At 56.9% G+C, this 57671-nt stretch carries 42 protein-coding genes and 8 pseudogenes (1 of these 50 running past the window's edge); 16 read left to right on the forward strand and 34 right to left on the reverse strand.

Annotated elements, in window-relative coordinates; all coding sequences use genetic code 11:
• Nucleotides 1–731 precede the first annotated feature (731 nt).
• Nucleotides 732–1592 (reverse strand): LysR family transcriptional regulator, encoded by an 861-nt coding sequence (locus ABH944_RS30245; RefSeq protein WP_404611057.1) that lies wholly within the window; start codon nt 1590–1592, stop codon nt 732–734.
• Nucleotides 1593–1705: 113 nt separating this feature from the next.
• On the opposite strand from ABH944_RS30245, the gene ABH944_RS30250 reads away from it, so the two are divergent.
• The 6 genes from ABH944_RS30250 to ABH944_RS30275 all read left to right on the forward strand — a co-directional run bounded on the left by ABH944_RS30250 (nt 1706) and on the right by ABH944_RS30275 (nt 8088).
• Entirely contained in the window at nt 1706–2830 is a 1125-nt protein-coding gene (locus ABH944_RS30250) for a mandelate racemase/muconate lactonizing enzyme family protein (protein ID WP_404611055.1), read from the forward strand.
• Nucleotides 2827–3771: a dihydrodipicolinate synthase family protein gene (locus tag ABH944_RS30255; protein ID WP_404611054.1), complete on the forward strand. Its 945-nt coding sequence runs from the start codon at nt 2827–2829 to the stop codon at nt 3769–3771. The genes ABH944_RS30250 and ABH944_RS30255 overlap by 4 nt, the downstream gene beginning before the upstream one ends.
• Before the next feature lie 24 nt (nt 3772–3795).
• Nucleotides 3796–4797 carry an ADP-ribosylglycohydrolase family protein gene (locus ABH944_RS30260; RefSeq protein ID WP_404611053.1) on the forward strand — a complete coding sequence of 334 codons (1002 nt, stop codon included), beginning with the start codon at nt 3796–3798 and terminating at the stop codon, nt 4795–4797.
• Nucleotides 4794–5633 (forward strand): NAD-dependent epimerase/dehydratase family protein, encoded by an 840-nt coding sequence (locus tag ABH944_RS30265; protein ID WP_404611051.1) that lies wholly within the window; start codon nt 4794–4796, stop codon nt 5631–5633. Before ABH944_RS30260 ends, ABH944_RS30265 begins: the two co-directional genes overlap by 4 nt.
• Nucleotides 5634–5668: 35 nt before the next feature.
• Nucleotides 5669–6457 carry an amidohydrolase family protein gene (locus tag ABH944_RS30270; RefSeq protein ID WP_404611050.1) on the forward strand — a complete coding sequence of 263 codons (789 nt, stop codon included), beginning with the start codon at nt 5669–5671 and terminating at the stop codon, nt 6455–6457.
• Nucleotides 6458–6702: 245 nt separating this feature from the next.
• Nucleotides 6703–8088 carry a spinster family MFS transporter gene (locus ABH944_RS30275; RefSeq protein ID WP_404611049.1) on the forward strand — a complete coding sequence of 462 codons (1386 nt, stop codon included), beginning with the start codon at nt 6703–6705 and terminating at the stop codon, nt 8086–8088.
• Nucleotides 8089–8366: 278 nt separating this feature from the next.
• On the opposite strand, the pseudogene ABH944_RS30280 reads toward ABH944_RS30275, so the two are convergent.
• From ABH944_RS30280 to ABH944_RS30375, 20 genes and pseudogenes are all read right to left on the reverse strand, one after another.
• Nucleotides 8367–8968: pseudogene (locus ABH944_RS30280) on the reverse strand (DDE-type integrase/transposase/recombinase).
• A gap of 1389 nt (nt 8969–10357) precedes the next feature.
• The gene (locus ABH944_RS30285; RefSeq protein ID WP_404611048.1) at nt 10358–11491 is read right to left on the reverse strand and encodes a hypothetical protein; all 1134 of its coding nucleotides are present in this window, start codon (nt 11489–11491) and stop codon (nt 10358–10360) included.
• 9 nt (nt 11492–11500) lie between these two features.
• The gene (locus tag ABH944_RS30290; RefSeq protein ID WP_404611047.1) at nt 11501–11941 is read right to left on the reverse strand and encodes a hypothetical protein; all 441 of its coding nucleotides are present in this window, start codon (nt 11939–11941) and stop codon (nt 11501–11503) included.
• Nucleotides 11942–12309: 368 nt separating this feature from the next.
• The gene (locus ABH944_RS30295; protein WP_404611046.1) at nt 12310–12750 is read right to left on the reverse strand and encodes a hypothetical protein; all 441 of its coding nucleotides are present in this window, start codon (nt 12748–12750) and stop codon (nt 12310–12312) included.
• Between the two features lie 75 nt (nt 12751–12825).
• Nucleotides 12826–13445: pseudogene (locus ABH944_RS30300) on the reverse strand (IS6 family transposase); the annotation flags it as partial.
• Between the two features lie 755 nt (nt 13446–14200).
• Entirely contained in the window at nt 14201–15748 is a 1548-nt protein-coding gene (locus ABH944_RS30305) for a methyl-accepting chemotaxis protein (RefSeq protein WP_404611045.1), read from the reverse strand.
• Nucleotides 15749–16122: 374 nt separating this feature from the next.
• Entirely contained in the window at nt 16123–17280 is a 1158-nt protein-coding gene (locus tag ABH944_RS30310) for a porin (RefSeq protein WP_404611044.1), read from the reverse strand.
• A gap of 310 nt (nt 17281–17590) precedes the next feature.
• Nucleotides 17591–18073, reverse strand: a complete 483-nt coding sequence (locus ABH944_RS30315; RefSeq protein ID WP_404611043.1) for an aromatic-ring-hydroxylating dioxygenase subunit beta — start codon at nt 18071–18073, stop codon at nt 17591–17593.
• Between the two features lie 115 nt (nt 18074–18188).
• Complete coding sequence (locus ABH944_RS30320; RefSeq protein ID WP_404611042.1) at nt 18189–19178, reverse strand: PDR/VanB family oxidoreductase; 990 nt, start codon at nt 19176–19178, stop codon at nt 18189–18191.
• Between the two features lie 33 nt (nt 19179–19211).
• Entirely contained in the window at nt 19212–20531 is a 1320-nt protein-coding gene (locus ABH944_RS30325) for an aromatic ring-hydroxylating oxygenase subunit alpha (protein WP_404611041.1), read from the reverse strand.
• On the reverse strand, nt 20528–21046 hold the full coding sequence (locus ABH944_RS30330; RefSeq protein ID WP_404611040.1) for a V4R domain-containing protein: 519 nt from the start codon (nt 21044–21046) through the stop codon (nt 20528–20530). Before ABH944_RS30330 ends, ABH944_RS30325 begins: the two co-directional genes overlap by 4 nt.
• On the reverse strand, nt 21043–22377 hold the full coding sequence (locus ABH944_RS30335; RefSeq protein WP_404611039.1) for an MFS transporter: 1335 nt from the start codon (nt 22375–22377) through the stop codon (nt 21043–21045). The genes ABH944_RS30330 and ABH944_RS30335 overlap by 4 nt, the downstream gene beginning before the upstream one ends.
• Nucleotides 22378–22464: 87 nt before the next feature.
• Complete coding sequence (locus ABH944_RS30340) at nt 22465–23223, reverse strand: maleate cis-trans isomerase family protein (protein ID WP_404611065.1); 759 nt, start codon at nt 23221–23223, stop codon at nt 22465–22467.
• Complete coding sequence (locus ABH944_RS30345; protein ID WP_404611038.1) at nt 23223–24257, reverse strand: carbon-nitrogen hydrolase family protein; 1035 nt, start codon at nt 24255–24257, stop codon at nt 23223–23225. The genes ABH944_RS30340 and ABH944_RS30345 overlap by 1 nt, the downstream gene beginning before the upstream one ends.
• A gap of 80 nt (nt 24258–24337) precedes the next feature.
• Nucleotides 24338–25249: a fumarylacetoacetate hydrolase family protein gene (locus ABH944_RS30350; protein ID WP_404611037.1), complete on the reverse strand. Its 912-nt coding sequence runs from the start codon at nt 25247–25249 to the stop codon at nt 24338–24340.
• 70 nt (nt 25250–25319) lie between these two features.
• Complete coding sequence (locus tag ABH944_RS30355; RefSeq protein ID WP_404611036.1) at nt 25320–26447, reverse strand: cupin domain-containing protein; 1128 nt, start codon at nt 26445–26447, stop codon at nt 25320–25322.
• 391 nt (nt 26448–26838) lie between these two features.
• Nucleotides 26839–27141 carry a Zn-ribbon domain-containing OB-fold protein gene (locus ABH944_RS30360; RefSeq protein ID WP_404611035.1) on the reverse strand — a complete coding sequence of 101 codons (303 nt, stop codon included), beginning with the start codon at nt 27139–27141 and terminating at the stop codon, nt 26839–26841.
• Nucleotides 27138–28304, reverse strand: a complete 1167-nt coding sequence (locus ABH944_RS30365) for a thiolase family protein (protein ID WP_404611034.1) — start codon at nt 28302–28304, stop codon at nt 27138–27140. The genes ABH944_RS30360 and ABH944_RS30365 overlap by 4 nt, the downstream gene beginning before the upstream one ends.
• 297 nt (nt 28305–28601) lie before the next feature.
• Nucleotides 28602–30224: an ATP-dependent acyl-CoA ligase gene (locus ABH944_RS30370; protein ID WP_404611033.1), complete on the reverse strand. Its 1623-nt coding sequence runs from the start codon at nt 30222–30224 to the stop codon at nt 28602–28604.
• 127 nt (nt 30225–30351) lie between these two features.
• The gene (locus tag ABH944_RS30375; RefSeq protein WP_404611064.1) at nt 30352–31590 is read right to left on the reverse strand and encodes a dienelactone hydrolase family protein; all 1239 of its coding nucleotides are present in this window, start codon (nt 31588–31590) and stop codon (nt 30352–30354) included.
• A 562-nt stretch (nt 31591–32152) separates the two neighbouring features.
• On the opposite strand from ABH944_RS30375, the gene ABH944_RS30380 reads away from it, so the two are divergent.
• Entirely contained in the window at nt 32153–32905 is a 753-nt protein-coding gene (locus tag ABH944_RS30380) for a GntR family transcriptional regulator (protein ID WP_404611032.1), read from the forward strand.
• 158 nt (nt 32906–33063) lie between these two features.
• Complete coding sequence (locus tag ABH944_RS30385) at nt 33064–33774, forward strand: SDR family NAD(P)-dependent oxidoreductase (protein WP_404611031.1); 711 nt, start codon at nt 33064–33066, stop codon at nt 33772–33774.
• 207 nt (nt 33775–33981) lie between these two features.
• Here ABH944_RS30385 and ABH944_RS30390 read toward each other — a convergent pair whose 3' ends face one another.
• The 4 genes and pseudogenes from ABH944_RS30390 to ABH944_RS30405 all read right to left on the reverse strand — a co-directional run.
• Nucleotides 33982–34197, reverse strand: coding sequence for a hypothetical protein (locus tag ABH944_RS30390; RefSeq protein WP_404611030.1), 216 nt, complete (start codon nt 34195–34197; stop codon nt 33982–33984).
• Nucleotides 34198–34708: 511 nt separating this feature from the next.
• A complete protein-coding gene (locus ABH944_RS30395) occupies nt 34709–35149 on the reverse strand; it encodes a 3-hydroxyacyl-CoA dehydrogenase NAD-binding domain-containing protein (protein ID WP_404611029.1) in 441 nt (146 codons plus the stop codon).
• 384 nt (nt 35150–35533) lie between these two features.
• The gene (locus ABH944_RS30400) at nt 35534–37324 is read right to left on the reverse strand and encodes an acyl-CoA dehydrogenase (RefSeq protein WP_404611028.1); all 1791 of its coding nucleotides are present in this window, start codon (nt 37322–37324) and stop codon (nt 35534–35536) included.
• A gap of 466 nt (nt 37325–37790) precedes the next feature.
• Nucleotides 37791–38258: pseudogene (locus ABH944_RS30405) on the reverse strand (adenine nucleotide alpha hydrolase family protein); the annotation flags it as partial.
• A gap of 219 nt (nt 38259–38477) precedes the next feature.
• Here ABH944_RS30405 and ABH944_RS30410 point away from each other — a divergent pair.
• Nucleotides 38478–39481 (forward strand): annotated as a pseudogene (locus tag ABH944_RS30410) (AraC family transcriptional regulator).
• 246 nt (nt 39482–39727) lie between these two features.
• Here ABH944_RS30410 and ABH944_RS30415 read toward each other — a convergent pair.
• A complete protein-coding gene (locus tag ABH944_RS30415) occupies nt 39728–40357 on the reverse strand; it encodes an IclR family transcriptional regulator (RefSeq protein ID WP_404659583.1) in 630 nt (209 codons plus the stop codon).
• Here ABH944_RS30415 and ABH944_RS30420 point away from each other — a divergent pair.
• Together ABH944_RS30420 and ABH944_RS30425 are read left to right on the forward strand one after the other, a co-directional pair.
• Nucleotides 40302–40877: pseudogene (locus tag ABH944_RS30420) on the forward strand (GGDEF domain-containing protein). The gene ABH944_RS30415 and the pseudogene ABH944_RS30420 overlap by 56 nt on opposite strands.
• Nucleotides 40878–41152: 275 nt before the next feature.
• Complete coding sequence (locus tag ABH944_RS30425) at nt 41153–41902, forward strand: hypothetical protein (protein WP_404611027.1); 750 nt, start codon at nt 41153–41155, stop codon at nt 41900–41902.
• Here the strand turns inward: ABH944_RS30425 and ABH944_RS30430 are convergent.
• From ABH944_RS30430 to ABH944_RS30440, 3 genes and pseudogenes are all read right to left on the reverse strand, one after another.
• Nucleotides 41880–42155 (reverse strand): annotated as a pseudogene (locus ABH944_RS30430) (HU family DNA-binding protein). The gene ABH944_RS30425 and the pseudogene ABH944_RS30430 sit on opposite strands and share 23 nt — an antisense overlap.
• Before the next feature lie 2148 nt (nt 42156–44303).
• Nucleotides 44304–45281 carry a ParB/RepB/Spo0J family partition protein gene (locus ABH944_RS30435; RefSeq protein ID WP_404611026.1) on the reverse strand — a complete coding sequence of 326 codons (978 nt, stop codon included), beginning with the start codon at nt 45279–45281 and terminating at the stop codon, nt 44304–44306.
• Nucleotides 45278–46489 carry a ParA family protein gene (locus ABH944_RS30440; protein ID WP_404611025.1) on the reverse strand — a complete coding sequence of 404 codons (1212 nt, stop codon included), beginning with the start codon at nt 46487–46489 and terminating at the stop codon, nt 45278–45280. Before ABH944_RS30440 ends, ABH944_RS30435 begins: the two co-directional genes overlap by 4 nt.
• A gap of 1009 nt (nt 46490–47498) precedes the next feature.
• Between ABH944_RS30440 and ABH944_RS30445 the strand changes: the two genes are divergently transcribed.
• Nucleotides 47499–48902 (forward strand): replication initiation protein, encoded by a 1404-nt coding sequence (locus ABH944_RS30445; RefSeq protein ID WP_404611024.1) that lies wholly within the window; start codon nt 47499–47501, stop codon nt 48900–48902.
• Nucleotides 48903–49701: 799 nt separating this feature from the next.
• Here ABH944_RS30445 and ABH944_RS30450 read toward each other — a convergent pair.
• Nucleotides 49702–50475, reverse strand: a complete 774-nt coding sequence (locus tag ABH944_RS30450) for an alpha/beta fold hydrolase (RefSeq protein WP_404611023.1) — start codon at nt 50473–50475, stop codon at nt 49702–49704.
• 439 nt (nt 50476–50914) lie between these two features.
• Between ABH944_RS30450 and ABH944_RS30455 the strand changes: the two genes are divergently transcribed.
• Nucleotides 50915–51274: a hypothetical protein gene (locus ABH944_RS30455; RefSeq protein WP_404611022.1), complete on the forward strand. Its 360-nt coding sequence runs from the start codon at nt 50915–50917 to the stop codon at nt 51272–51274.
• A 65-nt stretch (nt 51275–51339) separates the two neighbouring features.
• On the opposite strand, the pseudogene ABH944_RS30460 reads toward ABH944_RS30455, so the two are convergent.
• Both ABH944_RS30460 and ABH944_RS30465 read right to left on the reverse strand, forming a co-directional pair.
• Nucleotides 51340–51471: pseudogene (locus ABH944_RS30460) on the reverse strand (IS3 family transposase); the annotation flags it as partial.
• 197 nt (nt 51472–51668) lie between these two features.
• Nucleotides 51669–52802 carry an IS701 family transposase gene (locus ABH944_RS30465; RefSeq protein ID WP_047898346.1) on the reverse strand — a complete coding sequence of 378 codons (1134 nt, stop codon included), beginning with the start codon at nt 52800–52802 and terminating at the stop codon, nt 51669–51671.
• Nucleotides 52803–52943: 141 nt separating this feature from the next.
• Here ABH944_RS30465 and ABH944_RS30470 point away from each other — a divergent pair, with 141 nt between their 5' ends.
• Nucleotides 52944–53240: a hypothetical protein gene (locus tag ABH944_RS30470; RefSeq protein WP_404659585.1), complete on the forward strand. Its 297-nt coding sequence runs from the start codon at nt 52944–52946 to the stop codon at nt 53238–53240.
• Between the two features lie 957 nt (nt 53241–54197).
• Here ABH944_RS30470 and ABH944_RS30475 read toward each other — a convergent pair.
• Nucleotides 54198–54518, reverse strand: a complete 321-nt coding sequence (locus tag ABH944_RS30475; RefSeq protein ID WP_404611020.1) for a DUF4148 domain-containing protein — start codon at nt 54516–54518, stop codon at nt 54198–54200.
• Between the two features lie 971 nt (nt 54519–55489).
• On the opposite strand from ABH944_RS30475, the gene ABH944_RS30480 reads away from it, so the two are divergent.
• On the forward strand, nt 55490–56671 hold the full coding sequence (locus ABH944_RS30480; protein ID WP_404611019.1) for an L-dopachrome tautomerase-related protein: 1182 nt from the start codon (nt 55490–55492) through the stop codon (nt 56669–56671).
• A 112-nt stretch (nt 56672–56783) separates the two neighbouring features.
• Here ABH944_RS30480 and ABH944_RS30485 read toward each other — a convergent pair.
• Nucleotides 56784–56948 (reverse strand): annotated as a pseudogene (locus ABH944_RS30485) (IS6 family transposase); the annotation flags it as partial.
• Nucleotides 56949–57500: 552 nt separating this feature from the next.
• Between ABH944_RS30485 and ABH944_RS30490 the strand changes: the two are divergent.
• A protein-coding gene (locus ABH944_RS30490; RefSeq protein ID WP_404611018.1) for a winged helix-turn-helix domain-containing protein crosses the window boundary here: on the forward strand, nt 57501–57671 show its start. 330 nt of this gene lie beyond the right edge of the window; the window shows 171 of its 501 coding nt (coding positions 1–171); its start codon is at nt 57501–57503; the stop codon falls past the right edge of the window.

Consider the following 57671-nt stretch of genomic DNA (forward strand, 5'->3'; position numbering starts at 1 on the left):
TCTCCTCAATTGCGGCTCTGAGCCTTCGGTTCTTCGGAGCCTCAAGCTTAACCCGCGTCGCTTGAGGTACAGCAGGTCCAATACATTGTGTCTAGGAGTTCCTCGTACCGTTCCAGAAAGGATATCAAGCCGATGGCTGCCGTCATCTGCCTATTGAGTGACCCATCAAGACAGGCCTGCGACAGATGATCGAGAACGGTGGACCACCATTGCGTGGTTGCTTGGCGGCAATCGCGAACACCGTGCGAATCTACATCGCGTTGCTCCACCGTGCACCGGTATCGGTATATGACCGGAATACCGACTGGAAGTCTCGTTAGGCATCCAATGCAGATCCGATTTGACACCCCGCCTGCGCTGCTCGACGGTCTTCCTATGCTGGCGTCGCACCTGACAAACAACTGCAGCCACGCTGATAGCAGCATCCAGAACCGTCGACCTACCTGGATCGGAGGGAGCGTAGTCAGTGGGGATTTCCACCAGGCGAACAGGCACGCCCTCCGACGGAAGGTAAAACATGGCCAGCTAAGGAAGCGAGGAAGCGAAGGACGATGTCGTTGAATTAGTGATGGTCGATCTGTTAGGTCGGGGTAGCGCGAAACTATCCGGGCCGGCCGCAAATCCCCCACACTGCACGCTCTCCGATCGTAGTTTTTCCCGAGGCTCGCACGACGGCGCACCTGCGTTGAGCAGGTGCGGCTCTTCAAGCCATCGGCTGGCTCTTTCATCGGCTAATTGGCGAGCCGCACGAACTCCCTTACCAATGCGGCGCGCACCTGCGCCTTGAGCCACAGCACGCCGACAGTACGGCTCAGCCGCGGCTGTGGCAGCTCCCACTTGCGCAATGACTGGGCCGAAACGTCCGTCATCGGCCAGTCGGGCAGAACGGATACCCCCAAGCATTCCGCCACGAGTCGCGCGATATTCTCGATGCCGTCGAGTTCAAAGCGCACTTGCGGCTGGATGTTCTTGCGGCGCAGGTAGTCGTCGGCCATCCTACCCCCGATCACGTTGCGGTCATAGCGAATGTAGGGTTCGCTCTCCAGTGTGCGCAATGGATCCCGCACGTGCATGCAGGCGGGCGTGACCAGCACGAGGTGTTCCTGCCTGAGGGTATGCCAAGCCGCCGACTTCGGAAGGTCGAAAGGGGGCTGGACGAGCACCGCGGCGTCCAGTTCGCCCTCCATCACCCGCGCGTGCAGGACCGTGGTTGGACCGGGCTCGATGTAAATCGCAATGCCAGGATGCTCCGCCACCCATTTTTTGAGCACCGCCGGCAGCATGCCAGTCATCGCGGTTGGCGTGGCGCCCAGCCGCAAGGGGCCGGCGGGCAGGCTCGTGTTCGACGCGGCCGAACGCAGGTCGCGGACCTCGCGAATCACCGATTGAGCGCGCTCGAGCACGCGCAGACCCGCCTCGGTCGGGCACACAGTTCGGCCTGAACGCGTCACCAACTTGCCCCCGATGTCGGCCTCGAGAACCGCCAGCCGCTGAGCAACCGACGCAGCGGTGAGCCCCAGATGGCGTGCCGCCTCCGCGATCGAACCGAGCTCGGCCACCAGCATGAAGGTTTGCAGGAAACGCACATCCATCGGTCAAGCTCCATGAAAAAGATGATTTTGCCATCTTCTTAAGCAGTTAAACATCGATTGCTCCTATGCCTCACGCATTGTAGATTGCACACATTAATCAGGAGATCCTTTTCGTGGCCAAGATCCAGAGCATTCAATTTTGTCATGTCGCCGTCCCTCTGGACGCCTTGACATCCTTCTCCAACCGCACAGTCCACACCCGTCACTACGGCCTAGTGCGCGTGCGCTCCACCGATGGCGCCCAGGGCCTCGGTTTCTGCTACGTCGGCAGCGCTGCGGGCCGGTTGTTCAGTGTGGCCGTGGAGGAACTGCTTGGGCCGGTCCTGATCGGCCAGGACTCGCTGCTGGTCGAGGGGCTGTGGCAGGCCATGTACCAGGAAGCGCTGCTGCAGGGACGCATGGGCACCGTAATGCGTGCCCTCAGCGCGCTCGACACGGCCCTGTGGGACCTGAACGCGCGCACGGCTGGCCTGCCGTTGCACAAGTTTCTCGGAGGCATGCACGCAGAGGCCGTTCCGGCCTACGCCAGCGGCGGTTACTACATGGAAGGGAAGACGGCACAAGGCGTGGCCGACGAGATGGCCAGCTACGTTGACATGGGCTTTCAGGCCGTGAAGATGAAGACAGGCCGCTGGTCACCCCGAGGCGAGGAGCAACGCGTGCAGGCTGCCCGCGAGGCCATCGGCCCTGATGTGCAGCTCATGCTCGACTGCAACAACGGTTGGGTGGACACGGTGCAGGCTATGGAGTACATACGTCGCATTGAGCCCTTTAACCCCTACTTCATTGAAGAGCCCTTTGGACCCGACGACATCGAGAACCACGCGAGGCTCGCCCGGCTGACTCGCGTTCCCGTCGCCACGGCCGAGATCGGCTATGGACGTTGGTATCACAAGCAGTTGCTGGACCAAGGCGCCGCCGCGATTCTCCAGACCGATGCAGCCGTGTGCGGTGGTATCACCGAATGGCGGCGCATCGCAGCGACGGCCGCCAGCTACGGTGTGCAGATGTGCCCGCACTGGTTCCATGACCTGCATGCCCCGCTGGTGGCCGCCACCCCGAACGCACGCTACGTGGAGTTCTTCTGGGACGATCAGGTCTTGAACTTCCGGCGGCTGCTGGACCGTCAGCTAGGCCTGCGTGAAGGTCAGGTGGTGCTCCACCCGGAGCCCGGCCTGGGCTTCGACTTCGACGACCGGCAGGTCGCGAAGTACGGCCAATGGAACACGTTGTTATGAACGCGCCTCGTCTGCAGGGCGTGCTGTCGCCGGTGCTCACGCCCTTCGACCGTACGGGCCGGCCTAGCCACGAGCGCTTCGTGCGTCATTGCCGCTGGCTGCTCGACCAGGGCGTTGGCTTGGCAGTGTTCGGCACTAATTCGGAGGCGAATTCGCTGACGGTGCGTGAGAAGCGCGAACTGCTCGACGCGCTGGTGACGCAGCAATTGCCCACGCGCCTCATGATGCCTGGCACAGGCGCCTGCGCATGGCCGGATGCAGTCGAGCTCACGCGCCACGCCCTCGCCGCCGGCTGCGCGGGGGTCCTGATGCTGCCGCCTTTCTACTACAAGGGAACCGGTGACGAGGGACTGTTCTCGTACTTCGCGCGCGTCATCGAGCAGGTGGATGACGCGCGTCTGCGCATTTTCCTATATCACATCCCGCCCGTGACACAGGTCCCGCTGAGCCTTGCCCTCATCGAGCGCCTGCTGAACACTTTCCCGGGGGTCATTGCCGGCGTCAAAGACAGCGGCGGTGACTGGGCGCACACCGAGGCCATGATCCGTGAATTCCAGCCGCGAGGCTTCGACGTTTTCGCCGGATCGGAGACCTTTTTGCTGCAAACCATGCGGGCCGGCGGCGCCGGCTGCATCACGGCCACCGCGAACGTCAACCCAACCGCCATCCTGCGGCTGTATCAGGACTGGCGCGCCGACGACGCCGACGCGCAGCAAGCGGCGCTCGACCGCACACGCGCAATCTTCCAGGCCTATCCTCTGATTGCAGCGATGAAGACCGCGATCGCATGGAAGTCAGGCGACGAGCACTGGCAGCATGTCCGGCCGCCGCTCAGTCCGTTAGCCGCGCAGGCGCGCCGGGAACTGGAGGACTCGCTCGCCCGCGCGGGCTTCGACATCCCGGCCGCGCAACGGCTGTCGATGGTAGCGGCTCTAGACTAACTCTCCTGAATGGAACAACATGTTATGAAGCGCAACTCCCCTCTCTTCGACAAAGTCCTCGGATGCCTGCTCGGCGGCTTCATTGGCGACGCCATGGGCACCCCCACGGAAAACCTCTCCCACGACGACATCCAGCAACGCTTCGGCTGGGTGCAGACCTTCTCAGGAGATGGAACGGACGACTCCCTGCTGAAGCACATCCTCTGCGAGACGCTGGAGCGCACCGGCGGCCATGCCACGGCCGATGCCTGGGCCGCTGACTGGATTCGACACAGCCAAACCTTCGTGAACAGCAAGCTGTTCTTCGCCCCCGTGGTGGCGACGTTCTGGAAGCTCAGCGGGGAACAGGTGCTGCCCCGCGACGCAGGCGCGGGCAACATGGCCAGCAGCAGCTCGGCCATGTGTATCTCGCCGATGGGAATCGTGAATGCGGGCAATCCGCGCCAGGCCGTGCTCGAGACCTTCGAGGTCGCAGGTCTGATCCATCACAACTTCTGCCGCGACGGCGCCTGCGCCATGGCCGCGGCCGTCGCGCAGGCGTTCGTGCCGAGCACCAACGTCGAGTCGGTCCTGCGGGCCGCGTCCGAGTTTCTCCCCGAGCGCAGCGCGGAGGCCATGCGGGTGGCGCTGCAATCGACGCTGGCCATGGCGCGCGAGAGCGCAGGGTATGAGGATTTCCGGGCCCGCTACTATAGTGCCGCCATCGACGTCCGGCAGCACTTCACCGATTCACGCGAGACCGTTCCCCTGGCGCTGGCCCTCGTGTGGCTGGCCGGCGGGGACGCGCAAAAGGCGGTGGAATACGGCGCGAACTTCGGTCGCGATGCTGACACGATCGCCTCCATGGCGGGTGCCGTGGCAGGCGCCATGGGGGGCGCCAGCGCGCTGCCACAGGCGTGGCTCGACACGTTGGGCTCACAGGCTGACAAGCAGCGCGCGCTGGCCGACCGGATGACGCGACTGGTGCATGCGCGGGCCGAGGCGGCACGCGCGGCTGCGCTGATCGTGCTGGAGACCTCGGTGTGACGCGCAAAACTTTGTTCATCACGGGCGCTGCGGGCGGCATCGCTACACACCTGCGCCGGGAACTGGCGGGCCGCTACCATCTGCGCCTATGCGATCTGCGGCCGATCTCCGACCTGAAGCCGCATGAGGAATTCGTCGCGACGGCGTTGGAGGACCTGCCGGCGCTCGAAGATGCGATGCGCGGCGCGGACGCGGTGATTCACTTGGGCGGCCTGTCCATGGAGGGGCCTTGGGACGAGGTGCTGCCCTCCAACATTGAAGGCGGCTATAACACCTTCGAGGCGGCGCATCGCGCGGGAGTCCGGCGCTTTCTGTTCGCCTCCAGCAATCATGCGGTTGGCTTCTACCAACGCACGCACACCATCAATCACGAGGTCGCGCTGCGGCCGGACAGCCGCTATGGCGTATCCAAGGCCTTCGGCGAACTGCTGGGCCGCCTGTACGCTGACAAATACGGCATGGATGTTATGTGTCTGCGCATCGGCAACGTCAACGTACGCCCTCTGGACGAACGCCGGCTGGCCATCTGGCTCAGTCCTCGCGACATGGCGCAACTGGTCACGATCGGTGTGGAACATCCCGACATCCGCTTTGAGGTCGTGTATGGCGTCTCGGGCAATCGTCGCAGTTGGTACGACAACCGCAATGCCCACCGCTTGGGTTACCGACCGCTGGACGACAGCGAGACCTTCGCGCTGGAAGTCATCGCTGCCGCGCCGGAGGAAGATCCACGCGGCGCGCCCTACCAGGGCGGCGCCTTCGTGCACGAGGAGGCCTTTGCCAACCCCGCGCCCCTGCCCGGGCGGACACCGGCACGCAAGGGTTCGGGCGCATGAGCTGGACACTCCCTGCGCGCGCATGCGACACCCATATGCACTTCTACGACCTGCGCGTTCCGTCCGCGATCGGCGGACCGCCCTTGCCGGGCTGCTACACGGTGGCGGACTACCGCGCCTTGCAGAGTCGCCTCGGATTGCAGCGCGTCGTCGTCGTTCAGCCCAACGCCTACCAGTTCGATAACAGCGTCATGCTGGAGGCCCTGGCGGAACTCGGCACGAACGCGCGCGGTGTGGCCGTGACATCAGCGAACACGAGCGATGCGCAAATCGACGCAATGACCCAGGCTGGCGTGCGTGGCCAGCGCTTCTACGCGCTTCGCTGGGGGGCATTGGGCCTAGACGCACTCGCCCCCTTGATGCCGCGCCTGCATGCGCACGGCTGGCACGCGAACATCCAGTTGGATGGGCATGCCCTGGCCCGATGCGCCGGGTTGCTCACAGCGTTGCCCTCCGATTGCGTGATAGACCATGTGGGCAAGTTCCTGCCGCCACCACGGGTGGACGATCCCGCCTTTACAGCGCTACTGCGGTTGCTCGACACCGGCCGGTGCTGGGTCAAGCTCTCGGCTCCCTACGAATCATCAACTCGGCTGACCGGAACTCGCGCCTTCGATGACGTCGCCGCGCTGATCGGCGCGCTGGTCGCCCACGCGCCACAGCAGCTGCTGTGGGCCACCAACTGGCCGCATCCTTTCCCGCCGGCCGACTTCATTCCCGATGACAGTGCGCTGCTGCGCTTCTTTCTGGACTGCGTGCCACGCGAGCAGGACCGTCGCCGCATCCTGGTCGATAATCCGGCGCGGCTCTATGGCTTCAGTTGACCGCCGGTTCGATCAGAATTGATAACACAAGTACTCAACGCATGTCTGCTGTCGATCACGCTGCAATGAGGTCCACGCAATGCAGATCTCTCCACCTTGCCCTTGGCTTTGCAACGACATCGCAACACCAGTCGTCCAAGTCTTGGACTGCGGAAACCTGACGAAGCCGATGCAGTAGATGCCGTACCGAAGAGCAACCAATGCTTTGTCGACCACAATAAATACAGCCAGATGGAGGAGTCCTTATGATAAACCCCAATGCTTACCCCACGCCCCGGCGCGCCTGGCTGACAGTATTCATTCTCTTGCTCGCTTACGTGTTGTCTTTCATGGATCGGCAGATAGTGTACTTACTAGTGGCCCCGATTCGGCGCGACATGGTACTGACCGACACGAAGATCAGCCTGCTGATGGGCCTGTCCTTTGCCATCTTCTACGCGATTGCGGGCATTCCGCTGGGGCGAGTTGTCGATACCAAGAGCCGACGCGGCCTGATTTTCTGTGGGGTGCTCTTCTGGAGTCTGATGACTGCCGGCTGCGGCCTAGCGAAGGTTTACTGGCAGCTCCTGCTTATGCGTGTCGGCACTGGTGCCGGTGAAGCGACACTGTCGCCCGCCGCCTACTCCATCCTGGCAGACAGTTTTCCGCCCCAGAAGCGAGCAACGGCCATCAGCGTCTATGGAATTGGCGTGTACATCGGAATAGGCATGGCCTACTTGTTGGGGGGAGCGATCATCACGTGGGCGAATGCGCGAGGCGACGTAATCCTGCCGCTGTTCGGCCATATCAAACCGTGGCAAGTGATTTTCCTTGTACTGGGCGCCTTGGGCATCCTGTTCGCCCTGCCTCTTCTCGCCATCAAGGAACCCACACGCAAGGGCGCTGGCGCTGGCGTGGTGGTGCCACTCAAAGACGTTGGTCGCTATATCGTCGGCATTCGCAAGGCCGTGCTCTCGCACAACCTTGGTTTTGGTTGTCTCGTCTTCGCGGCTTCTGGCGTCGGCGCCTGGACTCCGACGTTCTTGCTCAGGGATCATGGCATGACGCTGGGCAAAGTCGGGCTGTACGTGGGAAGCATTTCAATAGTCGCAGGCTCTCTTGGCGTTATGTCCGGTGGCCGCCTTGCTGACTATCTGGCGCGGCGCGGATTCCGGGATTCGAATATGCGCGTCGGCCTCCTCGGAGGCGTGCTGACGGCGCTTGGCGGTGTTGGCTACTTGATCGACAACCTGACCTTGCTGTGGATCTTCATGTTCGTCTACACCTTTGCCGCAGCCATGCCAAACGGCGTCGCGGCCGCAGCGATTCAGGAAATCATGCCGAACTCCATGCGTGGACAGACTTCCGCCATCTATCTGCTCGCCGTGACGCTGATTGGACTGGGTCTTGGCCCCACCGCTGTGGCACTGGTCACAGATTATGTGTTCCGCGATGACATGGCCGTTCGCAACTCCATCGTTTGGGTTGGAAGCATTGCAAGCGGCTTGGGCGCGCTGCTGATCTGGTCTGGTCTCAAGCCATATGCGCAAGCGCGCCAGACGCTTGAAGACTGGGGGGCCCAACACGGAAATTCAGACGGCCTGATACCTGCACCCCACGAGGGTACAACCTTGCAAAGAGCATCCCTGTGATGAAAACAGGAGTGGATAACTGAATAGATTCAAGCAGATCCGCTCCTGCCACGTCCTCCCGTGGAATCCGCTTACATCGACATAGATCTATCATGAGCAGCATAAAACCATTTTGGCGATGTGGCGGGTCACGGCGGCTGGTGTTGTCAACTTTCAAAGCAGCGTTACGATGTATGGATGATGACTACACCACGTGCACAGCGCGCCTACCCACTGGCAGGGCTTTGGCAAGTTCGCGCGCGTAGATTACCTATGAAGCTTAAGAGTAGTTATCCTGATCAGATAACCTTCTCGACTGCACGAGTGACAGTCCAATCATGCCATGTGGCCACACGTTCTTTGAGCACAACACGATGAAATGTCGCGTTCATTTGATGTCTGCGCAACGTGAAGTGCTGCCGGATTGGGCCAAAACATGAAAGAAACGCCCGCGTGCGATGCGCATCGCGAAAACCGCACATCTGGCGTTTGCGCCTGCGGATAGACTGGTGGCTATTCTCGGCACGGTTTTCCACGCGTGCGGCTGCTCCGACGAAAACGTGCATCACATGAGCGAGTTCGGGAATGTCAGCTTTCGCCGCTGGATAGTGCGCAACTGGTCGGTAACGATTTTTTGCGGTACCGGGTTTGAGCGCAGCACCGCCTGAAAAAAGCGCTTTACCGCAGTCTTGTCGAGCCGCTTTGGCGCGGTCTGCGAATCGAGTGCCGAACTTCTTGCACCAGCAAGGGATCGTTTTGTAGGTGACCACCACACCACGCCTAGGCAACAACTCCTCGACGTCGCGTGGGTTCAGCTGATCCGGAAATACCAGCGAACGCACAGACCAATGACGACGGCAGGGAAGCGGTGACCTTGATAAAGAGATTTCGCTTTCTTCATCGCTTACTGCTACCACCGTCTCCCCGTCAACCTTACGGCTGCCTGGACCGCGATGCAGAACGGCAGAACGACTGTCAGCATCACTGCCGCCCCGGCGATCATCACGGTAATCCCACTGCGTGCTCTGATTTTTTCGACTTGCCCTTTGCTGTTTTCCGAGCTGTTACATGTGTATGATATATCGATAAATTTCATAATTCAACAGTACTACCATTTAATCGATTTTGTCGAATGAAAGAGACTTCCCCGTCCCGAGGCTGCGGCGGAGGCCACGAATCAGTATCAACGTACCATGATGAAGTCTCGACCCTCACTAACACCAGCGGTAGGCAGGGTCGGGGCAATCATGTTCAATATGACCGTTTGTAGCATCGCAGTCCTCCACTCGTGGCACAAGGGCAATGCAGTACGTCACAGCACACAACCGCGATTCGGCTTGTGCCCAATGGGAAGCCCTTCGAGCAATAACGCGCTCTGACAACCTGGCTCAATCGAAATGGTTGCGTGGGTGAAGATACAGTGAATAACCCTATCAGCGTTATCGAACAAGCGCCAGAGCATTCGATTCGAACGCCTCGCTGTCATACACGAAGCGTTCATGAAATCGCCTGCTGCCTCACCCGCAGACGACAACGTCAAGATTTATTTGTTAGGAACTCTTAGAACTAACCTTCAAAACATAATATGGGCTCGGGACCGTGGGATCTGGTTGGAATCAGCCTCCATTTTGTGTGTTAAGAACATCGAAGTAATAGAGAAGGTCAAACTTTCCGGATATTTCTTCAGCCCGCATGGTGAACACCGCATTAGCTCCCGATGCCTCCAGGCGTGTGAACCTCTTCCAGAGCATTGAGCTGCCGATAATGAAGACGAATACCTGTGACATTCGTGCGCCGACTTACTCGCACCTGCAATTGAAGGGGCTGCCCGGCTGGAACCTGGCCGGGTTGCGTGTGGATAGTGCTTGGGCGCGCGAGGGCCAACGGATAATGCTCCTCCGCAGGTGGTGCGGTTTTTCTCGCCAGGTTTCGGAGCAGCAAGCCACAAATATTGCGGGGGTGATCCGAGGGGAACGTAGTATTTACAACTCCCTCACGGGCCGACAACATTTCCCTCGCTTCGGAGTGGTCGGGATAGAGAATCATGACCTCAAACGTACCTGCTCCCGTGCGAACACGGAAGGTCACTCCTTCAGGAACGGAGAGATAGCCGTTGAAAAGCACGTCGCTCGACAAGTGTTCAGGATTGGCACGAACACTGCGCGGACTTCCTCATAGGGTATCAGCGGACGCTCGTGTGCAGTAATCGTCCCTAAAATGGAACCATACCATCCATAGCCGGACTCCTCAGGATACATGTTCCCTGGATATACTAGGGTAAAGCGAGGAATCAAAGAGTTCCTGCTGATGAATTGATTATCCCGTTGGGCACCAGCCTTGGAAGCGGCAAATTAGAACCGAATTCAAACCGAAAATCGTATTCACCGTATTTGCTCAAAGTACGCTTCAGTTCCCGAATCCAATCGAGATCGTAGTAGACGTAAGGTAACTTGTCCTTCCAGGAACCAAAATCATCCGGACCAAAAATCACCTGATCTGAATAAAGACCGTCGGTAAGCTTAACTAAATTCTTCCAAATATCCAGTGCCTTGGTGAGCTCAGCCTCAGCACGATCCAGCGAAGCAAGTTTCCCGGTTTCGTAGAACCAACTTAGCGAATAGGCGGCTTCCTGCTTTCTGGCATGATAACGGGCAAGGTCAGCAAGTACGAGCAAGTCTGGTTCTGTACCGCGCCATTCGTGGCTACCTCCCAGTTTTGACCCTGCTCTTGATACCGCCGCCTCAATCTGCGAACCAATGCCGTCGAATAATTCAGCAGTCTCGCGTGGTCCCTGCTTTGCCGATGCAAGGTTCTGTACGACGTTTCGAGCCGCTTCGGCCGGACTAGCGATGAAACTCTGATCGCTCGGGAGTACATCTTTACAGTCTGCGATTAATCCGCCTGGGTTGATTTCGGGCCAGATGTACATATTTGGATCTGCGAGGTGAGCGGCAACAATTTCGGAGACGACAGGGCTTCCGGCCTGGTAGGCCGTTGATACATCCGGAGCCGCATCCCCAAAGCGGCTGCGCAGCTCAGTCATCCACACATCTTCCGATGCGGTGTGGTTATAGCTCAGCCGTCCCCAAAGCAAGTAAAACATCCAGTAACGCTCAAACTCCCAATTCCAGAATTTCCGATCATTGTGCGATACATACTGATCCTTATCGAAGATTTCCCATTTTCCCGGTCCGTTGCCATAGCCTTTTTGCGCCATAGGGACATCGATCTCAAATCCAGTACTATCGGACAGCGAAAACGTAGGTACTGCGCGTCGTACATACGCGGGATCGCCCCATAGCAAAACTCGGTTCGAGCCTAATGCCCAGACCTCCCAATAAAAATCATATGGACGCGGCTTCTTCAGGAAGTCGAGATAAGAATAGTTCGGAAATGTCTCGACTGGCTGGTAAGGCCACCCCATGAACTCCGCTCAGTATTTTGTAGATAGCCGCAGAGGTATTCCCGCATTCACGGCTGCATTTAAGATTTCAGGATTCGTGACCCATCCACGCAGATCCAATGTGACGGGCCGACCGGCCTCCCGAATGGCGCGATATATCCAATCGCGAAAAAAACTGACCTGCTGAGCGGCGGGTATTCCTGATTCAGAATTTGTGCGTATTTGAACGCTGCTGATCGCTGGACACTGCTGCAAGACTTTCTTTAAAGCCGCATAGATGTAAGGACCAATATTCTTATCCGTGATACCGTCCGCGGTGGGTGTTTGAGTGCTAAAGGTCGAGACAGAGGACCAAGCGTTGAATTCCCACACACCTAGAATGAAGTCAACACCATGCTCGGCCGCATCTTGACTGATGTAGCACAACATTTGTAGGTTTAGTTGTCGTTGCGCCGAAGATAGTCTTGGCACCTGAATTTCCGGAAACTCCGGTAGGTCGACCCAGAATGGAAAGGGGGGAGCGAGGTAATTAGTCTGAGCGGCGAATACAAGGTTAAACCTATTGAACCGGTCTCAGGCAAGCATCGAAAAATATTGGTCCCAGTACTCTTTGGAGAAGTACCAGTTCTTCTCCATTTCCTCATTGTGAAGAAAGTACCGAATACCCCTCATGGCCGTCGCCGGCTTACCTGCGGTCGGCACGATTCGCCCGCTCCTCCGAATTTGCTCGGCAGCCTTGAGTAGCCCATACATTAGTCCCCTGGCATCGCCTCCAGTGATCTCATCAGGTTGAATAGTGTATGACTCTGCTGCCCCACCAGCGACTCGTGTTCTGATAGCTATTGGCGCGAGTCCATGCTCGGCCACGGCCCGATAAACTCCGATAGACCAAACTCTACCGGTCCGGCCCATGCCTGTGTTGCCAGGAAGAACAAGCAAAGACTGAGCACGTATGGCTCAAGTTGGAGAAGTCCATAGCTTCCGGTTTGGTGCCACAGTTTGCATGCGCGCGAACCCAGGATTACCCGTCGTGCGTCAGCAAGTGCGGCTCCCGGTTCCTTTCCCTGAAATGTCGCGCGTTCGGCAACCGGCAGCATATCTACAGGACGATAGTCGGCTCCGAACGCGTCGTCGCCTTCGAACCCGCGGAACTGGAAGTTGTGACCACGCACCATTGTGCCTGGCGCGATATCGGACGTGGCACAGCCGATCACCACGTTGTCGTCGGGACGCAGTTCGATCATGGGGCCGCTGATGGTCTTGCTGGATATTTCGGTCATGTATTTGGGGCCTCGAAAGGGGTTCTGTCGCAGTAAGGTGGTTGAGTCTTACAAAGGCGATATTATTAGTATTACTTATATTATCAATGAACATAACTGGCAGGCTGCAGATGGCTTGATTTTGTCAGTGTGTTTCATCTTCCCTTTGGCGATCATATGTATGATCTCGATGCCACTCAGAATGACACGCGTGGCGGAAGTCCTTGAACCCCACCTCGGTCCGTCGATGCGTTTGATTGCCCAATGGTCCTGCTCAATCACGCTATTCAGATACTTGACCTGACAAACCTTGGTGGGTGTGTCGCGCCCAGCGTTCACCGCGTGCAGCGCGGCCAGGTTTGGCTCCGCTTTTGTCGATAGTCACCGTCTCGGGTACGCTGTTTTGCTAGAGCGATTTTTCGAAAAACACTGGTCAGTCGCCTTGCTATGCTTGGTTCGCAGACGAAAATCGATGTGTTGTCTTCCCTGTCCACGGCCTGGTAGAGGTAACTCCATTCACGCAGGATCTTCACGCAGGTTTCGTCCGTCCTCTAGATCTTGCCAACTGGCCGCTTGCAGCGGCGGAACACCGTCTCAAGCACCGGCAGAAGCTTGATGGCCCAGCAGTGCACCATGGAGTGATCGACCGCAACCCCACGCTCCGCCATCATTTCGTCGCGACGCAAGCTAAGCGGATAGGCAACCAACGCACGCAGCTACCTCAGCTGGCAGCTCGCTACGTTGCTTGAAAAGCGTGAGGCGATTGCCTAGGCCACTGTTGGCGGCAGCCCGTTGAAGTTGTGCCAATGGGCGGGCGACCCACAGCGACCAATACGTCTGTTGCCATTTGCACATCCGATGGTTCAACACCTGATTACCAGCCGACTTCGCCATAGCAGTTGAAATTGATCTTCCATCGCGATGCGCCTTCCATAGACGAGCGTGGTGAACCGTTCCCCTTTCCGCGGCGTTCGCCGATTCGTTTCTTACGAAGGCGAAGACATGAGGCGTTTCCCCTTTCGTAGCCTATCCTATAGTGAGGACTTCAAAGCTTGAGCACACCAATTTTGATTTCCGCAAACAAATCCGCCGTCGACCTCCGGCGTCCATTTGTGTCCCTGTCAGTGGGCTCACTGACAGCGACACCATCGATACGCATGCCGGCCCGTAATGTCCGGTTTTGCACAATCACATGGTTCAACGTTTCACTGACTGCCAGTGACGCGTGCGGTCTTTGGCTTGTCAACGATGGGGGCGCACCTTCGATGCCAACCCCCGCGGATTGCTCTGCCGACCAATCACCCGTGATACGGATGCTCCCGATAGTTTTCACATTCTCCAGCCTCGGTAGTTTGTGCTCCCTAATGGACTATGGCGAGCCCCTTCGGGGATGACATGGCCGGCGCCCTCGCACACGCCGGAGCCGCCCCGTGTGCGTTTGCGCGACGGAGTCGCTCACCTCGGCTCTGCGTCAGGCGTTCAGCCTGAACATCGAGACCGACGCTTTCAGATCGTTCGCCTGCGACTCTAGCGAGCTGGCGGCAGCGGCTGCCTGTTCGACCAGTGCCGCGTTCTGCTGCGTGACTTCGTCCATCTGTGTGACCGCCTGGTTGACCTGGCCGATGCCCTTGCTCTGTTCCTGCGAGGCGGCGGTAATTTCCCCCATGATGTCGGTCACGCGCCTGATCTCGCGAGTGATCTCGGCCATCTTTGTGCCGGCTTCCTGCACATGACCGGCACCTACCCGGACCCGCTCCACGGAATCGTGGATCAGCTCCTTGATCTCCTTGGACGCCGCCGAGGAACGCTGCGCCAGCGAACGCACTTCTGAGGCGACCACCGCGAAACCCTGTCCCTGTTCGCCTGCCCGTGCGGCTTCCACGGCCGCGTTCAGCGCCAGGATATTGGTCTGGAAGGCGATGCCCTCGATGATGCCGACAATATTGGCGATCTTGTCTGAGCTGGCGTTGATGCCGTCCATGGTTTCCACCACGCGCGACACCACTGCGCCGCCCTCTTCGGCCACTTCGGCGGCCTGCGCAGCAAGCTGGTTGGCCTGACTGGCATTGTCGGCATTCTGGATGACGGTTGAGGTCAGTTGCTCCATGCTGGACGCGGTTTCCTCGAGCGAGGCAGCCTGCTCTTCCGTACGCTGCGACAGGTCCTGGTTGCCCGCCGCAATCTGGTGCGTGGCGGTGGCAATCGAGTCGGCCGAGAATTTGATCGTGCCGATCGTCTGCGTGAGCTGCTCCTGCATACGTTTCATCGAATACAGCAGGCTCGAGTGATCGTTCGGCGCCGTCTCCACCACGGCAGTCAGATCGTTACCGGCAATCTGCTTGGCAATTTCGGCGGCGTACGACGGGTCGCCACCCAGTGAGCGGAGAATGCCGCGGTTGAGCAACACCACCACAGCCGACAGGGCGCCGGCCAGTACCACTAGAACCCCGAGGTTGTGGTACAGCGCCGAGCGGAACGCCGTATCAATGTCGTCGACGTAGAGCCCCGTGTTGAGAATCCAGTCCCACGGCTGATACGCTACGACGTAAGCAATTTTCGACGAGGCTTCGGTGCCCCCCGGCTTCGGAATGCTATAAAGGGTAAGGGCCTGACCGTCACGCCTGAGAACAGCGAGCATATCTCTGAAGAGGAAAGCACCGTTCGGACCCTTGAAGTCGCCGATGTTCTTGCCGTTCAACTGCGGTTGCGCCGGGTTCATCAGAATGGTCAACTGCGAATCCAAGATCGCGAAATAACCGTCTCGACCGAACCGCATGTTGCGAATGGCGGCCATTGCAGTCTTTTGGGCCTCCGCTAAAGGAATTGAGCCGGCAGCCGCCTGGTCGCCAAAAGTCTTGACGACACTCAGCGCAACCTCCGACGCGTGTTGCAGGTCCGCCTTACGCTCGTCCAGACGCATTTCCCGAGTCTGGTAGGCGTTGTAGATCGAAATTCCAGCGAGAAACAACAGGCTCAGGATCAGTGGCAGCCAGAGCTTTTGAGCGAACGAAAGTTTCATATCTATCGAGTCCCTTCATTACACAAACATCGTATCCTGCGATGTCCACGGCTAAATCTAGCCTCGTGACCTCCCCTTCAAGTTGAACGGGGTAATGCTCTGGGTTACGCGTAGGGAACCGATCCCTATGCGCCTAGAGCGAAGCATCATGCAAACGGTCTCCAGATCGTCTTCAGCTACCGGGAGATAAAGAAAGTCAGAAGCTGTGTCTAATGGACGCCGTGACGATGATCTGTTTGCCCGTCGTGGACGGCGACGCAGCGTCGACGTTTTTTGCGTGATCGATTTCGCAAAAAGAAACTTCTTGGCCAGGAGAAAAATCTCAAAGAAGGGCGCCGAAGCGCCGTTCGAACACTGGATACTTTTACTTCTAGTTAGAACTTGTGTCGAATTCCAACAACCGCTGCCACTTGATTCGACGTCGACGACGGCGAGAGTCCGTTGATGTCTGCAACAGCCGTATGGCCGGTCGAATCCGTACCCGATGCGTGTTGATAAACCGCGTCGACGTAGAAGTCCGTACGCGTCGAGACGAAGTAGTCCGCGCCAAGGATTCCTTGGTGGTACTTCGCGTCGTTCACGCCGTAGCCCTTCGTGTAGTCGTATGCAGCGCCCAGCAACAGAGCCGGCGTCAGCTGATACTTGAAGTTCAGTTCGGCGTTGTGGAACTTGGCGCTGCCGGCTGTGGTCTGGCCCGTTGCGCCAGTAAGACCGGTTTGTCCGAGATCCTTGAACTGCGTGTTGCTGTACGTTGCACCGACCGTTGCCGCACCGAACGTGTAAGCACCGCCGGCGGCGATCACTTGCTGCGTCTTAGCCGATGCATAGCCCGAGTACACCGTCGAACCGGTCATGTTCGAACCAGTCGCGCTCGACGTCGAGTTGTTACCGAAGAAGGAGTAATTCGGGTTCTTGACGTTCAAGTAAGCTGCGTCCAACCGCAACGGACCTTGCACATAGCCAACACCGCCCGAGAAAATCTGGTTGCGGTTGAATTGACCTGCTACGCCGCCCAGGCTATACAAGCCGCCGAACTTGATACCGCTATAGTTGCTGCTCGTGAACTTGATCGAGTTATTCGCCCGAAGCGTGTTGTTCATGTTATCCAGGTCGCCCGGGTGCGCACCGAGGTACGTCGCCCACTGGGCCCCAACTTCGAGCGTACCGGTATAGTCCACCACGGAGTCGTATTGACGACCGACGGTGACTGTACCGAACTGGTTCGACAGGCCAACGTAGGCTTGACGGCCGAATTCGTCACCGCCTTGACTCAGTTTGCCGGTGAATACGCTGAAACCGTTCTCCAACACGAACACTGCCTTCAGGCCCCCCCCCAGGTCCTCCGTGCCGCGCAGGCCCCAACGATCGGCTTGGAGGGCACCCCCGGTTGCTTCATAAAGCTTACTACCGCCGATATTGTTCGCGTAGACGTAACCTGCGTCAACAATACCGTACAGCGTCACGCTGCTTTGTGCCTGGGCTGCGCCAGTGAATGTTCCCAATGCTGCAAAAGCGAGAAGTAATCTTTTCATTTGTTCTCCAAAATTTTAGTTAGTAGACGACGTGGGGAAATTCTTTGATTCCTCAATTTTCGACGAGATGACTAGCACTACATAAGATAACATTATAGAAATTAATTCTGCACTCCCGAGTAAACCCACGAATTCATAATTCTCTGCGTGAGACCCTACGCCGCCGCTTCGAGAAACCAATGATCGTCGGACTCCTTTCACCCTTCACCCGGACGTGCGAATGACACTGAGCGCGACAATACCGAGCTCGGACGCCCCCAATCTCAGCTGGCAGGGACATAAACATGCTTCATGTACAAGGAACCACAATTCAAATGAAGAGTTGAATCGCCGGCAACGCGGCGTCGCAGTTGAGCAGGTTGACACGCTTGACCTTGATCTTGAGCACATCGTCGAAGACTATGAGATCGTGGAACACCGTAGCGGCAAATATCTGCTGCTCGTCTCCTTGTGTCTCGGTATAAATCATTGGGGTACGCATTCGGTAGATGCCATTTTCGACGGCATATAACGCTGGACGATGCAGTACGTGAAGACAGCGACTTTCCGGTTGTTGTGAAAATACCCGCGGCTGCTTCAGCCTGTCGATGCGCAGCTTAAGCAGCAAGCGATCCTCATACATGAGCGAAGCTTGATTGAGACCATCACTTTGATTTAGCGCAAGGGGCATCCAGTACGTGCCGTCTTCAGTAAAAAGCTCGTACCATTCCTCGAAGCGCTTCTCATCAAGCAGAAGCGTTTCGTCATACACGAATTCGATCAGCGCATCGCGCAAAGAGCCAGCGATTTCCATATGTTGTTTCCTTATATTTCGTCGAGTGCCGGCGGTCGTCCGACAGAACACGCTAGAAAGAAGACATGGCAGTGGACCAAAACGAAGCCCGTTGGTCTGGACGCTCCCCCAACAGTCAAGCGTCAAGCACGAGCTTCAGGCCACGCGCTCGCGACACGCAGATTTGCATGACGCGACCCGCCCGCTTTTCCACGTCAGTCAGGCAATAGTCGCGATGCTCGATATCGCCCTCGATTACCGAAGTCTGGCAAATGCCGCACTCTCCACGTTGGCAGTCGAAGATCGGATCTAGACCTGCTTCGATCATAGCGTCCAGTATTGTCTGGTCCGATCGGACCGACAGCACCATCCCGGCCTGGCGTAACTCCACTTCGAACTCGCGGTCGCCTGCCTGAGGCGCCGCCTCAGCGAACAGCTCGACGTGAATATTCTCTCGTGGCCAGCCTCGCGCAGTCGCAAGCGCGATAGCGGCATCGATCATCCCTTTAGGTCCGCATATGTAGAGAGGCTGCGTCAACTGAAGGGTCTCAAAAAGTTCCGCCAGATTCAGGCTCTTCGATGGATGGTCATCGGTATAGATATGGAGCCGTTCGCCGGCCAGTACGCGCAGTTTGTCGACAAATGCCATATCCGGGAGGCTGCGACCACTGTAGTGCAATGTGAAGCCATACCCCGCACTGACCAGTGCGGTCGCCATCGACGCAATTGGGGTAATGCCGATACCACCGGCAATCAGCACTGCGCGATTGCAAGCGTCCAGCGCGAATGCGTTCTCCGGTTCAGACACCTGCAACGTATCGCCAAGGCATACGTTGTCGTGCATCCAGCGTGAACCACCCTGTCCACCTTCCTCTCGTCGCACCGCGATCAGGTAAGTGCCGGGATTCAGTGTTACGTGGGCACCCAGTTCAAAGTTGACGAGCGAATAGTGTCGCCATTGACGACCATCCTGCGGCGAAACGCACACACGGATGTGCGCTCCCGCAGCAAAGGCTGGCAATGGCGTGCGGTCGGGCGCATGCATGCGAAACGTCTTGATTTCGGCTGTCACAGCGCGGACCTCGTCGACAATCAAATCCAGTATCTTTCCAGCGTGAGCATTCATCGCATAACTCCTGCACTCAGTCCTCTTATTGAATCAATCGTGGGTAGCCATCAGGTCAACCCAGGCGCGAAACTGATTGCGCATCAGAATTTCATTGTTGCCGCTGACATCCATGGGCAATTGACTACCTTCATTGACCTGGAATTCGCGGTGTAAGCTTATCCATGGATTGCCGCTGGAAGCCAACGCCTGCTGCATGGTCTTGAAGACGTGAATGTCGTCATGTGCGACGATGGACATCGGGGAGAATACGAGCCGGTTGTAAGTCAAGGTTCGCTGCAGCAGTTCGTCAGGCGCATCCACGGGTGCCAGGGCAAAAATCTCGACAAGTGTTCGGTTGGCAGCGAGTGGGCGGATTACGCGCAAGGTCTGCGGCGAGCTCTTCAGCGCCAAAGTTGGAAACAACACAGAGTTCTGGGGGGCAAATGCGAGGATTTCCTTCGCACGTTTCTCCCCGTGCGCTGTGCGCATTGCGTCTTCGTATCCCGGCGGCGCGCCGTAGCCGGAATGAATGCTAGCGCGAGTACCAAGGATGCAATGTCCATTCGCATAAACGCGCGCCCCCGCTTGCTGATAGAACTCGTAGCCTGAGCCGAATGGCAGCAATTGCTCCAGCTCCATCGGGCACGGCGTATCCTTGGGCCACGTTTTCACCGCGTCTCGAGCGGTTTGCCAGGCCGATTCGTGGGTGGAGATCGGGTGCACCGCGTCCACAACATTCTCGAGATACATCTTCCAGTTACACGGGATCACACTGCGCAAAATGCCACCGGCCACGCGCACTTCACCAGCGGGCGATCGATCGGCTAGATTGTCAAGCATGCCTAACATATCTCCGAAGTAATCACGAAAGGAAATGCCTTCGGGTGACATACGCGCAAACACAAAACCGCGGTAGTTTTCGCAAGCCAGACTGCCAAGCCCAGCAGACGCTTCGCACTCGTGTAGCCGTGTGCCTTCGTAGCCAATGCGCAGCGGCACGCCAAGTGGTTTGCCATCCGTGCGATAGGTCCAAGCGTGATAGGGGCAGCGCAGGAACTTTCCGGCGTTGCCTGAGGACAAAGAGATCACCATTGTCCCCTTGTGGGCACAACGATTAAGCAGAACGCGGATCGTGCCATCGGGTTGCCGGATCATGATGACCGGCTGACGGGCGATCTGAGTCGTGATGAAGTCGCCCGTATTGGGTACCTGGCTGGCGTGACCGACGAAGACCCAGCTCCGAACAAACAGTCGTTCACATTCGAGATCGAAGAGCTCCTCGTTCAGGTAGACATCCCGATGCACCCGATCTTCGTCGAACAACGCTCGGATGGCGTCGGGGTCGTTGCGATATTGAGACAGGTGGTTCATTGCGGATTACCGGGTAAAGTGCCACCTTTCCGACTAGCGACAAAGTGACAAGCCAGCTGAGATGTCATCGCCGCGCACTCCAATTCCTCAACCACGGCGGGGGTTCCGAAGAACTGGGTGGCGACGGCTCGAAATATGCCGACTATCGGCGCACAGACTGTATGGGTGCAAGCGCCGTAACCCCATGCAAACGGACTGTTATGTACAGTCAGCTTGAGTTCTTCGGCGCTCTCTTCGATGTACCATCGTCCCCAGCCGAGACCGGCCGATGCATCACACATAATTTCTAGCAACGCGCGGCCGGGAGCTGTTTGGCCGTAAGCCTGCACGCTGCGTCCGCCATGGAGCGCCGCGGAATTGGCTAGAGAACTCAGCACGCGCCCGCGCGTCATGTCGTCCAGGCCTTTCAACGTTCCCATGAGTACATCGGGTCGCATGATCAGGTAGCGGCGGTCGCCATCGCGGATCTCTCCCGCCTCAAGATCGTGCACCAGGCGTGAAACCATGGCGTTCATGCCGATCGCTCCTTAGCGCGCTGTTCGGGCGGCAAAGTCTCGGGGGTGAATCTCAGCGCGAGAACGATAGACAGACCCAGCAGTGCTAAATAAATGGCGACCGGCCACGGGCTTCGGTATTTCGCCAGCAAGGCAGTAGCCAGCATCGGAGATAAGCCCGCTCCGAGGACCGAGGCCACTTCACGCCCGAGTCCCAAGCCCGAGTAGCGTACATCCGCATTGAAAAGCTCCGACATGTAGGCCGGCTGCACGCCCTCAAGGGCACCAAGAGCCACGCTGGTAGACAGAACGTAGGCCAGCACGATCACCCACGCCTGCCCGGACTGAAGCATCAGGAAAAAAGGAAACGCGACCGCTATGACGCCTAGTGCACCCCACCTGTATACCGTGCGGCGACCAATGCGATCCGACATATGACCAAACCATAGCGAGAAGGGGATCATCAGCACCATGGAAACCGTCAGGGCGCCCAACAGCAGGTTGCTGGACAGGCCGATGAACTTGCCGTACGCCAGCGAAAATGCGAAGAAAATATACGACGCGCCACCTTCACCAAAACGCAATCCCATTACCATCAAGAGCTCTTTGGGATGACGCCGGAGCACTTCGACGATGGGCATGCGAACGCGCACCGTGGCTCGTTTAACCTTCACAAACTCAGCACTTTCCGGGATCTGTTTGCGGACGTAAAAACCCAGGGCGATAATGACAATGCTAGCGAGGAACGGCAAACGCCAACCCCAGCGAATGAACGCGTCATGCGGCAGCATTTGAGCAAGAAGAAATACCGCAGATGACATCACGAAGCCAGTTGTTGCCCCGGCAGGACTCCATGCGGACAGAAAACCGCGCCGCGAGGCTGGCACATTCTCGCTGATGATAAGAATGCTTCCACTCCATTCACCGCCCGCTGCAAGGCCTTGGACGACACGCAATGCCAGGAGCAACACAGGCGCCCAGATACCAATGCTGTGATAGGTAGGCAGCAATCCCATCAGAAAGGTGGCACTGCCCATCATGAGCAAGGTCAGGATGAGGACATTCTTACGTCCAACACGATCGCCCAAGTGTCCACATACGATCCCGCCGATCGGCCGTACCATGAAGCCAATGAGGAATCCACCGAAGGACAGAATGGTTCCAACGAGCGGATCCGTGCCAGCGGGGAAAAAGAGATCGCCGAACACCAAGGCGGCCGCGGTGCCATACAGAAAAAAATCGTACCATTCCAGCGCCTGTCCTATCACCGAAGTGAGCACTGTGCGCCGCAACGTTGCTTCGGGTACCTGCGTCGCCGCAGGACCGCTCACAATCGATATATCAGAGTTCATACCGGTCTCCCCACAAGTTCAAGGTATGGCGAACGCAGACTATGTTCGGGTGATCTCACCGCCTGTTCGCCGATATCGGTCTCACGTTTAATACCTGCCGGACAGAAGTTCGCCGCAGTCCGAGACCTCCGTATGCATTTCCAGACGTCGCAGCATTTGCCACGTAGTCGCGACCGCCGCCGACACGGTCGGGACACCCGACTCGTCCTGGACCTTCTGGATCGACGGCAACGACTGCATCTGGACGCAGGCTGACAGCACGAGGGCGTCGATGTTGCCGCGATCGAGACGTTTATAGATGGCGAGCAGTTTCTCCGGGTCCTGCGCGGCAACCTGCAGGTTGTCCGGAATTTCGAGCGCAATATAGTCCTTCACTTCGATACCTTCACTTTCAACGTATTCAACAACCAACTTCGTCAGCGGCTTCATGTAAGGGCAGACTATCGAGACGCGTTTTGCGCCCATCGCGTGCAGGCCGTCAACCAGCGCGCCTGCGCTCGTCACCACGGGGGCAGGCGCCCCGTTCTCCATCGTCCGCTGGAACAGGCGCTTCTCCGACACCCGGTGGTAGCCAGCGCCCATGCTCATGATGGCCACCAGGCACGCATAGCCGAGCACGTCAACGTGAGCATCTGAAAGCTCGATCGCACAGCGGTCGCTATCGCGATCCATTGCTTCGAGCTCTTCCTTCACGACCCTCTTCATTCGCATGCGGCTAGAGTGGAATGTGAAGCGCTCGTCAGAGTCTCGCTCGCGCCTACGGAACATCGCAGGGATTTCGGTTTCCATCGTCGTATTGGAAGACGGGACAATCTGCCCGATACGCAGAACGCGCTGCTGAACCATCATTTGCTCTCCATGGTTTCGAAAGCATTGAGTTGCACTGTTTCGGCATCGACATCCGATGCCCCGCTGCCTTCATCGTTGAATTGCACGGACGCGAGTGGCTTGCGGTTCACGCGTAGATCGAACACATCGAAGCGGTTATAGTGACCGGTAATATCGTGCATCTGGCGCGGCTGGATACAGCGCGACAGGTCGATATCAGCGTAGGCGATGCCCTCGTCATCGATTAGCGGCTCACCAATCACGCGACCGTCAGGCCCGAGAATCCCCGAAAACGCGCTGTTTCGACGCGCCAACAAATCGCGAGCCTGGGGGTGCGACGCGCCAATCGCCTGAATGATTTCCGGTGAAATGGTCGAGCATGAGACCACCGTAAATACCTTGCCTTCGAAGCAATGCGCGGCAGCTCGCAGGCGAATTGCTTCGACCATGTCGTAATCAGGCGGTGCGACGGGGAGCGAGATATAGCTCGCTACGTGCACAAGCTCGCCCTGCGCGAGCAGGCTGAAACGGGCAAGCGTATTCGTGTTCTCGCCGCATGCAAGCGAGCCGAGCGGCCCTATGCTCGTATCGTGTACCCGCAACGCGGACGCGTCTCCGTTGGCCCACGTCAGCTTTTCGGCCCACGTCGGCACGAGCTTTCGATGTCTCCCGAGAATTCGGCCCTCGTCGTTGATTGTGACGAGCGTGTTGTAGAGCGTGCCAATGCCCGTGCGGCTGCGTTCGTTCACGCCGATCACGACGTTGATATGGTTCGCCTTAGCTGCCCCTACGATGCGTCGGATTTCCGGCCCCGGTATTTCGATGGCGGATCTGCACAACTTCTCGAACCACGGGCTACCTTCGACTGGGCTCATCACCCAGTTCCAGTACGGATAGCCGGCGACGAACACTTCGGGGAACGCGACAAGGCGCGCACCGTTGTCTGCGGCTTCGCGAATCAGCCCGCAGACCTTGTCGACGGTAGCGTCGGTGTCAAGGAATACGGGAGCGGCCTGCACGGCCGCTGCTTTGAATTGCGGAAGATTCAGCATGGAAGACGTCTCGCACTTTGTTGGGGAGATTTGACGCCGGCCAGTTGCCGACCGGATAGCGTCATACGCATGGCACAGGCTCAGACCGCCACGACCGGATGGCGGAGTTCTCCGATGCTTTCAACCTGAGCGCAAACCACATCGCCCGGCCACAACCATTCCTGCGGATTGCGACCTGCGCCGACGCCTTCGGGCGTACCAGTTGCGATGATGTCGCCCGGCTCCAGCGTAATGGCCTTGCTGATGTCCGCAATCAAAGCGGGCACATTGAACAGCATGTGGCGCGTGTTCGAGCTTTGTTTCATCACACCGTTGACCGTCAGGCTCAGGTTCAGCGTTTGTGGATCGGGGATTTCATCAACGGTGACGATGCACGGACCGAACGGCGCGAAGGTGTCCTGCCCCTTCGAATAAATCCACTGGCCCGCACGCCGGCAGTCGCGTGCGCTTATGTCGATCATGACGCTGTAGCCGAACACGTACTGCAATGCATCCGTTTCGCTTACGCCCTTCGCGCGTGTGCCTATGATCACGGCAAGTTCGACTTCCCAGTCAAGTTGCTGCGTGATCTCCCTGTTGTGTTCGATCGCATCGCCCGGGCCGATCACCGTCGTCGGGGGCTTCGAGAAGATTACTGGCTCCTTCGGCAGATCTTTCGACGTATCGAGCGTCCGGCTCGATTCGGAAACGTGCTCGACGTAGTTCAAGCCGATACCGAAAATATTCTTTCGCGGGCGCGGGATCGGAGCGAGCAGATTGACGTTCTGCACAGGCACGGCAACACCGACCGGCCACTTGCCGCGATGCTCATCGAGCAGCGAACTCGTGGAGAGCACGGCCTGCGGACCGAGGTCAATGAATTCGAGCATGCTCGCCGGCAGCGGATGTCCAGTGGTTGCACCGAAGCGCGCCAGATCGATGACGGCTCCATCGACGATAGCTCCCAGACGGGCAGCAGCGCAAACTTCCGGACGGTAGGTAACGAGACGCATGAAATGACTCCATCAGTGCCGCCCTCTCCGGGCAGCAAATAGAAACGGGTTAGAAAGAGGCCGATTGCAGTCAGCCCGACGCGACCTGATGGCCGCCGTTTTCCGCAAGGGCTTCTTCACGGTACAGCCCGAGCGAGTGCATGACAGGCAGATCGCTGAAACAGAACAGGCACGCGTCGTCCGACGATGAAGCGTTTGAGTGCTCGTGGAACGCCCACGAAGGCACGCAGAAGATATCGCGCTCCGTCCACTCGAAGCGTTGGCCGTTGATGATCGAACAACCGCTGCCCTTCGCGACCTGATAGATGAAACTGCCGGTATGACGGTGCGCGCGAGTCTTTTCGCCTGGACGCAGCAATTGCATGCTTGCACCGATCGTCGGCATCACCGGGCCGCCGTTCACTGGATTTACGTAGTTCATTAGCACGCCGTCGAACGGCGAGCCGTCCGATACGCGCGCGTATTGCGTGAGCGCCTCATAGGTGGGTTCCCATTCGTACTTGAATAGCGGTGAATAGCGCTTGTCCCAGTCCCCTTTCTGCGGATGCAGGCCCTTTGCGCCCCAGATCGCGGTCAAATCGTCGACCGGGTGAGTGATCGCCTGCTGCAAGTCCGGATGCACCGCGTAAAAGCCTGCTTCCATCGCGTTCACCAGCGGGATGTCGAGGCCGTCCTGCCAGATGCAGGGCGTGCCGTAAGCCGCAACGCCATGCTCGTGCCAGGTGCCATTCGGCGTCAGCACGAAATCGTTTTTCCCGAGCATCACTTTGTGACCATCGACGATCGTGTATGCGCCGGTGCCTTCCATGATGAACCGCAACGCCGACGCCGAATGAGAGTGTGCCGAGGCTGCCTCCCCCGGGTTCATCACCTGCAAACCGGAATACAGCCAGCCCACCGCGGCCGACACTTCGCGGCGGCCTGGGTTGTTCAGATACACGACGCGGCGGCCCGCCTGCTCCGGGGTTACAAGTTCAACCGCGCGCAGCACGTGCTCGCGCAGATCGCGATAGCGCCACAGCACCGGCACCGATTCGGACTTCGGCTGCCACGGCTCGATCTTGTTGGCAACGGTCCATAGCGCGCCTGCGTCGAGTTGTTCGAGTTGCTGATAGTAGGCAGCGAGTGCCGGCGTATCTGCGACGTTCGCACGGCCCGCCACGCTCTCCCGATAGCTATCGTAAGTGTTCCCTGCCATGTTCATGCTCCTGTCTATCACAGCAACGAGGGTCCGTACGGTCCGGGATGCTGTCATCGTCGGGCGCCCGGAGTTGTGTTCAAGGCGATCGTTCGCGAGTTGGTGGCTGAAGCCATCGACCGATTGCCCTGCGAAATGCTGCCTTCCGTCTGCCTTGCGCGATCTCCACTCTGAGTGCTGGACCGCGTGAGACTGCGCCCAATGATGCCGTCAAGCGCTGTGCTTCTTTCTACATCATCGAATCGATATGTAAATAGGATACCGAAAGAAGTATCAGGTATTTTTTACATGAATTCTTTTCTCTCTCACTGCTGCCGAATTGATAAGTCACAGTTCAAACCCACCTGCCGCTCGAGCACAGCGCCTTTAGCGCCAACGCAACACAACTGCATTAACTGCGGCTGGCCACGATTCGATGTTGCTCGTCCAGTGCAAGGCATACCGCATCGCCCTTCTCCGCGACCGACTTAAGGCATGCGATTACGGTTGGACCCGCCTGCATCGCAACGCTTGCCAGATGAACGCCACCGCTGTTGTGTGCTCCGACCCGGTGCCGGACCACCGTCAGCGCAGTCACTGTGCCGCGTGCTGCTTCGATCTCCGACCATTCGGCACCCCCGCACACGGGACACAGGTAGCGCGCCGGGAACACAGTCGTGCCGCAGCGGATGCAACTGGAGACCGTCAGACTCATTGGCTACCTCCGCCGACAGCTTCAAGCACCACCGCGTTCGCACACATGCCGTACCGGTACTCGACCATCCCGTAACCGCTGACTAGTGCACGCGTTGCACCCCGCACCTGTCGTTCGCCCGCTTCGCCGCGCAGTTGAGTGACCGCCTCTACCAGTCCATGCATGCCGCCTGCCGCGCCAGCCTGCCCCGCGGAGAGTTGTCCACCGGACGTGTTGACCGGCAATTCATGGGACGATATCCGCGAGATCAGCGCGCGCAGGTCCGCGTCAGGCGCGAAACCCAGGTCAGTGAGCTGCACGAGCGCCATCACCGGATAGTCGTCGTATACAGACACGAGATCCATTTGGTCCGGCGTCATGTCTGCGTCGCGCCATAATGCTGGCGCGAGCGTGACTAGCGACGTCTGCAGGCCGTCGCCCATCTGGTGGTCGACGTTATAAGCGCATCGCAGTGCGCGCACCGCAACGCGAGTGCCATGCTTTGCGAGGTCCGTACGCGCAACGACGATCGCATTCGCGCCGCTCACCACCGGTACGCAATCGAAACGGCCCAGTGGGTCAGCGACGAGCGGTGCGTCCAGATAAGCATCGATTGACAGTGGCGTGCGATAAACCGCCTGAGGATTGCGCGATGCCCATCCACGTTGCGCCACACACAGCGCGCCGTAATCGGTGCGCGACAGGCCATAACGTTGCGCATGCTGCTGGGTCAACATGGCGAACTGCGCGTTCGGGCCGCCGCTCTCGAGCGGGCGCAGCCACACACGCGTTGTCAGATTGTAGTGATCAACGAGCTGCTTAAAGTCCGAGGGCTGAAAGCGGTCGCCCGATACGAGCGCAATCACATTCGCGTCACCGCACTGGATAGCACGCACCGCGTGTTGGAGCAGATTGACTCCGCTGGCACCGCCGTGGCAGTCGTCCATGCACCACCGAGGCGAAAGGCCAAGGCGCCACGCGAGGTCAATCGCGTGATCGGGAGAAAGGGTAAAGGACGCCACGCCGAGTCCGTCGATTTCCTTTGCAGCGAAACCCGATTGGGCGAGCGCCATGCGAAACGCCTGCGCGAGTAGATCACCCGTCGTACCTTCGGGAACCTGCCGCCGATATGGAACTTCCACTCCAGCGCATACCATCACACCGGAAAAATCGCGTGAGTGCATGTTCAATCTCCTCGCCAACATGTCATGCATTGCAGTGTTGCGTGCAGCATGAGCAGGGCCTCGCGCCAATCGCCGGCACCCCCGTAGCTCAATAAGATGGCGATTGGCCGCGCTCCAGAGCCGACGGCAACATGCTCGAATGCGACCGGCGTCGCGACAAACGTTGGAGAACCTTGCGCCGTTGCCATACAGCTTCCTCTGTGCCGCCTTGCGGCAAGATAAAAATAGTCCGTCAATGCTTCGTTGCGCGCTTTGCGGGTCTCAAATTATGGCTGGAGCACCCGACGGGCATCGCTGCTACGAGCGTCTGAGCCGGTATCCCGACGTTTCGAGATCCCAGGTTCTTTCGGTCACGCCTTTCTCGCGCAACCTGTACTTCTGGATCTTGCCGTTTTCGGTTTTGGGTAGCTCGCGCAGAAAGTCGAGAAAGCGCGGCACTGCGAAATACGGTAGACGCGGCTCGCAATAGCGGATTAGCTCAAGCGGCTCAAGGATCTCGCCGTCGCGCAACACGAGTGCAGCCATTACTTCGTCTTCGGCAAGCTCGGACCTCACCGCAAACACAGCGGCGGTTTCGACCGCGGGATGACTTAGCAGGACGTGCTCGACTTCAAATGATGAGATGTTTTCGCCACGGCGACGGATCGCGTCTTTAAGCCGATCGAGAAATTTGTAATAGCCATCAACATCACGAATAACCCGATCTCCGGTGTGGAACCATAGATTGCGCCACGCTTCGACTGTCGCTTCGGGCATCGAGAAATAGCCTCTCGAGAACGCAAAAGGCTCCGAGGCGCGCAGGGTCAGCTCGCCAGGATGTCCGTCCGGCACCGGCTCGTCGTTCTCGTCAACGACGCGCGCTTCAAAACCCGGCGCCACACGTCCCATCCATCCTGCACGCTGGTCGGCAACACCGCACCCGATGACACAATTGCTTTCTGTCGTTCCAAATCCGTCAAGCAGGTGAATCCCGCAACGTTCGGTGAAACTGGCGTGAAATTGCTCCGGCACACCCGGAGCCAGGGCGATCCTGACCTTGTGGCGGAGCTCCATGTCTGTTGGCGCTTTCGACAACAGGATGGGGACCATCGCGCCTAGCAGGTACGTTACCGTGGCCTCGGTCTCAACCAACGCCGCAAAAAATCGACTTGCAGAGAATTTCTTGTCGACGATTAGCTTTGCTCCCGTCACCAGGGCCTGGAAAAAACTGTTCAGGGCATTGGTATGGAACAGCGGCAGGACGGTATAGAGCGTATCTCCTGCCGTGATCCCGATATGTCTTGATGAGTAGATGCCCCACCAATAAAACTGTCCATGCGGGCAGACGACGCCTTTCGATAAACCGGATGTCCCCGATGTATAAAGGATGGCGAGCGTATCACCGGGCCTGACATCGGCGGCTTCATGTGCCTCGCCTCTCGGAGGAAGCTGTTCACAGTAGACTGGCAGGGACTTAGCCGGCGCGCCGTCATTAATGAGCCATACAGCCTTCAGGGCAACCCTCGAGAAATCGAGCGCAGCAATCGCGTCGGTCAATGAGGCTTCTATTACGATCAGTTGTGCTTTGCAATTTTCGAGAACGTGTTGCAGTTGCGGGCCTCGTGACGCGGTGTTGACTGGTACCACGATTGCGCCGAGCCAACCACACCCAAGCACGATCTCCATGAATTCCACACGGTTCGAGCACATCAGTGCTACCCGATCGCCACGCTTCACCCCTGCCGCCGCCAAGGCGCCGGCCCGTCGCGCAGCCGCATCTAGCGCATCAGAAGTTGTCCATACCGTTGTACGATCGGAAAAGAGAATGGCATTGCCACGGGCTGTGGCACGGGCCTTCAGCAGCGCAGGGAGCGTGCGTTGCGACGGAGCGACGTTCCACTCGCTCACGTCCGTTGGGCAATCAATGTGTTTCAGTTCCATAAGTTCCTACACGGTGATGTAGTACACGATCGAGCGTTGAGGGTGAACTCGCGAACCCTTCCGTCCGGCAAATGGACGTCATGTGCGGAGTACGGCCACCCGGAAATGATGAGCAGCGCTCTTTACGTCACGGGGCGTCGGGAGCACTCTTTGCCCAGCGTTTCATCAAGGTATTGCTCGGCAGTGTTTCATCCATGACTTTCCTGGCAGTTTCGATGCCGGCTACCGGAAAGTGCTCGGCATCGAGCAAACCAATCTGAGCCAGAACACTCCCTTGATCCCAATAAATGTGCTCATGACACAACTTGTCGCCACGAAATTTCACGATGCCCACCAGCGGAATTTCAACATAGCGCGCCGTCGGTGACACCCCCGGTAATAGCCAGTCAATCTCGCAGGTATGCGTAAAGCAGAACAGGACCTCATCGACGATTTGTGTGGCACCGACCGTGCGTGAGATTGGAATCTGTCGCGTGTCCGGAGGATTGGCATGGATGAAGTGATGCTGATAGAAACGCCTGAGCGACGTATAACCGACTCCACCTGTCATCGTCGGGATATGATTGACGTAGGGTTCAGAGACCATCGTCGCCATCGTTGCATCGGCATCGCGAACCTCGAACTCCAACTGAAGGTGCCGTTCCCACAGCACCTCAAGATCGAAATCCGGTCCAAGGGTGCGACGCAACGCAGCAATCGAACGATCATGGGCTAGCGCACTCGCCCGCTTGTCGAAATGCGGGCTCGCGAATCGGGCGAATGCGTGATCGACGCCGGGATAAACATATAGGCTTGCATTCTTCTGCTGCTGTAAGGCCGCGAATATCTTTGCGCGCGCCGACTCGTCGCAGAAGGCATCGTTGCCGGCGAAATGAAGCACCAACTTGCTCTTCAAGTGATCCGCACGATCCAATAGATCCTCGATTCCTACCCCGTAATAGCCGATGGAAATGGCGGCATCGGTATGCGTCGCAGCCAGATAGGCAAACTTTCCACCGAGGCAAAATCCCACGACACCACACTGGCCATCCAACTCCGGACGCCGGCGCAAGACAGTCAATGCGGCGTTGAGATCGGACACAGCATCCTCATCGCGGACCCCCTCGAGCAGACGCATCGCATGCTTGATGCTCGGCTCATCCGGCTCTAACTCGATTCCTTCCTCCTGGCGCCAGAAAAAATCCGGAGCAAGAACCACGTAACCTTCTTCGGCATACAGGTCCGCCATTTTGCGGACGAACGCGTTCACGCCAAATATTTCCTGGCACAAGACCAGGCCCGGGCCGCGCCCAGCGGGTGGCAGCGCCAGATATCCCGTGAATTTTCTGGCACTGTCCCCTGATATTTTTATCGTTATTCCGGCCATCGTCTTCTCCAAAGTGGCCTTCGCCCGAACCTTCAGGCGGGTCATACGGCAACTGTGCTGACATTGCGCGACGGCTGGCAGCCGCCTGGATCAAATAACTTCACCACGGAACAAACAGTATATTGTTTACTATATTTGATCAAGAAAATTATTATTTGCACAAATTTCATTTAAAAATCAATAACTTATGTTAAAAACAATAGTATACTTTACGACATGAGACATGCTAGAATACGCTGAAAGTGCCTAGCCCCTTTTGTACGGGGGAGGCAAGCGATTTTGCTTGGGCTCAGCGTCGTTTTCGGAAGGGTCTACGCAGATTCGAGGTGGAGACCAAATTAAATCGGCCGCTTTGGTGACCGCTTCCGCACATAGGGCAGGATGACGTGCCGATCGCCCGTCATACAATCAGGAGCGCGACATCTTGCGAATCAAAGGCGAAGCGCTCTTCAAAGCTACAGTGTTTCCACATGACGTAGACAAGGCAACGGCTAGAATCGCTGCAAGCTCATGGATTGTTTGCGCACCTCAACCGGTACGTAGAAGAGATGGAAGTACAGTCATGCCGACATCGTTAACCGTGGCAGCGAAAGCGACACCGAACACCGCGATGCAGGAACCCAAACAGAGCATCCGGGAACGGGTGTACCGTCACTTGCGCGACAAAATGCGAAGTGGCGAGATTACATACGAAGACAAACTGGTTGACCATGAGATCGCCAGTCAATTGGGCGTTTCACGTATGCCCGTGCGGGAAGCATTGCTGCAACTGAAGAGCGAGGGTTTTCTTGAAGGAACCTCGCGCGGGTTCGTTCTGCGCCGCTTTACTCCGACTGACATCGCCAATATTTTCGAAACTCGACTCCTGCTTGAGCCCGCTGCGGCTGGCGATGCTTGCAAGAACGCTTCCATCAAGGGGCTTTCCCAGATGCGTTCGATGGTCACCGCGGCCGAGCGTGCCTACGCTATTGACGATATCCCAGGCTTCATGGATTCGTCCGACGCTTTCCGCTTGACCTGGGTTGGAATGGTTCCCAATCCCCATCTCGTACAGACAATTGACCGCTTACGCGATCATGTCGAAGCCGTCCGACTCGCGACGCTTCGTGACAAGGCCATTCGCGAGTTGGCGTTGATGCATATGAAACACATATTAGACGCATTCCTTGAGGCGGATGCCGAGGCAGTCAAGGAGCGGGTTGCCCATAACATGCGTGTTTCTGCGACGTGCTATTACTCTACGCAAGAGACGATCTTGAGCTCATCCGCTGAACGCGGGACCGAACCTTTGACAGCAAAGTCGGGGGATTTGTAGAGAAAACGCTGACCGACTTTAGATTAACCGGCTCGGTGAAATTCCACTACACCGCAGCTGATGGAGAAATGTCTCGTTCAGGCATTTTCTTCTGATGGTCAGACGCCGGATCGATTTCATCGAGAGCATTCTTATAGCTCATTCAACGTGGATCGCAAATGAACTCAAAGAGCGAATCTTTTTTTGAAGGCCGCACAGCGCTCGTCACCGGCGCAAACGGTGGGCTCGGCCTGGCGTTAGCACGTGCGTTAGCAGACCGAGATTGTAAAGTGTATGCCGCAGTACGCAATCCAGACAATATCGCCGATGCCTCTAATTACCGACTAATTATCCCAGTGCGGCTTGATCTCACCGATCCAGACAGCATCGATGCTCTGATCACGCTCGTAGCTGATGTGAGTTTGGTATTCAATAACGCTGGTAGCAATCGGCAAGATAGCGCTTTATTTTGCCGTAGCGAAGGTGCGGCGCGGGAAGAAATGGAAGTCAACTTTTTTGGACCCTTACGTTTGGCTCGTGCACTCGCCCCATTGATGAAAGATCGTGGAGAAGGGACTTTTGTCAATCTCCTTTCCATACTGGCGTTTGAGCACCTGGTAGAGTGCGGCTCGTACTCCGCATCGAAGGCGGCGGCACACTCGCTTACACAAGGGATGCGCGCTCAGTTGCAGCCGTGGGGCGTACGAGTGATCGGTGTTTATCCCGGGCCTATGGATACCGCAATGAGTGCGAGCCTGCCCCTACCTAAGGTATCCCCTGAAGTCGTTGCAACTGCAATCATGAGTGCGCTCGTGTCCCGCGATGATGAAATTTATCCTGGGGATATAGCTCAGGAATTCCATACGAAATGGCGACCATATCGCGGCTAGCATCATTCTTTGCCGTTGTTGCGTGTAGGCGGTTGCAAGGATGATCTGAGGAACAACGAACACATTGGTTGACTACAGCGCTCAACCACGGCCACAACGCAGATACCGTCGTTGGCCGCGCCGGAGTCCACATCGGCAACCTCGCTTCGATGATCAACCAGTTGAACTCCTCCAATCGTTGCGACGCCGATAACTTCTGACGTGACGTTAGTCGGTGGCCTCCCAGTGCGTCGCGTCGCGCTTGTCGGTAATGCGTACCTTTGCGAGCAGAGGCTTACAACCGCGCAGTTTGACCTCACTGACGGCAAGTTTCTCCGAGCGGAAGACTTGGTTGGCCATCTTTGTTCCGTCGGAGTATTCGAGGGCATACCCGTCAATCGGGCCCCAGCGGCCCTTCGGTAAAGGTTCTACGTAGATTTGCATTATAAAGATACCTTTTGGTTAGACAGCGGTTCGCCAGCCTTGAGTTGGCCGTTTTTGGATTTTGCTGTCATGTAATAGCGTATCTAACTTCCTGCGGGATTTGACCCGCAGCCCGTGCTAACAATTTATTAATTTCTTGATTTAAATCAATGTGATACAGCGTATTTTTCATAATATGAAAAAGAGTTGGACCATGCGCAACGGGCATATGCTGCTTCGCAGCATAGCTTTTCGCAAATCGGCGTTGAATTTCACAATGTGACGTTGCGCGTTGCTCATAGCCCCCTTAGCGTCGCTGCAACAAAAGGCAATGGTGTCGGGACGTCCTTCTAAGCGTAGGATGCCGCGAACATGGATGGCAGAGCGGGAAAGTTAGTCATGTTAGAAGGACGCTGGCTGGCCTGCATTGAACCTTCAAGTAACCAATCTATGTAGCGCACCGCATGTTCGCTAACCATTGCGGCAGTCGAGGCGCTCATCTGTAAGCCGCGAATGACCTGGACGAACGGCATCAGTGGCACCGGATTGAAGAAATACAGCCGATAACGCGCGATGAATCATCGAGGGTCATGCCGAGAGCGGTGATTGAGATCGATGATGTGCTCCACGCGATGATCGCATCCTGTCGCAACACGGACTCAATCTGCTTCAGGATACGGACCTTCAGATCAAGGTGATCGGTGGCTGCTTCGATCACGAAATCGGTGGCAGCGAGGCGCCGATAGTCGGTCAACGTCTGGATGCGGGCGAGCGCTGCGTCACATGTCGTCGCCTCGAGGTTGTTTTTGCAACAAGCCCGCTCGAGGCTGGCGGCGACTGCAGTGAAGCGTATGACCAACGCGGCAATTGTCATGTTGACCACAACGACTTCAAGTCCAGCAATTGCTGCCGTCCGCGCGATTCCGCTACCCATCGTGCCAGCACGTACGACGCCTAACGTTTCGATTTTCACGGTTGTTTCTTTGAGGACCTGCACAGCGCGTCATTAAAAATTTTCTGCTATGGCAGCAATTCCCTGTCCGCCGAATACTCGTTGTCACGAGCGCACAGCAGCCACGGATTCGCTGCAACTTAACCGGTTCGTCGCATGGCCCATCACGTTGCTCCAATTCGTCAGCGCATGGACGCGCTCCCGCATCACATATTCGGATAGCGAGAGATACGGATTCGAATACCCGGCCCGACGACAAAGCCCACCATCACCTGGTTATCGTCCATGTGTAGAGGAACGAGCCGCCGTAGCTATCGGTCCATCGACTCGCGTGCGCTGTATTCGTCGCCCCACCGCGAAGAGGGATCGATCTGCCATTTTGCGATTGTCACGACAGCTTGCTTGTTAGAACTGATCTCTCGACAACGCCAGTAAACTCTCCCCACCCTTTGCAGTGGTGATCGATGCCTCGAGCGCCGACGCGAGGGGCAGCACGTGTTCGGCATAAAACTGCGCGCTTCCGATCTTGGCGCGGTAGAAAAACGGATCTTCGTCGTGCTTTGCAGTTGCCACGAGTAGCGCACGCGCCAGCTGCCAGCCGCCGAATACGATGCCCGCCAGCTTCAGATAAGGCACGCTGCCGGCGAACACGGCATTCGGGTCGCTCTTCATATTCGTCACGATGAAATCGACCACGGCGCCTAGCGAATTGTGTCCTTGCGTCAGGTATTTCTTCATTGGGACGAAGGCCGCGCTTGGCTCGGCGCAAAGCCCTTCGATCGTCTCAGCCACACCGGCAAGTAACGCCTTTGCCACCTTGCCGCCATCGCGCACGGTCTTGCGGCTGACCAGGTCGTTCGCCTGAATCGCGGTAGTGCCTTCGTAGATTGGCAGGATGCGCGCGTCACGGTAATACTGCGCAGCGCCGGTCTCTTCGATGAACCCCATGTCGCCATGCACCTGCACGCCGAGGCTCGTCACGTCGATAGACAACTCCGTGCTCCAGCCCTTCACGACCGGCACAAGGTACTCATAGATCGCCTGATGCTCGGCACGCATCGCTGCGTCTGGATGACGATGAGCGTGATCGCAATGCGCGGCTGCCACGTACGCGAGCGACCGCGACGCTTCGGTGAGTGCGCGCATAGTAGACAGCATGCGGCGCACGTTCGGATGCGCGATAATCGCGACGGCGTGGTTTGCGGAACCATCGACGGGCCGGCTCTGCACGCGCTCTTTAGCGAACTCAACGGCCTTCTGATACGCCCGATCCGACACTGCGATGCCCTGCAGGCCGACCGCGAAGCGCGCCGCATTCATCATGATGAACATATACTCGAGGCCGCGATTCTCTTCGCCAATCAGATGTCCGATTGCACCGCCGTGATCGCCGAACTGAAGCACTGCGGTCGGGCTCGCCTTGATACCGAGCTTGTGTTCGATCGACACGCAATGCACGTCGTTGCGCTCACCGAGCGAACCATCGTCGTTCACGTGAAACTTCGGCACGACAAACAACGAGATGCCTTTCACGCCTTCGGGCGCATCCGGCGTGCGCGCGAGTACGAGATGTACGATGTTCTTTGCCATGTCGTGTTCGCCCCACGTAATGAAAATCTTCGTGCCGAACAACTTGTACGAACCGTCGACTTGCGGCTCCGCGCGCGAGCGAACCGTCGACAAATCGGAGCCGGCCTGAGGTTCCGTCAAATTCATTGTGCCGGTCCATTCCCCCGAAATCAGTTTTGGCACAAACCGCTGTTTTTGTGTTTCGGTGCCGGCAGTGAGCAACGCTTCGATCGCGCCATCAGTCAGCAACGGACACAGCGCAAACGACAGGTTCGATGCGTTTAGCATCTCGACGCACGGCGTGGCGATCAGCTTGGGCAGGCCCTGGCCTTCATAGCCGATCGGATGCTGTACGCCTTGCCAGCCGCCTTCGGCGAACTGGCGGAACGCCTCCTTGAAACCGGGCGTTGTGGTGACCGTGCCGTCTTTCCAACTGCTTGGATTGCGATCGCCTTCAACATTCAGCGGGGCCAGCACTTCCCCGCACAGTTTCGCCGACTCTTCGAGCACGGCCTGAGCCGTGTCGAGGTTTGCGTCTTCGAAGCCCGCGAAGGTCGAGAGACATTCGAGACCAGCTAGTTCTTTCATCACGAACAGCACTTCTTTTATGGGCGCCATGTATGTCACATCGATCTCCTAGCGGTTAGTTTGCAGGACCAGGTCCGCCTTGCGTTAGGTATTGAGTCTGCGGCAACGCAATCCCGACACATCATCGTAGCGTCCTCAGCACCATCAACCTATGTCAAAAGCTGCCCTTTCATTGACAAAGGCTGCCACTGCGCGTCGCTTTTCGGGTCTCATTCGCGCGCAGTCGCGGCAGCAAAGCGCTAAAATGCGTGGGATCGTACGGACCTTCAGCCACCTGAAATATCAGCATTTGCGTGGCTTGAACATTTCGGGAAACCCAAGTGAGATGTATAAATTGAATTTTAATTATTTATAGGACACCAAACTGATTGGCTTCTGAACAGAGAGATGCACTCGGAAATCAGGGCAGGTTTTCCCAAGGCGATATATCTCGAAACCATTTACGGAAGTTCTACCGCCACTGAGCTTTGGCTTACGCCATATTGTGATACGGTTGAGAGAAGAATGCTTTGCGACGCTGAGGTATGAGATATCGTGGTTCATTTAGGCGCAGATCTGTCGTGATCACGGTGGGCAATGTGAGCGACCGCGTTTCCGCCCTGCCCGCCCACTTCCCGCTAGACGCTAGCCCTACCGTCGGCAACGACAGCCTTCGATGCGCACTTCGCCTGCGGCAGTTTGGCCAAAGCAGCTAGCATCTGACCGGTCTGGTTCGAATCGTCGTCGATTGCCTGCTTGCAGAGGACGACCAGTCACGGTTGTTCCTTGTCGACCAGCGATTTCAGCAGCTTGGCGATGGCCCGCGGCTGCGGCTCTTCGTTCGACTCGATCAAGATCGCACGGTCGGCGCCGATCGCCAACGCCGTACGCAGACGCACGGCTTCTTCAACGGCAATTTCGACAAACAGACTCATCGACATTTCACGTTCGCGATGTCGACACCTGTGCCGTCCTCCTTGACTTGAATTTCCATGTTGTAATCGACCACTCTCTTCGCTGGCACGGAATCTTCATTGCACCTCCTCTGATTTCGGACATCGCGTGTCGCTGCTAACCACGCAAGCTATTCCCAATCATATCGCCGAATGCCGTGTGGCCGATTGCCCTATGATGCCGATTTCATGACAAAATCTGCCAGTATCCAACACTGCATCGTCAGGGTTTCATTCAGGTAGAGTTCTACTCGTCAGCCATGACATCACCCCAGGCAACCGTCCCGATTTCCCTCGTCAATGGTTTTCTTGCCGGCGTCAATGCTGGAAAAGCATCCATCGACCGATTCGTGGCTCGCGCGGGCATCGCCCAATCCTTGCTCGGCAAACGGGGCGCACGCGTTACACAGCTGCAGTTCGCCGCGCTTTACCGCATGCTAGCCGTCGAACTGGACGATGAAATGGCCGGGATTTTCTCCCGCCCGCTGCGCAACGGCCTTCTAAAATATCTGTGTCTGAGCTTGCTTGATGCGCCACGGCTCGAAGTTGCAATGCATCGCTTCGGGCAATTCTTCCATCTGGTCCTCGACGATGTAGACATCGAGTCGTCAATGGCCGACGATCGCGCGCCCATCGCTGTCCTTAGACCACACGGCGGCCCTGAGATCAGCGTGCTGGGTATGGAGCTGATGCTAAAACTGGCGCACGGCATCGCGTCGTGGCTGGTAGCGCAAAGGATTCCGTTGCTACACGTGGAATTCGATTTTCCGCGGCCGGCACATGCAGGTGACTACCTCTATCTATTCCCCAGGCCGGTTTTGTTTGACTGTGCGCAAACCTCAATGCACTTCGACGCAATTACTTCGGATTGCCGATCCGTCAGCGCAAGTCGGATTTACGGGTGTTTCTCGCGCGCGCACCAGAGGACTGGATTTTCACGTCATTCAGCGATCAGGTTGCAAGCCACCGGGTACGCCTGTATCTCGAGTCGAAGCTGCCCGAGATCGCCACCGTCGACATGGTCGCGCAAGCATTGCATTACTCCGGGCGAACGCTGGCTCGCCGCCTTCGCGCAGAAGGAACGACTTTCCAGGCCGTCAAGGACGAGCTGCGCCGCGATATTGCGATCCAACGGCTGATCACGACCGATGACTCGCTGTCATCAATCGCCTTCGACATTGGCTTTGACGACCCCACCGCATTTCACCGCGCCTTCAGACACTTGACAGGCAGCACACCGAGTAGCTATCACCGCCTCGGTTGAAGCAACTCATCGCGCGCAGCCCCCTTCTCTACACTGCTAAGCCTCCCAAAACGGGGAGGTGTTTTCGTTTCGGTTCCCGGCGATTCTGAGCAGGCATCGGAGGCGTTAGCAGACTGACCGTCAATCGGAACGCGTGCCAACAAACCCGCCCTACGGGGAGTGTGATTATCAAAATCCCTCGTAATTCGAATTGCGCAACTGGGAGATTACAGGGATCACTTCGACAAAACCATCAGGCTAGCCGTATCATCCTGCGGCAGCCGAGACATCTGCGCTGCACTTCAGCAGAATCGGAACGACCTCTGTCTTAGCGTTCGGGTCCAGCAGCGGACTGGGTCCCATGACGGTGATGCCGGCTACAATCGCGCCCGCCTGGTCAAATATGGGCGCCGCGAGCGATGTGAAATGCGGCAACAAAGCATCTTGGCAATTGCTCAAGCCCTTCTGCCGTACACGCATCTTCATTTGGAGAACGTCCTCGATGGATTTTGGGATATCGCTGGCGTACTGAATACGTGCATTGCCTTCGATCATAGCCAACTCCCTTTCGACCATCTCCTGCGTTATACGATCTGGAAGAAATGAGAGAAAGTTGCGACCCAACGCCGACGACAACAACGGGAGCACACTCCCTATACGCAATTCGAGCAGCGGGGAACTCTTGCTGCCTTCCACTCTATATACGATCGTAGGTCCATGATTGCCCCATACACCGAGGAAAACCGTGTATCCAAGTTCCGCGTCCAGGTGCGACATCATTGGTCGCGCTACTTTATAGATATCGAACTGCTGCAAAGCAGCGACGCCGAGTTTGAGCGCATTGCAAGCACGACTGAAACAGCAACGTGTAGATCTAAAGGCGGCACTGAACCCCATCCAGGACCTTGCAACGCTCGACGATCTGACTGGGCTCGCCAATCGTCGCCGCGCTCGGGAACTGCTGCTGACCGAGGTGACGCGTGTGGACCGTGCGGTGCAGCCATTTTCCGTAGCATTGCTTGATCTTGACTTCTTCAAGCAACTCAAAGATCGCTTCGGCCACGCTGGCGGCGACCAGATACTGCGTTGTTTCTCCGAAGTGGCGCGCGCAAGTGTGTGAAGTGTTGACACCCTCGCGCGCTGGGGAGGCGAGGAGTTTCTCATCCTCATGCCGGAGGCCGACGTGTCCCACGCATTCGAAGCGATGGAGCGACTACGTGAGCGTATCGCTATGCTAAGTATTACAAGCAAGCAAGGTGACATGCGCTTTACGTTCTCGGCTGGCGTTGCAGGTCACCGCTTAGGCCAGTCAGTTGACGACACGATCATTCGGGCTGATCGTGCACTTTATAACGCGAAGGCGGCGGGTCGCAATCGTGTCGTGCTCACAGACGATACAAACGACACCTCGACATAACGGTCGCTAACATCGCGCTTGGAGCAATGAACTCGTCGTCCAGTGGTCCGTGTTCGACTCACCCGCAGCGGGCTTAAGTCTCGCCGCCACGAAAAAGGCGAACCGTTTCGACTGCGGCTTCGGGCACCGACGACGAGTGGACGGTTCAGGCGCCGACTGCAGGCACACTTATATTTTGGGAACTTTGCTTAAGATACGCGCCCGGCGGGAACGAACGAAAAACCACCCATCCGGGTGCCAGGCGAAAACCCCTGAGCAAGTCATTGTTGCTGCCCATGGCGGCGCAATCGGCGCGCGAGCTGTCACTCGTACATCACTTGGCTCTGGCTGCTTGCCGAAGCGACAGCGCGAACCGGCATCAGATCAACGAACTGGTCCGTTCGGTGCATATGGCTTACTACCTTCAGCGCCTTGGTTTCGGTGATATTCCGTTTGAATGCTACGAACGCGCTGAAGCGGCATTCGAAAACGCCCTTGGCGTCGCGGCGAAATCTGGCAAGTGGATAATCAGCGAGCAAAACGCACCCGTGATCGAACGCTTACTTGCACTGCACGACCAGCAAATGAGTGAGGCGCCGATGCACAAGGTGGCGGAGGCCAAAAAAACGACTACGTCAATTCCTCGCCGGCACAGGGGTATCGCCACTGGTTCGTCCGAAATCGGACTAGCAGCCGCTCTTCCTTCCAATGAACGCGTTCATTTCGCAGCTATGCCAGGCACCAAGCGTGTCAGCCTCCTCGCCCGTCTCCTGCTAAAGGCGCATCCCAAGCGCTGGGCGTTGGCGCGCTACGGCGACCGGATTGCCGAGGTGCGGGGTGAGGCACGGAGCGAGCGTGGCATGAACCGTTCGCTGGACGCGTATGGTGTCGAGCGACGTAGCGCGGTAAGGTGGGAAAATCTGAGATTGCTCGACGATCAATTGTTCAAGCGTGAGGCCGCCGGTATCAAGCCGAGCTCATGCCACCGCCGGCCTTCCGCACGGGCGGACAACGCGTTCAGCGCTACTGATTCACTGCGTCCTTGAACGCTTTGCCAGCCGTAAACGTAACGGTCTTTGACGCGGCGATCTGCAGTGCTTTGCCAGTCTTCGGGTTGCGCCAGGCTCGAGCCACACGCGCGCCTATGCTGAAAGATCCAAACCCGATGAGTTAAACCTAGTCGCCCTTAACCACCGCGTTCGTCACGGTCACCAAAAATGCGTCGATCGTTTCTGCTGCTGCGGATTTCGCGATTCCCACTTCAGTTGCGACTGCATCGATGAGTTTCTGTTTGTTCATGTTCGCGTTCTCCAATTTAAGCGAAAGACAGCCGATTATTTGCCTGGGCCGGAGATACCGCACGGGACAGACCTCATTGGGTTTATGATTTCGAAAGACCAAAACTCCATTTGGCGCGATCGGTTCGACAACGCTCGACTGCTGGGCCGAGCGTGTCATCGTTCGCCGCGCCGACGTCCGCCCCGCTCTTCCAGGAAATTCCGGTGCCTGCACGTCCCGAACACTTCAGCTGCATATCGCGGAGCAAAAGATGACATTCAGGACGTAGTGTTTAACACGTTTTACATATCATATGATACAAATATTCAATGCCGAGGACACTTCACGGTTCGCGAGCGAAAAAACCTCTTTTAGAACGTGTCGAGCCGAAAGGGCGTCGCGGCAGCGTGAAACATTCTCGCCTCAACTCCGCCATCCCATGGTAGACGTGGCTTTCACGCTGCCCCAATCGGGTCTCAATTGTTTCACGACCGTGACGCGTTGCGGATTGCGCTCACACGCAGTCCGTGAGCCTCAGTGCTGAAGGAAGAACCCTCTTAACCCGCTTTTGCATCCGATATCGGGCGCGATGTTCAGGAAATCCAGCGCACCTATCAACGAATGCGGGCCGTTGTCGGACGGCAGAGTACCCCGCGGTGCGGTACCCGGGAGGCAAACTACTAAACATTAGTCGCATAATGTGTAGTTTTATGTCGAATCCATTTTGATTCAGGTTAGATTTATTTGAGGGTTCGCCGCCATATAAACACTATCTCTATGGGACCCTCCCCAGAAAGCTAGACGACGGGGGCGCGTCTGCGGGTGAGCACGACACGATCCTCCGGCATCCGCTCAACCATTTGTAGGACGACACGTCCGACTCTCTTTCGCTCTCTCAGTCTCCCATCCGCGCAGCGATCGCCCTCACCTGCTTCGAGCGTGGCGGGTGCCTTAATGCAAGGCGTGCATCTACTGAATCATTCCCATCTAGCTATGCGCCCTCAGTTAAAGGGAATATTGTGATTGACCGTTAGTTGAATTTTTGCGAGATACAGGTCAAGCTCACCCTTCAGTGAGAGAGAGATAACCCAGACGTCGGACCCGTCCTTCGTGGTGTGCTCGATGCAGTACGGTGAACCCAGGTACTGATTCCACGTCCTCAGACAAGGGCGAACAGCGACGCACCTGCATCGCTTCGCTCGTGAGTACCGATTCGTCTTCGGCGCGATGTTAATTATGCCAACAGTGGCTAGCTCATCATCTGTGTGCCAATGGCAAAGCGCGCGACAGCATGGTGCAAGTAGCTCGATGTGCCCTGGCTCGAGGATGCCCAGTCCATTTTTTACAAAGTGCCTGAAGGATTTGGATAACGCGTTTAGCCACTTTCTTCCAAGTCCTCTGAGCTCCCGCGTTTTAATAGAAGGGTTCTGTAGCTTCCGTTATCCAGATCCCTAATAGTTCGAACTCGATAAGGCTGACGCCCATGTTTTCATACCCAAGGTTGGCCGGCGGCGGCGCTAGAAAAGCCAGAATGGAGGGCGACCTGGGCAATGTCACCGTTTCGAGTGCGGATGACGGGTAGTTCCTGTGGATTCAGATACTCGGTGAGCTGGGTGTGTCGCCAATGCGTGGAGGCGAGAGATCGGGATCGACATCGCCCGTTTTGCCACGTTCCATGATGGCACTTGTCTCAATTCTCGCTGTCAGCGGCGCATGGTATTGAAGACGAGGTTCGTCAACAACTGGAAGGGGGTTGAAGCTGGCGTCCGTATGCTTTGCAGCCGCATCGCGTACGCTCGCCTCGACCACCTACAGCACGAGCTGCTTTCTACTGGGCAGCGTAGCAGTGGTGTCGAAAGCAGACATAGCTATGTGTTTGTGTCCGTGCGTCCTGCGTTTGAGGAAATCACCTCAGAGAGAGGCTTGGGATTAATCCAGCGCCACCCGACCGGGCCCACCGCCACCCTCTCATTAGACTGGGTAATGCCGCGATTGGACGCGCCTGAACGATTTCTACTCGCGCGCGTGTCTAGACTCTAGACACTGCGATCAGAGCTGAGGCGGATGCCTAACCTCCTCATATCGCTAATTCGTGTCTAGAGTCTAGACACGCGGGATAGGAGCAAAAAAAAGCCCGCACATAGCGGGCCTTGTTGCGGTGAGCGCTTCTCAGGTCGCCTTAGGCTCAGCATGGAACATCTGACTGATAAGCTCCCTAATCTGCATCTCCTGCGCGTCGGTGAGCACACCTGATTTGATTTTTACCGTGATACCGCTGACGTCCTTGGTAATTGAGCCCGCGTGTTCTTTCCCAGAAAAGAATTTATCAATGCTCCGCTCGCTCGCTGAATTGGCTGTTGTTGCTTGCCGGGTTGCCAACACCTTAATCGCCGCCGCGACCTTCCCCTGGTCCATATCGCCCTTCGCAACGAGCGGCCATAGTTCCAGCACGGCCTTCATTCCACTCTCGCCATGCTTCTTGATGGCCGTAACAATCGCTTGAGCAGCGGTCCCACCAAGTAGCCGCGGCTGGACGTCCAGATCCTTCCTGATAAAGTCCGGCAAATTCTCAAAGGAGAGAAACTGGTAAAGCCCACTGCGGGACATACCCAGTGCCTCGGCCATCCGTTTCCGATCCGGAAACTCCTTCTCCGTTCGCCTCAAAGACGTGGCGATTTCGTAGTCGGACAAATCGTCACGGCTGACATTCTCCACTAAAGCGAGCACCGCCATGTCCGCATCGGAACAATCCACAACGACCGCTTTTATCTCGTCCTTCTCAACCAATTTATGCGCGCGCCACCTACGTTCGCCCGCGACAATTTGATAGATGTCCTCAAATCGGCGGACCACGATAGGCTGCATGAGTCCAACTTCACGGATCGACTCGGCCAGTTCCGACAGTTTCGCCTCATTGAACACTCGCCGAGGCTGCCAGGGGTTTGGCACCACAGACGACACAGCCAATTGGGAAGCAGCACCGGTGGACTCCAACTCCTGCACACGGAGTTGTGCGACCGCCAATGCACCCGCGAGACCAGGCGCCGTCTGCGTTCGAGTACTACGTTTGACCTCGTCTCCGTTGATAGACGAAGTTGCCCGTATGCCCGCCGTCTTAGCCAACAATTGTTCACGCATGTTGCTCATTGCGCGTTCCTCCATTTTTCCGCATAGATTTCATCTATCCAACGACAGTAGTCGACAAGAGGCTGCTTAACACGCTGCAACGACTTGGACGCGCTATGGGTACTGCTGACGTCGAACACAGTTGAGAACGCCAGCGCGCCCGTACTCATTACGGAACTGGCGGGTACTTCAATCGAATGCAACCAGCTCTCGTACGCGCTCTGTGCCCACGCACGCACGATGGGAGCTGACGAGGTACGCCCATAATCGACCTTAGAAAGTAATAGCGAAATAAAGTCGTATTTCTTGTCCGTCTCATACTTCATGAAACTCTTGGACACATCGGAAAATAGCCGCCAGAACGACAACGAGCTAATGAAGTCGAGATTCTCCGGCACCATTGGCATAACCATCGCATCCGCTGCAAGCAACGCATTCAGGTTGAGGTACGAAAGGGAAGGCGACGTGTCCATGAGAATGTAGTCGTACCGCTTGCGTAGCGGCTCCAGGCCTTGTCGCAGCACCGTCCAGAAGCGGAATCCTGGTCTCATCTTCTGCATCGCGGGCAAGTGAAACTCTGCACCAATCAATTCGGTGTGAGCTGGGATCACATCAAGTCCATCCCAGTACGTCGGCTGAACTCTAGCCTCCAATCCCCCTTCGATGTCCTGGTCGTAAATGTAAGGCAGAATGGTGTCGTCCGGAGTTACATCTTTTTCCGCGTAAAGACCACAAAGCTCGGAAAGCGAGGCTTGCGGATCAAGATCGATAACTAACACCTTGCGCCCGCGCAACGTCAATCCTTGTGCCAGGCACATAGTTGTGGTCGTCTTTGCCGATCCGCCCTTCAACTGGGCCGTAATGATGATTTTCCCTTCAGGCTCGCGTGTCCCGGTAACAAGCGGAGTCTGATAGATGTCAGAGACCTTCTGGACCCACACGCGTGCTTCCTCTAACGTGAAAGTCCGGGTTCGGCCCGTACCGGCTGCAGTGCCCGAGGGCAACTCTCCGTCACTCTTCGTGGCAAGGTATTGAACCTGAGAGTGAGCGATGTTGCACATCTCGGCAATCTCCCCTGTTTTGAAGACAGGAGCAGCCTTTCTCGGCCGTGGAGCTAGGATCGTGTCACGTAGTTCATCTGTAAAAATCGAGACTTTTTCAGCGAACTGGCTAATCTGCTCAAGGTGAACCGTTCGGTCCACAGCAGGAAGTTGGCTTGTTTTCACCATTCTGAGGTTTGTCCATAAATTCTAACTAACCTCAGAATACAGGAACAACTTGGAAATTGCTCTATAAATCGCTGTTTATTATAGAGATATCCCGTGAAAATCGCGGTCAGAGCCTTAATCACGTCTAGTAGAGCGTGTTCCACAGACAGCCCGTAAGGCTAGTCACCTTGAATCGCAGCTACCGCATTCCGTTAATGCTGACCTCGACCACACGTTGTTAGCCCTGCGTTTCACCCGTTGGACGCACTTGCTCAATTGTGCCTTTATACCCTCGTGATGTTTATCACCCAGAGTGCACAATGGACCTCACCTTGGTACCCAGGTTCCACAGCGCCCATTCGCAAATCCGCACAATCAACCTCACCTTCACTCAACGTGCTCCCCCAATGCAAACGCCTTTTCCACCAAAAAACCCACGCACGCACCGAACAAAGTTGATGCTATGCACCATCAATCTCGAGTTGTACATATCGGCACCCGTTTGCTGCCTTGTTCTTTGCACAACTGACCTCACCATCACCGGCTGCTAGCACGTCCCTTCCAACTACTTGCTGGTTTGTTTTTTTAAAGAATTAACCAACCGACAAACCAACAGAGAAACTCACTTTTATTTACTTTCAATGACTTACCGTCGCTAAAGTGAGGTTTGTTGTGTCAAAAGTGAGGTTCAATGTGCACGAAGGTGAGATTCATTGTGTGGCGACGGTGAGGTTGATTCCACACAAAGGTGAGGTTCGTTGTGCAGAAAAAAGATTCACTGGAGAAGGTGAGGTTCGTTGTGCAGAAAAAAGAAAGTGCCGCTACCGACTTCACGGGATAAGGCGTTCGGCCCGGAAGTGCGCCCACGGAGGTGAGGTTTATTGTGCATTGGTGAGGTCCGTTGTGCATAGCCAGCAACTTTCGGCCGGAAACATGCCTGTGTAGCCCGATGACGGTGAGGTTGTATGTGTTGACAGCTCACCCACGCATGCTACATTCCCAGCAACGAAAATGAAGAACTGGTGAGCTTATGGCGGAGGAGAATTCCGGAGAGGGCAAGTCGAGGGTGACATCTCAACAGATGGCACTTGCGCTGTTCGAGGACCTGTTCGACCTTGGCACGCCGATCAGCGAAGCCACCCGCGAAATCGGTTATCAGCGAAACAACTTCTTCACCCAAATCGTCAACATGGGGCTGCCGGCGCGGCGATTTCTTGACGCTGCATACTTCATTGTTGCACAGGAGCAGGAAGCGCGAGACCAGTACGATGTCGAACTGAACTACTTCAAGTGGTTGATGCGTTACGACAGCCGTAATCTCAAGCACCTGCGCACAATCGCAGAAGAAGCGCAGGACGCGAAAATCCAGGTGACGGATACGCCGCTTGATCGCGACCCCAACGAAGACGACCTATGGGTCTCAGTCCAACTGATGGGAATGGTGGGGTTCCACAGAGGGCGCATCCGATTTGACGTGCATTCGCGGTTAGTTCCGCACATCCGTGATCCGAAAAAATCCCACTGGCTGAGCCTGCGCATTTCGACGGCCTTTACGCGCAGTCTGGCACGTGCGATTTATGACCAGATCCTGCCGAGTGTTCCTGATGGTCGCACGGAATGGATACCGGTTGAAGACATGAGAAATTGGCCCGGGAAAATGGGCGCAAACGCGGCCATTTTTAAATACTTCAAGCGCGACTGGCTTGAGCCGGCGGTACGTGAAATTAACGAAGTATCGGACATCGAGCTGACGTACGAAACCAGAACTGAGTCGAGCACATCGAAAAGAATCGATCGCATACGATTCCTGCTCAAGCGTAAGGACACCGCCGACGCTGCCTTGGCAAGCTTGGCCGACGCTAGTCATCTGTACAAGATTCTCAAGGATGAATTCAATTTGTCGACCAAACAGTTCACCGACATCTCTGAGAACCGTGAGGTCTGGACCGATGCGCGCATCCAGCAAGCTGTCGAATACACTCGCTTCAAGATTGATCGTGGACAGGTGAAAAGGAGCCCGGCCGGCTACTTGATGAGAGCCCTGCGCGATAACTGGAAAATGTCCGAAGCTGAACGGACGATGATCAACGTTCAGGCAAAGCTGCTGACTGACGAAACTGACGCTCAGGTTGCAAAGATTGAAACCCAGAGTTCGGTCGCACGAACCATAGCGTCGCGCGAAGAAGAGGTCCGCGCACGCATGAATGAAGAGTCGCGCAAAGGACGTGAACACTTCAACTCCGCCGACGTGAAAAGCCGTAAAGACCTGGTGCGCTCATGGGTGACGTCGAGCCAAGGCAAACTCATGCTCCGACGTATGAAGCTTGACGCCTCAACTGTAACCGAGGAGGACATCCTCGCGAATGCGGACCTCGTTTGGTACTTGGGACAGTTTGTATTCGGGCGCATAAATTCGTCCCGGATGTCGGTGTGATGTGCCCTAACGTGTCGAGGATTGCTAACTGTGCCAACAGCATCCATTAGTTGTACTGGCGAAAATCCGCAGAATCCCTCAAAAATAAGGCAGCAGGCAGACGATCGCGGCAGCTAGACTGGCTTCAGCAATGTCTGCACTGCATGAATGTTCGTTATCTTCATAGTCGACTTCTGCGGGCCTTACGCCCATCGGCGAAGAGGGCACTCGTAGCAGGGCGTCGCACAATCACTTCCAAGAATCCCTCGATTTCGGGTTTGGCGGCGACAAGTAAATCGATTCGATCGGAGCTAACGCGCAAGATCCCCGCTCGAAATAGACTCTCCGCACCTCGACAATGAAGCGCTCGAGGACTTCGTGTGTGATCACTCCAACCCGCCATAGATAGTCTTCTGGGCAGCGCACCGCACCAATCACATTGCAGTCATTCCTTCACGCTCACGCGACCTCCTCGCGGCACTTGCCCGTAAACGATCGGAATGAGCCGACGTTTGAGATCGCGCTTGGGTTGCCCGAATTGGCTTACAAACGAATGTCGCTCAAAGCTTTACACGAGATGGTGTTTCCAATATTCGGCAGGATGGCAACGATCAGCCCCCCGATTTCTGATGTTCAGCTAAACCTAGTCTGCTTGGCGCTCGAAGGCGAGCCTGTACAGCCGTCTGCATGTGTTGTGCATACGAAACGATTAGATGGTCTGCGAAGCTGGGCGAGTGCAAGACGGCACGAGGGGAGGGCGCCATTGATCTGGATCTGCAGTGCCTTGCGCACACATTTTCTGATTCCGAAAGGCCAGTTGTTAACCTGTGTTTCCGGTGCCGGCTCTTAGGCATTGCTCAACGACGGCGTGTATTACTTTGGCGAACTCGTCGGGCGCTTCGACGCATGACGTATGGCCAGTTTCAAGCACCACAAGCCTCGAGCCTAGAATGCCGTTGTTAAGGCTTTTTGCATGGTACAAAGTGCGAGCCGGGTCACGAATTCCATGGACCACCGCTGTCGGCAGGGATGATAGCTCGCTGAGCATGCTTGTGAGATCAGTCTGTTGCAAACTGCGCAAGCTCTCGGCCGTCGCCTCGGCAGTAATGCGGCGTGGATACGTCATAAACGAATCCACAAGCTCGACGGGGCAGACGCTTCCGAGCGAGCGTTCGGTCATAGCTTTCCAGAGCGGCGGCCCCCATGTCTGAAGAACCCGTTCGATGACTGATTCGACATCGCCATGTCCCTTTGTGTTTGCTCCGCTATTGCTCAGCACGAGACCAACTACGTTGCTTTTTGCTGAGCGTAAATCAATCGCAGCGGCGAGTGCCGCGATCGGTGTACCTACCGAATGGCCTATCAGCACGGTTGGCCCGAGCTCTCTCAGTAGAACGGCTACGCGCGCTGCAACCGAGTGGAGGTCGTGTGGCCCGGCACCCTCGAGCCAGCCCACGCCAATCGCGCGTAGGTTAACGATTCTTGTGACGGGCGCGATAGCGTTTGGTGGGATGAGGGCACCCGGCAAGAAGACGAGCGTCGGTCGATTTTTGGGTCCATGACTGAGATGGAACGTGGCTAAAACCTGCGTCATTTATCTACGTCTGTTTTGTGATTCGATGTGAGCGGAGCTGCATTTTGGCGATGCGCGTTCTGGCGGTTCCGCGATTTTCGAATAATACGCCGAACATTTTTTTGAAGCACGGCGGTTGCCGCGCGGGCAATCGGCACTTGAGGTGTCGGGTCGCGTCATTGAAACAGTCATCTACTACTTTTGATTCGACAAGCTGGCACCCATCCGACTAAATTTGCCCGCTGTTGTTCCGGCGGCGGTAGCGCCGAAGAACGGGTTTCGCGCTATCCGCAGCACTTCTGATCCGACGAATCGTCGAGGGATGTTGTTGAGCAGCGCAGTCTATAAAAAGCCACTGCGATGCAACGCATTGGGATCGCTCGCAGCCGAATAAACGCTAGATTTTGGCTAGTGTCTGCCGGTGTTTTATTGTAAAGGTGGATGGATGAGAATTCATGAAATGAGCCTCTTGCCCGACGCCCGCGGTGAGCTGCTGTGCTATCTCTTCGCGACCGAGGCCGCGACTTACGCGTTGACCAGTGATTGGCGAGTGGACTTTATCATGATCTCCTGCCGGTCGTGGCTGTCGCGCAACTGGCTGAGCCTGCAGTGGCTTGACCGAGTTTGCCTTGGGCAGTTAGTGTTGCAAATTGCACGGCGCGATCTGCGCGGCGTAGGCATTGCGTTAAAACGAGCTGACGTTCAGGGTCTCTTCACGAGCGACATGAAGTTGAACCCGGCCAGTACGGTCGTTCAGCAGATGCTTCAAGTATGTCGCCATGCGTTGCAGGAACATCGGTTCGGATGGGGATGGCAATGAATGCAACCAATTCCGTTGAGCCCACTGTCGTATGAACTGCACCCCAAAGCTTGGACAGGTTGACGTTAGTGATGCTTATATTTCTTTCGATACTCGACTGGGCTGAGACCTCGCAATCTTAGCTTGATTCGATCGTTGTTGTAGTAGCGGATGTAGTCTTTCAGTCCGGCCTGCAGCTCATCGATGCTGAGGAATTTCTTAGTACTACAGCCGTAGATGTAAGGAAGCTGGCGGTACGCAGCCGCGTCGCCTGTAGTGGCACTGCTGTGCGCGGTGTTGATGCCTGCGACGCCATAGCGACCACGACAACACGTACTCGACAGAGTGAGCGCCGCGCCATAGGAGGCGGCATAGTAGTCGGCGAATCTCCTGCACACTGAGCGGCATTGAACCTTCAGGTGTTTTTTTTGCCGCGCACCCGCAGGGTGACGAGCACGGCATGAGCCAGCAAGGCCAGCGTGATGTGGCGGTACCAGCCCTGCCATCGGCGTACCTCATATTGATCGAGCCCGCATTCGCCTTTGGTCGCCTCGAAGCCGGTTTCGATTTCCCACCTGCGGCCCGCGACGTTGACCAGGGTTTGCCGTGTGGTTTTGCTGCGCGGCGCGTACACGACGTAATACGCATGCTCGCGTTTCTCATCCAGGCTGCGTCGCACCAGCAGGTAATGCCCGAAGCGGCGCTCTTCGGTAGTGATCTGCAAGCGCCACAGCGGGGTCAGTGCCCAGTCATACAGGCGCTCGCCCTTTGCACCGGCACCCGCTGACAGGCGTCGCCACGCCCGTGCCGGCAGGCCTTCGGCGATCTGGTCGGCCCGTACGTAGTCGGGACCCTGCCACCATAGAGGTTCGTTCTTCGCGACGGCCAGCACGAAAGACTGGCCGCGCGACTCGAGCCATAGCCTCAGGTGACGGTCGCCGCCGTAGACTTCGTCGCCCGTGACCCAGCCGCACGGCACACCTGCATCCAGCGCCCGTTCAAGCATACTGCGCGCGAGTTGCGGCTTCGTTGCAAACTCCACCGACTCGGGAATACCCGCTGCCTCGCAGCGCACACGGTCATCGGTCCACGCCTTGGGCACATACAGTTCGCGGTCGATAAACGCGCTGCCGCCACGCCCGGCATAGCAGAGGAACACGCCGATCTGGCTGTTCTCGATACGGCCTGCGGTGCCACTGTACTGGCGTTGCACACCGGCCGAGTGCTGCCCCTTCTTGACGAAGCCGGTTTCATCCACGATCAGCACCGCGTCACGTTCGCCCAGTTGTTCAACAACATACTCCCGCAGTACATCGCGCGCGGCATCGGCATCCCACTGTGCCCGCTCCAACAGGTGCTGCACGCCGTCGGGTGTCGCCTCGCCGATCCATTCGGCGAGTTGCCAGCCGTTCTTACGCTCGACCGTGCCCAGCAGGCCCTTGAGGTACGCCAGCGAGCGCTGTCGGGGCTCGGGACGCCTGAACAGTTCTCCGAGTCGATGGTGCAGCGCCTCCAGCTCGTGCTCCCACGCTTTTGCAGTCGAGTGCATGGTCCTATTTACTAGTTATCCTAAATATCATTAGTATAGTAAAAAATCTACGACTGTAGTGTTAACCGCGGTTTCATTTGTCGTTTCATCTAAGCTCCACTCTCCGAATCCGTATTGGAACAAAGGTGTTGCATCGACCGGTTGAATCCGCCCTACTATTATTGCTTGCGCAAGATCGGCATTACTAAGAAGAACGCGGATGTCTGCGGCCACGGGCTGAGGGCAGAGTTTGCGGAAAATTGCGCCATCGCCCGAGGATTGCTGCCGGCGACGCTCGGGGGTACTGCTGACCAGATGCCTAAGGAAGAGATGGATCTCATTCTTCTGCAGGTGAGTGAAAAACTGGGCCACAGTCGGAAGCAGATTCATACGCCTACTACGGTAAATTCGCCGAGCTTCGTGCGGATAAAATCGCTGAAGGCGCCGCGAAGAAGATAGCATCCCAACAAGCCGCACCGGCGGCGGCCGATTCCGATGCGGCTGTGCTCGATGATCTGGCTGAAAAAATTACGATGGAAACGAAAGCAAGGCCTGTTGCGTCGTCGGAACAGCCCAGCGGGACGCACCAGAAAGTCGCCCGTTCGGACACGGATGCGGCAGAAAGTCCGAAAATTCCCACTATTTCGGAACGGTAAACTTGCTGTCGGAAAAGTAGACCTGATGGTTGGGAGACGCTCATCGTTAGACATCTGAGTATCGACATACCAGCAAGTCTGAGGTAGTCGAAAATATGTTGGAGTCCAAATTTGTAGGGGCCAGTACAGATATAGTAGCGTCAGTAAAGTAGAGATATCGTAGCCGGGCAGGGGTGTTTAGGGAGAGTTTGCTTGTCTCCTGATTTGAATCGTAGGTGGTGTTGAAGGACAGTTTTGATCTGGCATTGCGCTAATGTTTGCTTAGCTGGTTCGAATGGCTGGGAGGTCCTGCCCACTGTTGATCGCGCCGGCCTGCCGCGCGGCCCAGACTGACGGACACGTCCAGCAGGTCGCGCATGAACTCCCTCACGCCGCGATACGAGCTGCTGCAGCCCGACCATCACCTGGTGCAGCCAGGTGATGGTCACCGGTAACTGGAACAGCGCCTCGTCATCGGCGACGGCTGAACCGAACACGTGATTGAGCGCGTCGTTCGCCTCATCCATTTGCGCTTGGACGAACTTGCGGCTCATACCGAGCCGCGCAGACCGTTCGCTGATCGGCTCCAATCCTGCCACGCCTAAACGGCCAGTTTCTTGCGCTCACGGTCAGACAGCTTCGCCGCCGCGTCAGCAGATCGACTTATGCACGGACCACCACTGAAAAAATCGGCTGCCATTATTGACCATCGCGATTTCATCCGGCACCTTGCGTGTGTCTCTCAGTTGAACCATGCCCTTTCCTGCCGGACGGGGATGTTTCAGGGATGCGCGTAGAGTGAACCGAGGCCGGGCACGTCGGCGGGGCGGCTCGATGCGGTTGAGCTGTCCTGGACGCCCCCAAAACTGCTTTCGACGTTTGCCGCGGTGTTGTGCTGTGCACCGATCCTGGCCTCGGCAGCCTGGATGTCGTCAGGGTAGTGCGGATCGTTGTTACCCGGGCGGTAGCCAGCCTTTTCGATCTGTATGAGTTCGGCGCGCACTTGGGCACGGGTCAGAGCGGAGGTGGTTTCCTGGGCATGACTGGCGATCGGAAAGACGAGGGTAGCTGCGACGACCAGGGTGAGATGGCGGAAGTTCATGGCAAATCTCCTTCGGGTTGGGTTACGAGAAGAACGTATTGTTCGGAATGGATTCTGAACAAAAGGAGAAGAAACTGGAATAGCATCGCGGTCATCTCATTGATGCCAGATTGTCATGGAACGAATCGCCAGGAAGCTGAGAGGAAGCGTAGACTGGTGCTACCTGAACGTAATGCGGCAAACCCCTCTGCATGCGGGTATTAGCCAAAAGGCCGGCACTCATCTGTGCTGTCGGAGGGTGGCCTGGGCTCATGAAGTACTCACTTTGCCTTGAGGTAGTCGGGTTGTGGGTTGCGTTACTCGCCATACCCCTAGGCCGCCATAAAGGCGTTCCCGCAAAAGGAAAGAGACCGGACAGGAACTGCTTGAATCAATGAGATGTTTTAATAGAGCTGTTTCGCAAATCCGCATGGCGCCCAAGCGCTGCTACCCCGGTAAAATGCAACGAAATCAAGCGGACCCCATTTGACGGATCGATTTGCCATCCACGCGACCGTCCTTTGCCGACGTGCTCTCAGGCAATGGTCGGTGCCTTCGCCGCCTCCGTCCAGCATGCTGGTCGTGAGGCCTCGGCACCTTTGACTCGAAGTCACGCTGACCTTAACTTAAAGGCACTCCGCTGGTCGTCGCGCGACGCCTACACTGTGGAACGTTGCTGCACGATGCGGACATTGGTCGGCACAGGACGTGTCGGTGAGGATGGCAAAACAGCCGGCATTTGCGCTGCGCACCATTACTTCTGTCCTGGTCGCCGCCGCCGGTAACCAGGACATGCAGCGGCTAAAGCACATCCCTCAGTCGCACGCGCTAACCGTGACGAATCGTCGATCAGGTAGAGGCCGACCGCTTGTATCACCGGGAAGATCGTTCGTACCGGGCTGAGTTACCGTGAGTACGCAAACGAAACGAACGGGCACATACCCACTGTGGAAGTTCTTTTCAAGAGCTAAAACAATCTAACCAGGAAAAGCATGAGGAACATAAGCAAAGCCGTGGTAGCGGTGACTCTCGGATTGACAGCAACGCTCACGGCAACTGCGGACGCGAGGCCCAAGCTTGCCACTGAACAGACGATCGGCCATATTGAACCGGTATTCGAGTTCTACGGTGCCATGCCCACCGGTGTAACGAAAGCGCCAGACGGTCGCCTGTTCGTCAACTTTCCACGTTGGGGAGACGATGTGCCGTTTACCGTCGGTGAAATCGTCGGCAAGCGGGTCGTACCTTATCCGGACGCACAGACCAATCGCGTGGACCCCGCGCATCCCGCCAATAGTCTGATTAGCGTTCAAAGCGTCGTAGCTGACTCGAAGAAGCGGCTGTGGATTCTGGACACGGCATCACCGAAATTTGCGGCACCGATCCAGGGCGGCGCCAAACTGGTCGCCGTCGACCTCGCTACCGACAAGGTGGTTAGAACGGTCCTTTTTCCGCCGAATGTGTTGCTGCCGACAACCTACCTGAACGACGTGCGTTTCGATTTCAGGTTCGGGGCTCAGGGCATTGCCTATGTTACCGACTCGTCGTCGCATGGGCCAGGTGGAATCATCGTTATGGATCTTGCAAGCGGCAAGGGGTGGCGCAAGCTGTCAGGGGACCCTTCGACCAGCGCCGATCCGGCGTTCGTTCCAGTGGTGGAGGGCGAAGAGATGGCAACCGATGGTCCTGACGGAAAACGCTTACCGTTACATGCCGCGGCAGATGGCATTGCGTTGTCAGCCGATGGTGCGACGCTGTACTACTCAGCGTTGTCCAGCCGCCATCTGTATTCAGTGCCAACCGCGCTCCTGCGAGACCGTAACGCCAGCCCTGCGACGGTAACGGCAGCTGTGCGGGATCTGGGCGAAAAGGGAGCATCCGATGGTCTTGAAGCAGATGCGAGCGGCGCCATCTATGCCGGCGATTATGAGCACGACAGTATTCGCCGGCGGCTTCCAGACGGTCAATGGCAAACTATTGCACACGATCCGCGCATCCTATGGCCGGATACCTTGTCAGTCGGGAACGACGGCTACCTGTACTTCACGGCTAACCAATTGCCTCGGGAAGCGTCATATCATCATGGTCACGATTTGCGCAAGAAGCCTTATACATTGTTCCGCATTAGGATCGATGCAAAGCCTGTGACGCTCGACACGGTTTTGTCGCATTAACGATGCTGCGGTAAGGCGTTGTCACATTAAAGTGTTGGACTCGCGGTAGTTCGGTACACTGATTTTTCCTCAAAGATCAGATGAATTTTGGCTGAGCTCGGTGAACCGATGCCACGCGTCGCTCGCGTTCACGTGTAGGCTGGTGGCTTTTTTCCGCGCGGTTGTTAACCGGGGCACGAGCTTTGACGAAGACGTGCTTGACATTGATCAGCCCCGGGATCCCGGCCTTTGCCACAAGATAGCTGCGTAACCGGCCGGTCACGATCTTGCGCGGTGTCTCGGGACAAGGCAAGTTTATGTCAAGGCCTAGTCCATCATGCAAAAAATAGTACGTCGATCAAAAAATATCGCGCTGTAACGAGTCCGGGCGGGGCCGTTTACGAGAACCGCTCTCTCGCCTGACGGAAATGTCATGAGAAGGCCAGCATTCGGTCAGAGTGTTCATTCTAGACTGACTTCGAAATTTCATGCGACCTGGATTCCTCACCATTCTCCTAACATCACTACCGCGGAAACCTACGATATAAAACTAAGGGACTACGAAATATGTACAGATCGACCTGCACTCACCACGTCGGAATCCACAGTGGCGTGCCCGAGAATGCGGAGAGCGAGTCGGCTGTATTTTGGCGCCGGACTGAGTTAGTGGAACACTGAAGGTTACGACAGATGCTAAAGATACTGATCGTCGACGATGATGAGGCGACCTCGGACTCTCTTCTTTGCTCGCTTATTGCGAACGACTTCGCGGTGGATGTGGCGCGCAGAGGACGAGAAGGTATAGCGAAGGCGACCGCTGGCGACTGACTATGATGCCGTGGCCCTCAGCATGGAGCTTCGCGACGCCAACGGATTGACGATGATCACGACGATGCAAAGGATCGGTTTGGAAGCTCCTATTCTCGTGATTAGTGGGATATCGAGTATCCATGAAAATGTTCATCGCTTGCGCGCCGGAGCCGAGGATTACCTGACCCGGCCGTTTTTCCATGAGGAGATG

Origin of the sequence: Caballeronia udeis, from assembly GCF_044909315.1 — a bacterium.
GTDB classification, from domain to species: Bacteria; Pseudomonadota; Gammaproteobacteria; order Burkholderiales; family Burkholderiaceae; genus Caballeronia; species Caballeronia udeis_A.

Excerpts from the sequence above, each read along its gene's own strand:
- ABH944_RS30370 (WP_404611033.1), bottom strand. The coding sequence starts at position 30,224 with ATGGAACTGAAACACATTGATTGCCCAACGGACGTGAGCGAGTGGAAC.
- ABH944_RS30295 (WP_404611046.1), bottom strand. The coding sequence starts at position 12,750 with ATGACCGAAATATCCAGCAAGACCATCAGCGGCCCCATGATCGAACTG.
- ABH944_RS30475 (WP_404611020.1), bottom strand. The coding sequence starts at position 54,518 with ATGAACTTCCGCCATCTCACCCTGGTCGTCGCAGCTACCCTCGTCTTT.
- ABH944_RS30255 (WP_404611054.1), top strand. The coding sequence starts at position 2,827 with ATGAACGCGCCTCGTCTGCAGGGCGTGCTGTCGCCGGTGCTCACGCCC.
- ABH944_RS30450 (WP_404611023.1), bottom strand. The coding sequence starts at position 50,475 with ATGACGCAGGTTTTAGCCACGTTCCATCTCAGTCATGGACCCAAAAAT.
- ABH944_RS30435 (WP_404611026.1), bottom strand. The coding sequence starts at position 45,281 with ATGAGCAACATGCGTGAACAATTGTTGGCTAAGACGGCGGGCATACGG.
- ABH944_RS30245 (WP_404611057.1), bottom strand. The coding sequence starts at position 1,592 with ATGGATGTGCGTTTCCTGCAAACCTTCATGCTGGTGGCCGAGCTCGGT.
- ABH944_RS30445 (WP_404611024.1), top strand. The coding sequence starts at position 47,499 with ATGGCGGAGGAGAATTCCGGAGAGGGCAAGTCGAGGGTGACATCTCAA.
- ABH944_RS30260 (WP_404611053.1), top strand. The coding sequence starts at position 3,796 with ATGAAGCGCAACTCCCCTCTCTTCGACAAAGTCCTCGGATGCCTGCTC.
- ABH944_RS30320 (WP_404611042.1), bottom strand. The coding sequence starts at position 19,178 with ATGAATGCTCACGCTGGAAAGATACTGGATTTGATTGTCGACGAGGTC.
- ABH944_RS30325 (WP_404611041.1), bottom strand. The coding sequence starts at position 20,531 with ATGAACCACCTGTCTCAATATCGCAACGACCCCGACGCCATCCGAGCG.
- ABH944_RS30480 (WP_404611019.1), top strand. The coding sequence starts at position 55,490 with ATGAGGAACATAAGCAAAGCCGTGGTAGCGGTGACTCTCGGATTGACA.
- ABH944_RS30440 (WP_404611025.1), bottom strand. The coding sequence starts at position 46,489 with ATGGTGAAAACAAGCCAACTTCCTGCTGTGGACCGAACGGTTCACCTT.
- ABH944_RS30355 (WP_404611036.1), bottom strand. The coding sequence starts at position 26,447 with ATGGCAGGGAACACTTACGATAGCTATCGGGAGAGCGTGGCGGGCCGT.
- ABH944_RS30360 (WP_404611035.1), bottom strand. The coding sequence starts at position 27,141 with ATGAGTCTGACGGTCTCCAGTTGCATCCGCTGCGGCACGACTGTGTTC.
- ABH944_RS30455 (WP_404611022.1), top strand. The coding sequence starts at position 50,915 with ATGAGCCTCTTGCCCGACGCCCGCGGTGAGCTGCTGTGCTATCTCTTC.
- ABH944_RS30375 (WP_404611064.1), bottom strand. The coding sequence starts at position 31,590 with ATGGCCGGAATAACGATAAAAATATCAGGGGACAGTGCCAGAAAATTC.
- ABH944_RS30310 (WP_404611044.1), bottom strand. The coding sequence starts at position 17,280 with ATGAAAAGATTACTTCTCGCTTTTGCAGCATTGGGAACATTCACTGGC.
- ABH944_RS30365 (WP_404611034.1), bottom strand. The coding sequence starts at position 28,304 with ATGCACTCACGCGATTTTTCCGGTGTGATGGTATGCGCTGGAGTGGAA.
- ABH944_RS30315 (WP_404611043.1), bottom strand. The coding sequence starts at position 18,073 with ATGGAAATCGCTGGCTCTTTGCGCGATGCGCTGATCGAATTCGTGTAT.
- ABH944_RS30380 (WP_404611032.1), top strand. The coding sequence starts at position 32,153 with ATGCCGACATCGTTAACCGTGGCAGCGAAAGCGACACCGAACACCGCG.
- ABH944_RS30275 (WP_404611049.1), top strand. The coding sequence starts at position 6,703 with ATGATAAACCCCAATGCTTACCCCACGCCCCGGCGCGCCTGGCTGACA.
- ABH944_RS30305 (WP_404611045.1), bottom strand. The coding sequence starts at position 15,748 with ATGAAACTTTCGTTCGCTCAAAAGCTCTGGCTGCCACTGATCCTGAGC.
- ABH944_RS30350 (WP_404611037.1), bottom strand. The coding sequence starts at position 25,249 with ATGCGTCTCGTTACCTACCGTCCGGAAGTTTGCGCTGCTGCCCGTCTG.
- ABH944_RS30425 (WP_404611027.1), top strand. The coding sequence starts at position 41,153 with ATGGCGGCGCAATCGGCGCGCGAGCTGTCACTCGTACATCACTTGGCT.
- ABH944_RS30340 (WP_404611065.1), bottom strand. The coding sequence starts at position 23,223 with ATGGTTCAGCAGCGCGTTCTGCGTATCGGGCAGATTGTCCCGTCTTCC.
- ABH944_RS30465 (WP_047898346.1), bottom strand. The coding sequence starts at position 52,802 with ATGCACTCGACTGCAAAAGCGTGGGAGCACGAGCTGGAGGCGCTGCAC.
- ABH944_RS30390 (WP_404611030.1), bottom strand. The coding sequence starts at position 34,197 with ATGCAAATCTACGTAGAACCTTTACCGAAGGGCCGCTGGGGCCCGATT.
- ABH944_RS30385 (WP_404611031.1), top strand. The coding sequence starts at position 33,064 with ATGAACTCAAAGAGCGAATCTTTTTTTGAAGGCCGCACAGCGCTCGTC.
- ABH944_RS30330 (WP_404611040.1), bottom strand. The coding sequence starts at position 21,046 with ATGAACGCCATGGTTTCACGCCTGGTGCACGATCTTGAGGCGGGAGAG.
- ABH944_RS30335 (WP_404611039.1), bottom strand. The coding sequence starts at position 22,377 with ATGAACTCTGATATATCGATTGTGAGCGGTCCTGCGGCGACGCAGGTA.
- ABH944_RS30285 (WP_404611048.1), bottom strand. The coding sequence starts at position 11,491 with ATGGGGTGGCCTTACCAGCCAGTCGAGACATTTCCGAACTATTCTTAT.
- ABH944_RS30345 (WP_404611038.1), bottom strand. The coding sequence starts at position 24,257 with ATGCTGAATCTTCCGCAATTCAAAGCAGCGGCCGTGCAGGCCGCTCCC.
- ABH944_RS30415 (WP_404659583.1), bottom strand. The coding sequence starts at position 40,357 with ATGGGGTTCAGTGCCGCCTTTAGATCTACACGTTGCTGTTTCAGTCGT.
- ABH944_RS30270 (WP_404611050.1), top strand. The coding sequence starts at position 5,669 with ATGCACTTCTACGACCTGCGCGTTCCGTCCGCGATCGGCGGACCGCCC.